The following is a 56,895-nucleotide window of genomic DNA, read 5'->3' as shown; positions in this document are numbered from 1 at the left end:
TCCCCATGATTCGATCCATCTCAGGCGGTCCCGCTTTCTCTGGAACGGCACCTGCTATGAACGGATCCTGGTGCGCAATTTTCATGAGAGGCCGCATCAGATAGAAATCAGGCTGGCCTTTGCAGCCGATTTCGCGGATTTGTTCGAGGTGCGCGGCAAGCAGCGCAAAAAGCGCGGCCAGATGCATCCGCCGACGGCAAAGGCCAGCGAGGTGCATCTTTCCTATACCGGACTGGACGCTCAGAAGCGGACGACCCGGCTTGGCTTCGATCCGCCGCCCTCGCGCCTTTCTGCAACCGAAGCCGTTTTCGAGATCGGTCTTGCACCCGGTCAAAGCCGAACGCTTTTCCTTGAGGTCAATTGCCAGCGGGAGCCGGCGATCACCATCGGTCACAGGTCGTTCTTCTTTGCGCTCCGGGATGCGCGTCGTGCGTTGCGCACCTCTTCGGGGCGGGCGGCGGCGATCGTCAGTTCGAACGAGGTCTTCAACGAGGTCGTGCGCCGCAGCATATCCGACCTCTACATGCTCATCACCGAGACCAATGAAGGACCTTACCCCTATGCGGGGATCCCCTGGTTCAGCACGGTTTTCGGCCGCGACGCGATCATTGCCGCGATCGAAACCCTGTGGCTCGATCCGGAGATCGCCCGCGGCGTGCTTGCGCATCTCGCCGCCAACCAGGCGACCGATTTCGATCCCCTGTCGGATGCCGAACCCGGCAAGATCCTGCACGAGGTGCGCTTCGGCGAGATGGCCGAATTGCGGGAAGTTCCATTCCGCCGCTATTACGGCAGCGTCGACTCGACGCCGCTTTTCGTGATGCTGGCCGGGCAGTACTTGCAACGCACCGGCGACGTTTCGACGATCCGGACGATCTGGCCGAATATCGAGGCCGCGTTGAAATGGATCAGTGTCCACGGCGATCGCGACGGCGACGGCTTCGTCGAATACGGTCGCCGGACCGAGGAAGGGCTCGCCAACCAGGGCTGGAAGGACAGCCACGACTCCGTCTTCCACGCCGACGGTACGCTCGCCAGGGGGCCGATCGCCATCGCGGAAGTGCAGGCCTATGTCTATGGCGCTTGGGAGGCGGCATCGAGGATGCTCAGGGTTCTCGGCCACGAGGACCGGGCGGTCGAGTTCTCGCGCCGCGCCGATGACTTGCGGCATCGCTTCGACGCGATCTTCTTCGATGCGGAACTCGGCACCTATGTGCTGGCGCTTGACGGCGACAAGCAGCCCTGCCGGGTCCGCTCCTCAAATGCAGGGCATGCCCTGCTCACCGGACTTGCGATTCCCGAGCGAGCCGAAGTTGTCGCAAAGACGCTGATGTCGGGCGCCTCGTTTTCGGGCTGGGGGATACGAACCATCCCGGTCACCGAAAGCCGCTACAACCCGATGAGTTACCACAACGGTTCGGTATGGCCGCACGACAATGCCTTGATCGCGCTCGGTCTGGCGCGCTACGGCTTTCGTCTGCAGGCGGCGCGGATCTTCGAGGGACTGTTTGCAGCCTCGACCTATATCGATCTGCGGCGTCTACCGGAGCTCTTTTGCGGTTTTCCGCGCCAGCGCGCCCAGGGCCCGACCTTCTACCCGGTCGCCTGCATTCCCCAGGCTTGGGCGGCGGCAGCGCCGCTATCGCTGCTTCAGTCGTGCCTCGGAATAGAATTCTTTACGAAGCAGATGCAGATCACCTTCGATACTCCCTATTTGCCCGGCTTCATCGAGGAGCTCGAGATCCGGAACCTGCAAATCGGCTCCGGCTCCGTCGACGTGGCGGCAAACCACTCCGGCACCAGCGTCGTCATCGACGTGCTAGAGCGCCGCGGACATGTACGCGTCGTGACAGTCGCCTGACGGAAGGGCTGCGCGGGAGGGCAAATAGAGCCGACGCTCTCGCCCCTGACCCGCACAGACATGCTCAGCGCGTGCGCGCCACTCTTTTCGGCGAGGGCAGAAGGCCTTCGCGCTGCAGTTTCTTGCGCGCAAGCTTGCGGGTGCGGCGAACGGCCTCGGCCTTTTCGCGAGCACGTTTTTCGGAGGGCTTTTCATACGCGCTGCGCATCTTCATTTCGCGGAAGACGCCTTCACGTTGCATCTTCTTCTTGAGAACGCGGAGAGCCTGGTCGACGTTATTGTCTCTGACAAGTACCTGCAAAATACATCCTTTCCGTTTGATGAGTTGCTACATGGTTCCTTCGATCAGAACCAGAGGGCGGGAAATTCCGAGTGCTTCCTTGCGGGGGGATAAGAGGCGCGTGCGCGCTCCAGCCCTTATTCACTTGGCGGTCCTGATGCTCAACGGCTTAAGCCAAGGACTGCCACTGACCGTTGCCGCCGGAACGCGTTCACTGACCGGCAGGGCGCTTTCCGCAGGATCGATATCGTGTTCGAAAATTCGACGTTCAAAGGTCTCGGTCCCGAGCCGGACGCGATACTGTGCTTCTCCGTGTTCGGCTGCAGGCAGGATGCCGACGATACGGCAGGTCCTGTCGGCCGCCAACATCCGCATCAGGTCGGACTTCAGCACGACCGTATCGCCAACATTGTAGGTGTTCCGGCTCATGGCCATCTCCTTCGTCTGTGCCCTTTAGGTGGCACAAGCAAAAAAGGCCGGGCATTACCCCGACCTCCTCTTGAACGCCGCGCATCTTTTCAGACGCGCAACGGCGCCCTGTCATTCAAACGCTCCCTGCCAGTACATCCGTGGTCAGCGGAGGCGAATGACAATTTAAGCAGCTCGCAGATTGTCTGCCGAGCTCTTGCCGGACCTGTTGTCGCGGACGATGTCGTAGGTCACCTTCTGGCCCTCGGCCAGCGAGCGCAGCCCGGCCCGCTCGACGGCGGAGATATGGACGAACACGTCCGTGGAGCCGTCGTCGGGCTGGATGAAGCCAAAGCCCTTGGTGCTGTTAAACCACTTTACGGTGCCTGAACTCATAACGATTTCCTTTCATGGTAGAGATTACGGGCGAGTATTCGCCCGATTTGATCGATATTTGAAAGGAAATCTGGCGAAGCGCATCAGCGCGTAGACAAAGGTCACAAGCAATGTTCGACGGGGTATATATAGATGCTGCTTCGAGATATGCAATGGCAAAACCAAATTTCACCGTGAAAGGCGTCTGCGCACGCCCGAAATTACGATCAAGCCGCTGTTTTTAATCAAAATAATATTTTCTCCGAGTCGGTGGGAGAATTCTCAGGCCGGAGACGGGGTGAAGCCGTTCGCTTCGTTCATCGTGAGCAGCGCCTGGATTTCTCGGGCGACGAAAACCGCATGCTCCGTCACCTGGGGAAGACCCATCAATTCGCCGAAGGTGCCGCGCGCCAGCGGTCCGGCGATGAAGAGGTTCGGCTGCACCCGGCCGTCCGCGCCAACGGCGCGAGAACGAAGATCACATGCAATCCCGAGACCGGTTTCGCAAGGAGCGAGCACGCCGTCCCTCGCAAGTCCCGCCAGGAAGGGCTGAGACTTCAGGATCTCGCCATGGGCGGGGCCGGTGGTTACCACGATCGCATCGACGACGATCCGCCGCGGCGCGTCGCGGCCGCGCTGCCGGAGATCGACCCGGATCTCCCCGTCCTCGATCGCCGCCGATGCGATGGAGGCAGCAACAATTTCCAGTCGGCCTTCCTCGATCGCCTTGTCCAGAACGGTTTCGACCTGCGGCGCTATGCGAAACCGATGCACGTCCCAATAGGATCGCGCCAGCCGCGCAATGCGGCGGCGCTCGACGAGCGGCAAGGCCTGCCAGATCTGCTGGCCCTGCGCCCGCACCGCGTCGATGACCGGATGCCAGCTCAGGCCCTGTTGCCGGGCGTCCCGCAGCGTGCGGCGAATACGGCGAAGAAGCTCCGATGCGCGGCTGGCCGGATCGGAGACGAAGTCGCCAAACGGTTCTTGCGCGATCGCCGGGTGGCCGCAAGACCGCAGGCCGCGCCGCGAAATGGAAACGATCGACCCGCCGTGGCCTCTCTCGGCAAGCGCGGCGACCACATCCGCCGCTGTCAGACCATTGCCGACGATCAGCACGCGATCTGCCGGCGCGATGCCGTCCAGCGCATCGGCGCGCGTTGAATCCGCAACGAGCTTGGGGGAAGACGAAAGCGGCAGCAGAGCATTTGGCAGCGCCGGCGCCGCATGCGTGACGGCAAGAACGGCAATGCCGGCGACGAGTGCCTCCCCATCCTCCGCAAGGATCGTCCACTGGCCTGCAGATCGCTTCATTTCAAGTACGCGCTTGCGCCTGTGCTCGATCGCCCCGCTGGCGAGACAAGGGGCGAGTTCGGCCGCGACATAGTCGCCGAACACTGACCGCCGCGGATAGGCTATGCCGTCGGGACTATTGGAGCCCGGATCGGTCGCGACCGTATCGGCTCGGACGACGTAGTCAGCGAAGCTTTCCGACTCGTCCGGATAAAGGCTCATCTTGAAGGCCGGCACATTGATGCGATGCGCGGGCTCTGCCGTGTCATAGGCAAGGCCGGAGCCGAGCCTGGCGCGGCGTTCGAAGACGACGATCCGCGCCGCTCGCTCCACGCCCAGAGAGCGCGTGAGATGCAGCGCAACGGCGGCACCGCTGAAACCGCCTCCGATGATCGCGACGACCGGCAAAGGCTCGAGTGTCCGCATGCTGCACTCCCGCAAATAACGCCCGAGGGGCGGTCGGGGAACGGGTGGAACCGGCCGCAACGGAAATTGCACCGCCCGCGGCGATCCCAGCCGAAGCCTCGCATGGGACGCGATCGAAAGGAAGATGGGGCAGGCGGTCGCCGAAGAGGGGCAACTGGTGCCTTCCGAGCTAGCGGGCGAGCCAGCCGCCGTCGACGGCAAGCACTGGAAGGACAAGAGGGAGGCGATGTTGACGATGCGCCCCTTGACGCCGCGTTCGAGCATATGCCGGACGACCGCCTGGGAGAGCACGAAGCCACTCTTCAGATTGATGTTCAGAACGTCGTCCCAGTCCTCTTCGGTGAATTCGGTGAAGTCGGACCGCGAATCTGCCCGGCATTGTTGATCAGGATATCGACCGTTCGTCCGCCGTCGACAAGACTGGCAAACATCTCCGATATACCGCGCGGATTGCGCAGATCGTAGACGACCTCCTCAAACCGCCGACCCAGCGCCTCCACCTTACTCCGGGTCTCGGGCATCTCCTGCGATCCCAGCCCGATGACGTCGGTGCCGGCGGAAGCGAGCGCCACAGCGAGGCCCTGCCCCCAGGCCAGTGTGCGCCGGTGACCAGTGCCCGCTTTCCGATGAGGTCCAAAGGGCCGGCGGCGGCGGTCATCGGATCTCCCCCATCGGCACGAAATCCATGTCCTTGAACGACTTGTTGTCGCCCGCCATGCTCCAGATGAAGGCGTAGGCCGAGGTGCCGGCGCCGCAGTGGACGGACCAGGGCGGCGAGACGACCACCTGTTCGTTTCTGACGATCAGGTGGCCGGTCGCTTCCGGCCGTCCCATGAGATGAATCACGAAGGCGTCCTGCGGCACCTCGAAATAGAGATAGGCCTCCATGCGCCGGTCATGCGTATGCGCCGGCATGGTGTTCCAGACGCTGCCCGGCTCGAGCCGCGTCATGCCCATCAGCAATTGGCAGCTCGGCACGACATCCGGATGAATATATTGGAAGAGCGTTCGCTTGTTCGAGGTCTTGCCGTCGCCGAGATTAAGCTCAATCGCTTCCGACTTGCGGATAGGCCGGGCCGGAAAGGCGGCATGGGCGGGGGCGCTGTTGATATAGAACTTGGCGGGCGCCGAAGGATCGGCGCTTTCGAAAGAGACGTCTCGGGTCCCCATGCCGAGATAGAGCGCGTCCTGGAAGCCGATCTCGAAGACCGCTCCGTCCGCCCGGACGATCCCCGGACCGCCGATATTGATCAGCCCCAACTCGCGCCGCTCAAGCAGGAATTCGCCGCCGACGACGCGTGCCAAGTCCTCGCCGAAGCCGATCGCTTGCCTGTCCGGCATCACGCCGATGAGGAGCAGCCGGTCGTAATGGGTGTAGACCGCGGTCGCGCGCCCGGGCGTAAACAGTTCCTCGATCATGAAGTTCTGCCGCAACTCGCTCCCGGTCATGGCTTCCGACTGCGAGTAGTGAACCGCGTGGCGAACAGTTATCGACGACTGCATGAGGTTCCTCTTCGTTTTGCTTCGAGCGCGAGAGACGACGCGCCCACGGAGCGGGCACGCCGTCCAGCCTGGGAGGCTTATGGGAGTGGCGCTTACTGGGTGGCGCGCGCTTCGTTTATTTTGCGCACGTCGTCCTCCAGCACCTTGTAGGTCTCATCGAGCGACAATTCGCCGACGATCAGCTGGCTCATGCGTTGCACGATCTGCTGGTAGAGCGCCGATCCGCCCTTCTGGCGCTCGAAGTCGCGCGCCGCCTGCGGTACGTTCTTCTTGTTGTCGAGGAACACCGCCATGGCGGATTTGGCGTTCTCGCTCGAAAGCTTGTACTGCGGGTCCTTGATGTCGGCGCCGGTGAGGATCACGTAATTTTCGGCGATTTCCCGCTGGATCTTCTCGGAGCCGAGGAACTCGATGAACTCGGCCACCGCTTCCGGGTGCTTGGTGCGCTTGAAGCCGACGATCGCGGTGGCGCCGGGCATGGCGTAGCATCCGGCCTCGCCGCAAGGCGCATTGATCGCCGTCCAATCGAAGGCGTCGCCGATCTTGGTCTGGAACGGATTGACCATCCAGTTGCCGGCGAGATAGGTCACCACGTTGCCGTTGACGAACTCGTCACCCATGTTCTTGTACTGCGATCCGCCGGCCGCGCCCCACATTTCCTTGGGAAAGCTGCCGTTCTCGGTCCAGGAATAGACGTCGGCGATATATTTCTTGGCTGCTTCGTCCGGGAAGTTGAACTTGCCGTCCTTCACGTAGGTCGAACCGTAGGAGAAGGCGGCACCCGAGAAGCGGTGGCCGGAGCGGTCCATGGTGAAGGGAACCTGCACGCCCGTTGCCTTCGCGACCCGCGCCGAGGCTTCGACGATCTCCTTGAGCGTCGCCTTCGGCCCCGGCAGGGGCTCGCCGGCCTGCTCGAACAGCGTCTTGTTGACGAAGGGCAGGTTGAGCGTCTGCGACGCCACGTAGCCGTTGATGGAATTCGGCTCGTTGATGTTCGGCAGGCGCAGTTGTTCGAGGCTTGCGCCGTGAAGCTTGGCGTAAGCTTCCGGATCCCTCATGTAGGGGCGCATGTCCAGGTAATAGGGAGCGAGCTGCCAATCGGTGATCTTGGCGAGATCGGGGCCCTCACCGACCGCAAGCTGCACCGGCAACTGCTTGGCCACGGCGTCGTAGCCGGACGAGACGAAATTGACCTTCACATCCGGATGGGTGCTCTCGAATTCCCTGCTGAGCTCGGCCATGCGCTGGACGTAGCCCTGATCGTCATCGGTAAACAGGAATGTGATCGTCTTGGTTTCGGCCTGAGCCGAAGCCACGCCGACGAAGCCGGCGATTACAAAGGCGCTGACGCCCGATAAGAGTTTCGACATGCTCATCCTCCCTATGAAAATATTTTCATAAATCGAACCGGAACTCCTCTGCCAAATTCGATTTTCACCTTTTTGCGACTTGACAGCGCAAAGGTCAAGCTGTTTCTTTGCCGGCATATCGCAGGCGGGACGTCCTAACTGGTCAGAACGCCACGTGTGAAAAAATTTTCATACGATCGACGGGAGGCGGTCTATGAAGGAGAATTCCGCAACGCAAGCGCCGTCTCTCGACCCGACCTATGAGGTCCGAAAGGGCGAGACGATCACCGCCTGGATCGTCTCCGAGCTGATCAGCGATGGCTTCCCCGGGACCGCGGCGCCGGCGGAGGATCGCGTCAATTACCGCTTCATCAACGGTTTCGTCGATGTCGGCGACCTGCCCTGCCGCAAGGCTTTCTGGGCCGAGATGGTCGGCCGGACGATCGAACCGGAACGCGACTGGCCGGCAGCGCATCTGAACCTGCCGGGCTCGAACCGCCGCGTCGAATTCACCGGCTTCTGGCATGTGCCGACCCATATCCGCCGGTGGCTGAAGGGCACGTTGCGGACCGATGCCCCGCGCCGGCTCCATCTGAGGCTCCGCACCTGCGGCGGCCTGCGCATCTGGGTGAACGGCGCGGAGCAGGTGCGCTTCGAACCGTTCCGGCGCAATGTCGGGAGCACGACCGACGTAACGCTCGACCTTCAACCGGGCGACAACGAAATCCTGCTTCACGCGGAGGATCTCGCCGAACGGGACACGATCTGGTTCTTCGAGCTCGAGCTTCTGGATGAGGCGCCGCTGACGGTCGTCCTGCCGGTTCCTCTCGACAGCGATGAGGTCAACCGCCTCGCCGCCCTTGTGCGCGACGTCCGGCCCAGCCGCGACGTCTTCGTCGGGTCGGCGCTCGAACTCGTCTTCGACGCCCCGTCCGGAACCGACCTTCCCCTCCTCGTCGAAGTCGTGAGCCATGGCCACGATCGAGCGATCCTGACGCGCGCTGCCACGACGCTCGGCGCAGCCGAGACGCGGCTCTCCATTCCCGAAACCCTCGGCATTCCCGATGGCTATCACAGCGTGCGGCTGACGATCGGATCCGGCGCCGGCACCGTCACCCGGGTCATCGATACCGCCTTCCTCGGCCGGCTTTCGCCAGCCACACGGGCGGGCAGCATCACCGAGCGAAAGCGGGCGGCACTCGATTTCAGTGCCCGTCACGGGGCGGAACGCATCGGCCGGGCGCTTGCCATGGTCGTCTCCGGCAGCGACGACAGGACAACGATCGACCGCCTCATCGCGGTGACGCTGCAGTCGATCGACAGACGCGAGGATTGTTCCGACTTCGTCCTGGTGCCGCTGCTCTGGCTGGTCCGCGCCTACGGGGAGCACCTTGGACCTCAGACCGTCGAGAGAATCCGGGCATCGGTCCTCGCCTACCGCTACTGGGTGGACGAGCCCGGCAATGACGTGATGTGGTTCTGGAGCGAGAACCATGTGCTGTGCTTCCATACGAGCCAGTTGCTCGCCGGAGACTTCCTGCCGGACGCCGTCTTCTCGGCCTCGGGGCGGAGCGGACGTGAGCAGGCGGCGCTCGCCAAGGCACGCCTTCATCGCTGGTTCGACAGCGTCGAGGCGCATGGGCTCGCGGAATGGAACTCGGCGGCCTACTACCCGATCGACTTCATCGGCCTTTTGGCGCTCGAACATTGGGCCGAGCCGGAACTCGCCGGCCGCGCCCGGCGCCAGCTCGACCTGATCTTCGAGATGATCGCGCTGCATACTCTTGCCGGCGTGCCGGCGGGCTCGCAGGGCCGCGCCTACGACAAGGAACTGCGGGCCGGACCGCTGACCGAGCTCGCGCCTTTCGCCGCGGTCGCCTTCGGCGAGGGATGGCTGAACGGCGGCGTCGCGTCGCTGCCGATGTTCTGCTCATCCGCCTATGTCCCGCCGACCGGTCTCGACCGGCTGGCGCGGCTGGAGCCCGGCCGAGCCATCGAGGCCCGCTACGCGCAGGGGCTCGATGCCGGCAAGCTCGTTCTCTTCAAGAACGAGGCGGCGCAGCTATCGACGGTCGTCGACCACAAGACCGGCCAAAAGGGACACCAGCAGCACGTGATGGACATCCGCCTGGCGGGCCACCCGATGGCGCGGCTCTGGGTGAACCACCCGGGCGAGGACGATCCCTGGGGCACGCAGCGGCCCTCCTACTGGGCAGGCAGCGGTATTCTTCCGCGCGTCGCCCAGCACCGCGACCTGGCGCTGATGATCTTCGACACGGAGGATCATCGCAACGGCTGGACGCACGCCTATCTCGGACGGGACGGTTTCGATGAGATCCTCATCGAGGACAACTGGCTGATCGTCCGCTCGGGCGCCGGCTTCGCCGCTCTTTACGCCACCAACGGCCTCACCATGCTTACCAAGGGCGCCACGGCCGGGCGCGAGCTCCGCTCCGAGGGACGCCTCTGCGGCTGGATCGCCGCCATCGGCTGCGGCAGCGGCACTGATCTCGAGCGATTTCGCAAGCGCATTCACTTGACCGAGGTGAGCTTCGACGCCGATCGGCGCCTGCTTTCGGTCGCGCCTCCGGATCGGCCGGCGTTGCGGCTTTCCCATGACGGCGCCTTCTCGCTCGGCGGGAAGCCCCTGACCTTCGGCCACGCGCAGCCGCAGCCCGAGATCACCTTCGACAGTGCGGGTCCCGCCGGTCGGGCGGACCGTCTCTTCTATTCATGAGTGGACCATGCAGATGAATAAGATCAACATCGAGCGATCGATGCTCAAGACGAAGATCGACAAGGTCGCCTCCGCCTTCAGCCGCCTCAAGGGCATCAAGGAAGGCCTCGTCGGCGCGGATCATGCCGGCGGCATCCAGTTCGACGAGTGGGACTGGGAGGTCGGCGTCGGTCTCTACGGCTTCCTGCGCCGCGCAATCGCCACCGGTGATCGCAAGGCGATCGACGATCTCGTCGGCTGGTATGCCTGGCAGATCGAACGCGGCCTGCCGCCGCGCCAGATCAACAGTTCGGCGCCGATGCTGCCGCTGGTCATCCTGACCGAGCATGTCGACCGGCCAGATTTCCGCGCCCTCGTCGAGGACTGGGCCGACTGGCTGGTGCACAAGCTGCCCAAGACCGAGGATGGCGGCTTCCAGCACGTCGTCAAGGAGCGGCTGAACGACGGCGAACTCTGGGACGACACGCTGTTCATGGCCTGCCTGTTCCTCGCCCGCGCCGGGGTGATCTGCGACCGCGCCGACTGGATCGACGAGGCGGTCTACCAGTTCATGGTTCACACCCGCTATCTCTCCGACCCGATCACCGGCCTCTGGTATCACGGCTGGACCTTCAACGGCCGGCACAACTTCGCCAAAGCCTTCTGGGCGCGCGGGAATGCCTGGATCACCGTGGCGATCCCCGAGCTTTTCGAGCTCGTGCCCTCGCTGAACCCCAGCGACAAGCGCTTCCTCTCAAACGTGCTCGCCAGCCAGGTCCGTGCGCTGAAGCGTCATCAACGTGACGACGGCATGTTCCATACGCTTGTGAACGACCCGACCTCGCCTGTCGAGACCTCCGCCACCGCCGGCATAGCCTATGGCCTCCTGCGCGGCATCGAAGCCGGCATCCTGCGGCAGGAAGACCGCGTCCACGCCGATCGCGCCCTGATGGCGGTGCTCGGCCAGATCGACGCGGAAGGCGTCGTCCAGGGCGTCTCCGATGGAACGCCGATGGGCCACGACCTCGACTTCTACCGGCGCATCCCCAACCTGCCGACCCCCTACGGCCAGGCGTTGACCATGCTGCTCTTGATCGACGTGCTTCTCGAGGAGGATACCAAATCGTGACGCCGCAGCTGCTCAGCATCGACGCGACCGGCCGGGATGCGACCGCCGAGATCCAGACGGCAATCGATCAGGTCGCCGCTTGCGGCGGCGGCCGCGTGTCGCTGCTCGCCGGCGAGCACGTGGCGGGCGGGCTGCTCCTGAAGAGCGGCGTCGAACTGCATCTGGCGGAAGGCGTCCTGCTGCGGCCCATTCCTGACTACCACGCCTATCGCGATACGGCCGTTCGCGTCATCGCCGAAAAATCCGACAGGGGCATGATCGTCGCACGCAACGCCGAGAATGTGCGGATCACCGGTCCGGGAAGGATCGAGGCGGGCGGCGAGCATTTCATCACCGGCGACGACCCGGATGTCGGCACCTTCATTCCGGCTGAGTTCCGGCCCCGCGTGGTGGTCTTCGAGGGATGCCGGGCCGTCTGCCTCGACGGGTTCCAGGTCACCGGCTCGCCGATGTGGACCCTGCACCTCGCCGATTGCGACGACGTCGTCATCCGCGCCGTCACGATCACCAACGACCGGCGGCTACCGAACACCGACGGCATCGTTCTCGACGCCTGCCGTCGCGTGCTGATCGAGGGTTGCATCATTTCCACCGCCGACGACGGCATCTGCCTGAAGACGAGTGCCGGGCCGGACGGCAAGGCGATCGGGACCTGCGAGGACGTGACGGTCCGCCGCTGCACCGTCTCGAGCCTGAGCTGCGCGCTCAAGCTCGGGACAGAGTCCTTCGGCGATTTCTGCAATATCGCCTTCGAGGACTGCACTGTCAGCGAGTCCAATCGCGGCCTCGGCCTGTTCTCGCGCGACGGTGGCCACATGCGAAACATCCGTTTTTCGCGGATCGAGGTCGATTGCCACGAAACCCTCGACGGTTTCTGGGGCTCGGGCGAAGCCCTGACGGTGACGGTGGTCGACCGGCGCCCGGCGCGCCGGGCCGGTACCGTCGAAAACCTTCTTGTGGAAGAGATCAGCGGCCGAATGGAGGGAGCGATCAACCTCGTTTCCACCTCCGACGCCGGCATCCGCAATGTCGAGCTCAACCGGATCACGCTTGCGCAGCAGCCCGGACGGCTCGGCACCGGCCTGCGCTACGACCTGCGGCCAACCTTTGCGGACATCGCTCCAGGTGCCGAGGCGGCGGGGCGGGCCAATGCCTGGACGCGCGGCGCCGACGGCCGGATCATCGGGCTCCTCGACTACCCGGGCGGCATGCCCGCGATCTTTCTAAAAGGCGTCGACGGGCTGGTCGCGGAGGACGTGGCGGTGAAGCGTCCTGTGCGTCTGCCGGAAGGCTGGAATGCACAGGATATCGTCGAAGAGACGAGATGACCGAGCGGGATGTCCGCATCCCGCTCGAATTTATCAGACTCGATCACATCCATGATTTCGGGGCGAAGCGACCCGAAGCATGGCGATCTACCGGGAGCAGGCGATGGGAGATCTCAAGCTTACGAACCTCAACAAGGCGTTCGGCACCGTTCACGTCCTGCACGACGTGAACCTTCAGATCGACGATGGCGAATTCGTCGTCTTCGTCGGCCCGTCGGGCTGCGGCAAGTCGACCCTGCTGCGCATCATCGCCGGTCTTGAGGACGTCACCTCCGGCGCGATCGCGATCGGCGGCCGCGATGTCGGGGCGCTCTCGCCGGCCGAACGAAAGATCGCCATGGTCTTCCAGTCCTACGCACTCTATCCGCATATGAGCGTGCGCAAGAATCTCGCCTTCGGCCTCGAGAACCTGAAGTTCAAACGGACCGAGATCGACGCGCGGATCGCCGAGGCGGCCCGCATGCTGGCGATCGAACCCTATCTCGAGCGCCGGCCGAAGCAGCTTTCGGGCGGGCAGCGCCAGCGCGTCGCGATCGGCCGGGCGATCGTCCGCGAACCGGACATCTTTCTCTTCGACGAGCCGCTCTCCAATCTCGATGCGGCGCTGCGCGTCCAGACGCGCGCCGAAATCACCAAGCTGCATCGCGACATGCAGACGACAATGATCTATGTCACCCACGACCAGGTCGAGGCGATGACCATGGCCGACAAGATCGTCGTGCTTCGGGCCGGACGCATCGAGCAGGTCGGATCACCGCTCGAGCTCTTCGATCATCCGTGCAATCTCTTCGTCGCCGGCTTCCTCGGCTCGCCGCGCATGAATATCTTGAAGGGCCGGATCGTGATCGGCGACGATCGCAGCGTCGCCATCGACGTCGGCTACCCGACCCTGCTCAAGAGCGATGTGGAGCCCGCCACCGTCACAGCCGGGCAGGATGTCCTTGCCGGTATCCGGCCGGCGCATTTCACCCTTTCCGACAGCGAAGGCCTGCCTTTCGAGGTGCAATATCACGAGAGCCTCGGGACGGAGACCTATGTCTACGGCAACCTCCAGGGACAGTCGGAGCAGGTCATCGTCCACCGGCCCGGCCACTTCGCCCCGCCGCAAGGTGCCGTTCTGAAGATCATGCCGCAGGATGGCCGCCTGCATGTCTTCGATCCGGCAAGCGAGCTCGCCCTCGGCCGCATCAGCGGGAGGGCCTGACCATGGCGAGAGCAGCAGGACTCGCCGACCGCGGGCTCGACCTCGTCATGGCGCTCTTCGAGGCACCGATCAACGCCGTCGAGCGCGTGATCGGCAAGGCGCGGATGCCCTATCTCTTCCTTGCGCCGAACCTGGTGCTCCTCGGAATCTTCACCTTTCTGCCGATCGCCATCGCCATCGGCTACGCCTTCACCGGCGGTGCCGATCTGCTGATCTCCAACCGGCCCTTCGTCGGCCTCGACAATTTCCGCAAGCTGCTGACCTGCGACAGCTATCTGGTGCCGGGAAGCTGCGAGGAATCGCTCTTCTGGACGGCGATCTGGAACACGCTCTGGTTCGTCGGCTTCAATGTCGCCGCAACGCTTCTGGTCGCCCTCGTTACGGCGCTGATCCTCAACCGGGCAATTGCGGCGCGTGGTTTCTTCCGGGCGATGTTCTTCTATCCGGTTCTCCTGTCGCCCGTGGTCATCGGGCTGATCTGGAAATGGTTCCTCGACCGCAACGGGCTGCTCAACGCCTTCCTGCAGATGCTCGGCGTGCCGCCGGAAATCTTTCTCCTCGACGTCGGCTGGTCGCGCTTCTTCGTTGTCGTCGTCTCGGTCTGGTTCCACATGGGCTTCTATACGCTGATCCTGCTCGCCGGCCTCCAGGCGATCCCCAAGGATCTCTATGAGGCAGCGGCAATCGACGCCGCCACGCCGTCGCGCACCCTGTTCCGCATCACGCTGCCGCTCCTCGGCCCGAACCTGCTCGTCGTGCTGATCCTGCTGATGATCCGTTCGGTGCAGATCTTCGACGAGGCCTGGGTGCTGACCAATGGCGGCGGCCCGGGCACGGCGAACACGTTCATCGTCCAGTACATCTACCAGATGGCGTTTGCCGGCGACCTGAGGCTCTACGGCCTTGCCTCGGCTGCCTCCGTCCTCATGGGGCTGGTGCTTCTGGTGCTCACCCTGGTGCAGTTGCGCCTCGGCAAGAAGGTGGAGTCCTGATCATGTCCGCCAATGTCAGTGCCATCGGCTTTTTCACCCGCACCCGGCGCGCCGGCCGAATCGACATTACCGACATTCTCTCCTGGCTGTGGCTGATCGGCGGGACGCTCGCCGTGCTCGTGCCGGTGCTCTGGGCGGGCATGTCGTCGCTCAAGCCCGAGGCGGAAATCACTCGCTTTCCGCCGACACTGCTGCCGCGCGCGGCCGTGCAGGTGGAGATCAACGGCTTCGACAAGCCCTTGAGCCTCTGGAACGTCTCGGTCGACGGCGAGGTCCGGGAAATGGCGATGGTCCGCCGCATCGGCCTCAAGGCGCAGATGGTCGATCCTGACAATCCGGGTGATCCCGTCAGCGTCGATACGAGGAGCATTTCACCGGTGCAGCGGCTGACGGTCGCGACGGAGAACTATACGGATCCGCTGACCCGCTTCAACTTCCTGACCTTCCTCAAGAATTCAGTCTTCGTCACCTTCGTCGCGACGCTCTTGACGCTGATCGTCAATGCACTCGCCGCCTTCGCGCTCTCGAAATATCGCTTCCGCGGCGACAAGGCGATCTTCGTGCTGATCATCTCGACGCTGATGATCCCCCTCACCGTGGTGATGGTGCCGGCCTATCTCGTCATCGTCGGCGTCGGCCTCGTCGACAGTCTCTGGGGCGTCATCATCCCGACGGTCGCCTCGCCGACCGGGGTGTTCCTGCTGCGGCAATATATGCTGACTATTCCGGACGAGCTGATCGAGGCGGCGCGGGTCGATGCGGCAAGCGAGTTCCGAATCTTCTGGCGCATCGTCCTGCCGCTGACGGCCCCAGCGCTCGCGGTTCTGGCGATCTTCTCGGTGCTCTGGCGGTGGAACGACTTCCTCTGGCCCCTGATCGTCTTGAGCAGCCGCGAGAACTTCACCCTCCAGGTCGGGCTCAACGCCTTCCAGGGCGAGTTCTCGGTGCAATGGCACTATATCCTCGCCATGACCTTCCTGAGCCTCATTCCTGTGACGCTGGTGTTCCTCTTCCTGCAGCGTTACATCACCACCGGCATCGCCGGAACCGGCATGAAGTAGGGACTATTTCGCCGATCTCGGGGGCGGCGCGATGCTGCCCCTCAGGATCAGCCGGCAACCTAGTTCGAGCCGATGCGCCGGGCGCAACGGATCGTTGGCGATCAATTTTTGCTCGAGCAGCGAAAGCGCCGCGGCGCCCAGCCGGTCGGCCGGCATCTGGATGGTGCTGAGCGGCGGCGCGCTGAACTCGCCCGGCACGATGTCGTCGAAACCGAGCACCGACATATCCTCCGGCACCCCGATGCCGGCCCCGGTGAGCGCGTCGAGGCAGCCGAGCGCCAGATTGTCGGCAGCGCAGAAGATCGCCGTGGCGCCCCTGAGTCTGCCATCCGCTCTCAGGAGAGCGCGGATCACCTGCTCGCCATGGCGCGGCTCATAGCTTTCCGCGACCACGACCATGTTCTCCGGGGCCGGCAGGCCGGCCACCAGATGCGCATCGACATAGCCGTCATAGCGCCGGCGGATCGTCGTGCGGCCCTGCCATGTCAGGTGCAGGATGCGGCGGTGGCCGAGCGAGAGCAGATGCTCGGTGCCGAGCCGCGCTCCGAACCGGTTTTCGACCGTGACGGTATCGACCAGCATCGACGGGTCCTCGCCGTTGAGGATGACCATCGGCTTGGCAAGCATCGAAAGCGCCCGGATGAGCTCCGGCCTGTCATCATTGAGCACCAGGATGCCGTCGACATTCTCCTCCTCCGCCGCGGTGCGCACCTCGGCGGGATCGAGGCGGGTGTTGGCGCTGACGAAGGGGACGATGCGGATTCCGCGCCGCTCGCATTCGCGCCGCACACCGTTGAGGATCGTCCAGCTCACCATGTTGAGGTCGCTCTGCGGCGCCGCGTCACTCGTCAGGGCGAGCAGGACGACACGCACTGTGGCGATCGTCGCCTTTTTTCGCCGGCTCTCGAGATAGCCGAGCTTGCGCGCGGATTCGAGCACCCGCTCGCGCACCTCGACGGTCAGCGGCGCCGTGCCGTTCAGCGCGTGCGAGGCCGTGCTGAGCGAGACCCCCGCCTCGCGCGCCACGTCCTTGAGATTGGTTTTCCGTTCCACGATCCGATCCCGTTCCGCTGCTGCAGCGCAATGCCCGGTCCAAGGCAGGCGGGCGAGCCGCCTGTGCATCCACTCAAACCATACCAGCGCGGCAATCCGCAAGCCCTAAGGTCTTGGCGCCAATGCGATGCGCAGCCCGATCCGCCAACGACGCCGATATGCTGCGACGCCCCTTCACGCGACGAAGCCGGACCAGCGCGAAACTTCCGAAGGGTTGACACCCCCACCCGCAAATGAGAACATAGCATGAACAAACCGGAGGCTTCCATGAACCATGCGGAAGAAGTCATCGAGCGCGCAATGGCGGCAGTCGCCGCGGTCCGCAGGCAGCGGGAGCGTGATCAGGAGCGGCGAAGACAGGCATTCGGACGTATCCAGCTCGGACTTCCGCTGCCCACGCTCAAGCACGGCCTGCAGCTTTCACTGGAACTGGACGAAGGGCGGCAGCGCCGTGGCACGGCGGCGGCGAGCTAGGTCCCGTGATTAAGCGGTGCGCGTTCGGCCGAAGGCGCGCAGCATCAGATTTACGGAAACTGCCACCTTGTCGATATCCGGAACCTCCTGGGAATAGTTGCCGGTATAGAGCTTGATGATCATCTTGTCGCGCTCGAAGCCACGCAGATCGAAGTGGAGATGCAGGTAATAGCGCCGCTGGTCACCGGAACGGCTGATGTCGCCGCGCCGCTGGGTCACCTGTTTGAGCTCCGCCTGAAGCGGCGCGAAACCTTCGAGGTTCAACGTAACGCGGGTCGACTTGAACCTTGTTTCGGTGGGAACCGCTACAACTGCCTTATCGAGCGAAAGGCTCACCAGGCGCCCGGCGCTGCCGTCGACATCCGCGGCTTCGTCGAGCTTGAAGGCCTGGAGAAGCCGGCGCGGCTTCTCGAAGCAGATCAGCGAGGCGATCACGAGGACGACGACGTTGAGGCCCGACCAGAGCGCCGCAATCGTCGAGAAGGACCCCTCGATATGTGCCGTCTCCGGAACGATGTTGATCAGTAGCCCTGCCGCCGTGACGACGATGAAGGCTGCGATCCAGGTAAAGGTATAGGCATCGAACTGGTTTTCCTCGTTGCCGCTGCCCTTCGGGGTCACCTTGAAAGGCTTGCCGAACGGCCGCACCAGACTCGAAAGCACCGTCGGCAGCATGCGAAAGGTGGCGAACGTGCCGACGGCGGTGGAGACCAGCGGCAGGTAGCGGGTCGGCGCCAGCCAGAGCATCAGCAGGAAATAGGCGGTCAGCAGCGGTATCTGGTTCGAAACGTAGTCGGCAACATCGGTGAAATAGAGCGGCAGGGCGCCGAACCAGAGATAGACGATCGGTACGAGAAGCACGGCGAAACGGACCAGATATTGCACCAGCCAGGACATCGGCAGGAACATGATGCGCTGGAAGAGCGAGAGGCCCGGCCCACGCAGGGGACCGTTATGCAGGTAGAGCGTCTGGATTCCGCCCTGGCACCAGCGTTCGCGCTGGACGAAGTAGCCGGTGAGGTTCTCAGCCGCGAGGCCCATCGACAGCCGTTCGCTGAGATAGCGGGTCTTGTAGCCCTTGTTGAGCATCGAAAGCGTCGTCAGCAGATCTTCGGTGATCGACTCGGTCGGGAAGCCGCCGATCATATCGACCGCCGTGCGGCGCGCGATCGAACAGGAACCACAGCAGAAACTCACGTCCCAGCCGTCCCGGCTCGGCGCGATCTCGTCGAAAAACAGTCGCTGTTCATCCGGCCATATATTTTCGAGACCAAGGTTCGATTGCACCGGATCGACGTTGAAGAAATGCTGCGGCGTCTGCACGATGCCGATGGTCTCGTCCAAAAAGAATGGCAATGTCCGCCGCAGAAAGCGGCGATAGGGGACGAAGTCCGCATCGAAGACGGCAATGAAGTCGCCGGAGCTGACCCGCAAGCCATTGTTCATGTTGCCGGCCTTGGCATGGGCGTTGTCGTTGCGCGTCACGTGAATGGCGCCCCGCCCTTCGCAAAAGGTCCTGAGCCAATCGCGCCGCCCGTCGTCGAGCACATAGACCGCGAGCTTGTCTTTCGGATAGTCAAGCGCCAGCGCACCGACAATCGTTCGTTCCAGCACGTCGAGCGGTTCGTTGTAGGTGGGAATGAAGATGTCGACGCTTGGCAGCTCGCTCTCCGGCCGCGCGAAGAACGGCCGCGCAAGCTCGTCCGCCTCGACGCTGCGGTCGATATAGCGGCTCATCAGGATGAGGAACAGCACGACCTCGGAAAAGGCGAGCAGCTCGACGATGAACACGAACCAGACCCAATAGAAATTGGCGCCGTCATTCGGATAGGGGAGAACCGTTTCGGTGAAACGCCAGATCATGTAGCGCAATGCCACGGCCGCGACGAACGCACAGGTAATCGCCCTCGCCCGGCTTTGATGACGCGACCAATTGGATGGCCCGAGCAGGAAGAAGGCGATGACCAACAAGGTCGGCGCGAGCGCTAGAAGAGATTGAACCACAGGCTTTCAAACCACCGCGTCAGACGGATGTTGCGTTTGGAGAACCGCACCTGCGCCGTGCGTCCCACCTGGCAAAAATTGGCAAAATCGGTGTTGAGCGCCGACGGCGTCAGCGCGACGCGGATCCGTGCACTGCGCTCTTCGGTTTCCGGCTCGTTGGCGGCAAGCGAGTCTTTTTCCACGACCGCGGAACTGCCCTTGACGGCCTGTACCTTGCCCTTGAAGACATCACCGCGGCCGAACAACCGGACCTCCGCTTCGCGGCCGGGATAGATCTCGTCGTAGTCAACCTCCGGTACGAGAATATCGACGAACAATTCGCGGCAGTCGAGAATGCGCATCATCTCGTTGTTCAGAACGACGTTGGAACCGCTGACAACGTTCCTGCTCCAGACGACACCGCTGAACGGAGAAGGAACGGTTGCCGACTCAAGGCTTCGGACGCGCTTCTCCTCCTCAGTCATCTGCTGCGCCGCCTGACTTGCCCGCGTCTCATTCTCGGCAATGCGGGTGTCGAGATCGTTGATGCGAACGATCACCTCGTCCTGGCGCTGCCGTGAATAGGGCACGTCGTTCTGACCGTCTCCCAGGACAAAAATGCCCTGTCGGACTGCCTCGAGGCGTTGCTGCAGCAAATCGACAGTCAGGTTGCTGATCTCGACCTCGCCTCCCGTTGCTGCGCCGGCGGCCTCGGCCGCCTCCACCATCTTGCGCGTGAATATCCCCTTCGACTCCAGCTCCTGGCGACGATCGAGGTCGACTTTCGCCACCACGTCCTGAGCACGCGATACCTCGACGCGCTTCTGCAGAATTTCGAGCTCCCGCTCCAGGCTGGCGATGGTCGCGCTCTGAAAGACACCCATCCGCTGGCCGAGTTCGTCTCGCAGCAGGGCGAGCGCGTCGCGCTCGCGACGCAGTGCCGTGACACGCTCGACCGCCGTGCCATGCTCGGCGCGAAGCGACGCAAGAATGGCGCGGTTGACGCGATCGTTGCGGATGACGGCGAGGGATTCGCCTTCCGTGACAGGCGTGCCGATCCTCGGCGGAGGCTTGGAAATCTCGCCATCGATGGGCGCATTGATGATCGCGAAGCGGGCGTTGACCGTGCCGTCCAGGCTGGTATAGCCGGTCAAGTCGGGGAGCAGCACGGCAATGGCGACCGCCAGGAGCAGAATGCCGACCGAAACACGCGTAACACGATGGTTCAGGATCACCTTGGCCGCCCTTACTCAATGCCCAGACCAGTTCCCACGCAGCCGGTACGCTCCATCGGTCGACTTAGGCGCACGTCGCCGGCACGATTTCGGCTGCTGTCACTCGTCAGCATTTAGCGTCATTCAGCGTTGAACAACCCTCAAAAATTGCAGGTTTTGGTAGTGAGAACATAAAAAAACCAATGTTTGGCCGCGCAAGCTCGACGTTTCCGACCGATGCCGCCGGCGCAAGCACCTTCAGAAAACGGTGGCTCGTCGAGCACGCGGCATTGACCAGGAAAATGACCGCGATAATTTCTGAACGAAGGGTTGCATCGAGTGACAGGATTGCGTTCGGTCAGGGCAATATCGTCGTCGGCCACCAGAGCGGCACCATTCACGCGAGTGCAGTGGAAAGGGAACGGAGGCCAGCATGCCTGACGCGGATGCGACGAAGTCTGCCTCATCTTCCGTCGAGAGCGACTTCCTAGCCCACACCGACGAGCTCATCTCCTTTTACGACGATAGCTTCCAGCTCCTCGATTGCTCGATGCCGCAACGGAACGCCTCCTCGGTCGACTCCCTGGTTGAGGCGACCCTGTGGCATGTCTATCCCGAGCTCCTGGCGCCGAGGCCTAAGGCCGCGGTCGATTTCGTCGTCACGAACGGTATTCCGCGCAGCGTCGAGATTACCGATGCCAAGGGCCGCGTCCACCGCACCCTGGTCGTCTTTCGTACCGATCGCGGCATTGGTGTCGTGGAAGCGAAAAGCGACTCCACCTGCCGCGAGACCTCCAGCCCGAGCGAAAGCGATCGCGCGCTGCTGCTCCACCAGGCGACCCACGATGTTCTGACCGGACTGCCCAACCGCCGGCAGTTCAGTGACCAATTGCGGGATGCCCTGCCGGTGCCAAGCGGCGCGAAACTGGCGCTCATGCAGATCGACCTCGACGACTTCAAACCCATCAACGACACGCTCGGGCACGGCGCCGGGGACACGGTCCTGAAGATGGCGGCGGAACGGATCAAGGGCGTGCTCGGAGATCGTGAGCGTGCCTATCGGCTGGCCGGCGATGAGTTCGCCGTCATCCAGTGGAAACTGGAGCAGCCGAGGGAGGCCGAGCGGCTCGCCGAGGCGATCGTCAACGCTTTCAGGGAGCCGTTCGCCGTCGACGGCATCAACCTGTTCGTTGGAGCGAGCGTCGGCATCGCGATCGCCCCGGCGGACGGAAACGAAATCGAACAGTTGATGAAGGCCGCCGACATCGCGCTCTATGCGGCGAAGAAAGATGGCCGCGGCCGGGCAAGGACATTCACGCGATCGATGCTGATCGTGCTCGAACAGCGCGAAATGCTGCGCCGCAGTCTGCGCACCGCCCTCCAGGAGGGGCAGTTCTTCATCGAATTCCAGCCCTTTGTGAAGCCGCGCGCCTCTGTCGTCGGCTTCGAGGCGCTTTTGCGGTGGCGGCATCCGCTGGTCGGCATCATCCCGCCGAGCGTCTTCATTCCAATGGCGGAAGCCGATGGCCTGATGAGCGAGATCGGCCAGTGGATGCTGGAGCAGGCCTGCCGGGCCGCCATGACCTGGCCATCCTATTTCACCGTCGCGGTCAACCTGTCGCCGGCGGAATTCCTCCACGAGGGCCTCACCGATCGCGTCGCCCAGATCCTCGATCTGACCGGAATCCGCGCCGACCGCCTCGAACTGGAAATCACCGAGTCGGTGCTGCTCGAGCGCACCATCAACAATCTCGATACGCTCAACACCTTGAGTCTGCTTGGCGTTCAGATTTCTCTCGATGATTTCGGCACCTACTACTCCTCGCTGAGCTATCTGAAGAACTTCCCCTTCGACACGATCAAGATCGATCAGTATTTCATCAAGGATCTTGAGCACGATGAGAAGAGCCAGACGATCGTCCGGTCGATCATCGCGCTCGCCCACGGCCTTGGCATGGACGTGACGGCCGAGGGCGTGGAAACGGAAGGCCAGGCCGCCTGGCTTCAGAAGGAGGGCTGCGACCGGCTGCAGGGCTATTTCCTCGGCTTCCCGCTCCCTGCAGCGGCTATCGGCGATTTCCTGCGCAAGTCGGGGGCGATCCCCCTGGCAGGCGCTCTCAGGACCTGACGGGGCTCGACGCAACCTGGAGTATTCTGGCGATCGACGCCCGTCCGTTATAGTCATGGGAGAGTGAGCGAATCAGGATTCGCTCATGCAGTCGGAGAAAGCAGCATGAACGCGGCCCACAGGCAGCCAACGGAAACGAAGTTCGAGCCCCTGCTTCAGTTCGAGATGGAGATGGGGACCTTCCTGTCCGATTGGCACCATTGCGATCAGTTGTCGACCTACATGGCACGGATGATCAGCCACAACCGTACCGACCCGCTGCGACATTCGAACTTCTTCTCCTCCGCGCTCAACGAACTCCTGGAAGTGTCGTTTCGCGGCGGCTCGCCGGAGGGCCGCATCGGCTGCGCCGTCTATCGGCAAGGCCCGAAGGAGCGTGTGAAACTCTCCTTTCCGTGCCCGCCGGGCCAGCGGCAGTTCTTCCGCGAGGCGGTCGCCAGAACTAACGGGAACGACGCATACGCCCGTTATCTGGACGCTCTTTCAACCGATCTCGCACCAAGCCGGGAGGTGGTGCTCCTGGACCTGGCGATCAATTTCGATGCCGAGATTCGTCTCGAGGAACAGGACCCGCCGTCGATTACCATCGTTGTGGATCTCCCCCTTGAAGGAATTGTCAGTTGAGTACGGCAATGCTCGCAGCGCCCTTCCAGGCAGAATTCGATGCCAACAGCCAGGAGTTCTCCTTTGCCGGCGTCGTCCGGCCGCGCTCGGTCGACGAGATTGCTCAAAGCATTTCGATGTTCAGGAACGCCATCGAAGAGGCCCGCGGCGTCCTTTACATCAATGTGAAGCGCCTCGCGCAGATGAACAATACGGCCTTCCACGCCTTTTCGCGCGTGGTTCTGGACGCCTGCCGCACGCGCTCGGACATCCGCTTCGTCGTCGTCACCTCGAGCGTCGTCGGCTGGACCGAACGGATGTTCCGCCATCTCGGCAAGATCGAGCCGCAGATCAGCGTCGAGGTCTATGATTCGAAATTCTATCCGGGCCAGGCCTTCGTCGAAGACACCAGCTTCATTCCGATCCTGCGCACGCAAACCAAGATGACGTGGCGCCACGAGCGCAAGATCCTGCCGCGGCACGGCATGCGCCCGGGGATCACCATGGCCGACATCTGCTGCGGCATCGGCGACTTCGCGGTGCTGGTGCGCAAGGAGTTCCAGCCGGCACGTATCGTGGCACTCGACCACTCGAAGGCAAGCCTCGCCTATGCCCGCGACGTGGCGTCGAATTTCGGCATCTCGGATATCGAATATTCCTATGGCGACGCGTCCGAAATGCTGCTCGAGGACAACCAGTTCGACCTGGTGACCTGTCGCCATTCGCTGCAGATCTTCAATCAACCGGACCTCCTGCTGAAGGAGCTCTACCGAATCTGCAAGCCGGGCGGACGCGTCTACATCACCAATGAGAAGAATTCGCACTGCCTCGGCGAACCGCGGGCGCAGAGCATCCAGTGGACCTATAACGAGGTCGCCAAGCTGTTCGCCCATTTCGAGATGGACGTGGAGCTCGGACCGAAGAGCCGCCGCTATCTCGCCGATGCCGGCTTCGACGACATTCTCGTCGAGTCCTTCATGGTCACCAACCAGGACGGCGACCCGCAGGACTTCGCCGACATCATCACCGCTTGGGAGAACGTCTATGCCGGCGAGATGGCCGTGAAGCGCGGCGATCCTCCGGAGTTCATCGAGCGCTTCCGCCAGGGCTTCCGCGACCATATCTTTGCGGCCCTCCATCCGAAGGGCTACGCTGGCTGGCCGATCTGGGCAGCATCAGGGCGCAAGCCGCTATGAACCAGTTCAAAATCAGCCGCTTCGGTTTGCGTTCGTTCCGCGCCAAATTCATCCTCGTGGTCGGCGGCGCTGTGCTGTTCGACCTGCTCGTCACCGGGGGACTTGCGCTCTTCAACGTGCAGCGCCTGTCGCGCGATGCGACGACCGAGGTCGGTCAGGGCCTGGAGAAGGCCAATCAGGACTATATTCGTTCCTATGCGGAAACGACTGCCGCACGCGTCAACCTGCTTCTTAACCAGGTTCATTCCGACGTCGGCACGCTCGCCGGCGTGCTCCAGGCGCAGATCGACCGCCCGGTCAGAAAGTCGCAGATCGGCGAGGCGATGTCCCGCGGCGCCCCCGGCGCCGTGACGGTCACCTATGATGCGAAAGGCGGATGGGCCCAGAACCTGCCGGGGCCGCTGTCGGTCGTCAGCGTCTGGGGATACCTGCTCGACGCCAACCACGTCCCCCTGCCCGAGGTGCAGACGGATATCGAAAACAGCGCCGTCCTCGACCTGGTCGCTCCGAGCCTCCTCGCCAACGGTCAATCGAAGCTGCAGATGTATTATATCGGCCCGAAGGAGCGGCCGATCTTCCGCACGGCCCCTTATACGGAACAGGCCCAGACCTTCGACCGGCTGTATCCTGGCCATAACCAGGCCGAGTTCTGGCCGTTTTTCTTCCCGGGCCTCTACGAATCGTGGGAGCAATGGGCAAAGAACCCCGCATCCCGGCCGGTGAACAGCGACATCACCCAGACGGCGCCCTATACGGATGCGATCACCGGCAAGCTGATCGTCAGCTTCTTCCAGCCGCTCTGGTCACGCGACCGCGACCAAGTCGCGGGTGCCGCCGGCGCCGATATTACCCTCGACCAGCTGGCGGAGATCGTCGAGAACGTTCGGGTCGCCGACAACGGCTTCGGCTTCCTCACCATGTCGGACGGCAATGTCGTCGCCATCAATCCGGTCGGCGAAAAGGTGATCGGCCTTCAGTCGTCGAGCGACACCAGCAGCCAGGGGGTGACCGGTCTCGATCGCTCGTTGCGCAACAGCGCGCAAGCCGCGATCGCCAAGCTGCCGCTGAACCAGGATGGCCTGCTGCAGCACGTCCTGCTCGACGAGAACGGCGAGAAGGTGCCCTATCTCGTCGTTCTGAAACAGCTGCAGCCGACCAATCTCTGGTTTTCCGGCCCCGTCCGGCGCGAATCCATGCTGCTCGGCATTGTCGTGCCCGAGCGGGAGATCTACGCCTCGCTCTTCGCCGCGCAGGCCGGCATCACCGAAGCGACCAACCGGATCCTGATCTATCAGGTCCTGGCGCTGCTCGTGTCGCTGCTCTTCGTCACCTCGGCGGTGTTCGCCATATCGAAGCGCATCACCGGCGGCATCAGCGCGCTCGCCGACGCGGCCCGGCGCATCCAGACCAAGGACTATTCCGTCCGGGTCGATATTTCGACGCGCGACGAGGTCGGCGAAGCGGGTGCCGCCTTCAACCGCATGGCCGAGCAGATCAGCTACCACACCGAGAACCTGGAGCAGCTCGTCGAGGACCGGACGAAAGAAATCGAAGAGGCGAACCTGCAGATCTCGGCGCTGAATGAGCAATTGCGGAGCGAGAACGTGCGCCTGAGCGCCGAACTCGACGTCGCCCGCCGCATCCAGTTGATGGTGCTGCCGAGGGCTGGCGAGCTCGAGGAGATTTCCGGCCTGGAAATTGCCGCCTATATGCGCCCTGCCGACGAAGTGGGTGGCGACTACTACGATGTCCTGAGGGACGGAGAGCGGCTGAAGATCGGCATCGGCGACGTGACCGGCCACGGCCTGGAAAGCGGCGTGCTGATGCTGATGGTTCAATCAGTGGCGCGGGCTTTGCAGGAGGCCGGCGACATGGATCCGGCGCTATTCCTCAATCGGGTGAACCGCGCCCTCTACAAGAACATCGTCAGAACCAACGCCAACAAGCACCTCTCGCTTGCCTTCCTGGACTACGACGGCAAAAGCCTGATGCTGTCGGGCCAGCATGAGGAACTCATCGTGGTGCGCAACACCGGCAGCGTCGAGCGAATCGACACGCTCGATCTCGGCCTGCCGATCGGCCTCGAGCCCGATATTTCGCCCTTCGTGGCGACGCAGGAGATCGCCTTTTCACAGGGCGACATGATCATTCTTCACACCGATGGCGTGACCGAGGCCGAGGGACTGAACGGAGAGCTCTTCGGCATCGAGCGGCTTTGCGAGAGCGCGCGTTGCCGCCACGGCCAGAGCGCCGAGGACGTCAAAGCAGGGATTATCGAGGATCTGATGACGCATATCGGCGCACAGAAGATCCACGACGATATAACAGTCGTAGTGATGAGACACAGGTAAGCGGATGACGACCTTATATGGAATGGCAGACCTCGCCATCGGTACGGGCGAAAACGTGACAACGCTTCGCCTGTTCGAAGGCCCGCTCGACTTGAGCTGGAAGCACTGCGCTATGACCTCGGATTTCGTCGCCGAGTTCGTCGCCTTGCGCTATCGGACATCCCGCAACCTCTACAAGGAGGTGCGCCACAATGTCGGCTATCTGACGAACGAGCTCATCGAGAATGCGGTGAAGTTCCGGGCCTCGGGGGAAATCGTCGTCGAGGCTGCGGTGGCGTCCAATGCCTTTCGCGCCAAGGTCTCCAATTTTGTCGACAAGGACACGGCGCAGCGGTTTCAGCATCTGCTGTCCGAGATCACCACGGGAGATCCGGGCGAGCTTCTGATCAAACGGATTGAAGAGAATGCATCGGGGGATAGCCCGAGCGGCTCCGGACTTGGCCTTCTGACGCTCATGAGCGATTATGGCGCTCATTTCGCCTGGGTCTTCGGAACCGGCGAAAAGGGGAGCCGTATCCCGCTGGAGACCTATGCATCGATTACAGTCCCCGAACCCTCGAATTGATGGGCAACGAAAAACATGGAAATCAAGGAAGAAGAGTATCGCGTTTGGTCGGAGGGCAAGGACATATACTTCGACGGCACCATGCGGCTGCCGAGCACGGAGGCCTACGCCCCTATATATTCCTTGGTGATGAGCATTCTCGAAACCGAGCCGGACCGCCTGACGGTCGACGTCACCGGCTTGCAGTTTCTCAATTCGTCCGGCATCAACCTGCTTGCCAAGCTGACGATCGAGGCCCGCAAGCGGCCGAACATCCAGTTCACCGTGCGCGGGAGTTCGGAGTTTCCCTGGCAGTCGAAATCCCTGCCGAACCTCAAGAAATTGCACCCCGGCATTGACCTCCGGCTCGGCTGAAACCGGGCAGCACGATCGCATCACGCCCATTGGACCAGCCCGAACTCACATTCGATCAGGTGCCGAGCGCCTTCAGCCAATCGCCGATCGTCGATCCACGGTGTCTCCCGGCCGGAACAGCTGGCGCGACTGGGCGTTCGGTCGCCGCGGCCTTTCTGATTTCCCGCGGGCTCACCCCGAATTCGTGGCTGAAGGCGCGGGTGAAATTGGCGGCGACGTCGAATCCGGCGGCCTCGGCAATCTCGGCGATCGGCCGGCTGTCGGCCGGATCGCTGAGTGCTGCATGCGCCTGCTGCAGCCGGCGCCGGCGGATATAGTTGAGAACGCCACCGCTCGCTTCGAAGAGCTGGTAGAGCCGGGTGCGCGAGACGCCGATCGCCCGGGCAATTGCATCCGGCGTAAGCTCGGCGGAGTGCAGGTTGAGATGAATATAGCGGTGGGCCCGCTCCATCATTCCCTTGTTGGTCTGCAACCCGCCGGCATCGGGTCTCGCCGACGAAGCGACGCAGGCGACGACCATGTCGTGCACCGTTTGGACGATCCGCGGTATCTCCTCCGCCGTCAAGCGATCGAGGCGCGGCTCGATGCCGTTGATGTAGTTGATCAACAGATCGGCGAGGTTGCCCGACAAGACCAGATTGTTGGTTTCGCCGAACACGGCGGCATCGTCGGCGAATAGCTCGTAGGGCATGAAGAGAAGAACGGATTCCGCCGCCGTCGCCCGGCCGCGGAACGGGTAGCCGAGCGAGCGGAACACCAGCCTGCCGGGCCCGTTCTCGGCAACGCGGCGGTCAACCTCCGTCCAGGTCATGCCGCTGCGAAGCAGTTCCACATACCAGTGGTCGATCGGGCTGGCGCGCAACATCGCCTGCGGGCGGAGGTAGCTGTGCCCCGGCGCGCGCTGTTGGACGATGAGCAGATTGCCGCAATGCCATGCGGTCTGTTCCGCGACAAACCCGTCCTCGGGCGGAATATTGTCCGGCAATCTGACCTCGACCAAGGGCGCCATGTGGGCTCGCCAGGCCTGAAACTGCTCGTCCGGTCGCAGGTTTCGAGTCGAGAAATGCAGAGGCGTCAATGCCGGCGACGCTGCGGAGCGCGACGCTTCAATGGGAGCGTCGCGCGGCCAACGGCGGCGTTCCGGCTGCGGCTGCGTTGCAGGCGCGACAGCTTCATCCTCTTCCGAGCCCGGCCCCGTGGGACGATCACGCATACAGACTCTCCCGCCCTCGAATGCAGGCGATTACACGTCTTGAGGGTAGTTACCTACACGGCCGCATCGTCGTATGGCGTCGTGCAGGGCCCACCCAGCACTTAGCAGAACCCAGTTCTACGCCATTTTTAGTAGAAATGCACGGCCCGATAACTATCGGGATTGCAGGATAATGACAATCGCCCCGAGCGGTTGTAATCATACATTCATAGTCATCGCTAAGTATTGAGTAAAAGCGGTGAAACCATATTGCTTGTATATAACTTAAATTACCAAATCATACTGTCCGAGTGAAATTATTATAAAGGTTAGTTTATTGGTTTTTGGGGACACGTATGGAATATTTTGAAAATGTAATCAGTGGAAATTCAGATAAATTTGACGAACAGGATAAAGTATTGCGTAGTCCGGCTATCCGGCGACGGATTCTGGTAACTGGCGGCGCAGGTTTCCTCGGGTCACATCTTTGCGAACTGCTTCTCGAGGCAGGGCACGAGGTAATCTGCGCCGACAATTTCTCGACCGGTTTGCGCCGGAACATCGAATCTCTGACGCGCTTCAACGGTTTCAGTCTCGTCGACCACGACATCATCGAGCCGATCGATGTTGAAGTCGACGAAATCTACAATCTTGCCTGCCCGGCCTCGCCGCCGCACTATCAGGCCGATCCCATCCATACGACGAAGACCTGCGTGCTCGGCAGCCTCAACATGCTCGAGCTTGCGGCCCGCAACGGCGCGCGCATCCTTCAGGCCTCGACATCGGAAGTCTATGGCGATCCGCAAGTTCACCCCCAGGTGGAGGGCTACTGGGGCAACGTCAATCCCTTCGGCCCGCGCTCCTGTTACGACGAAGGTAAGCGCTGCGCCGAAACCCTATTCTTTGACTTCCACAAAACCCGTCAGGTCGAGATCAAGGTGGTCCGCATCTTCAACACCTATGGTCCGCGGATGCGCCCGGATGACGGCCGCGTCGTGTCGAACTTCATCGTCCAGGCACTCAAGGGCGAAGACATAACGATCTTCGGCGATGGCTCGCAGACCCGCTCCTTCTGTTTCGTTGACGATCTAATCGACGGCTTCATTCGCATGATGGCCTCGCCGACATCGCTCACCGGTCCGATCAATTTCGGCAATCCCAGCGAATTCACGATCGCCGCGCTCGCCGAACAGGTGATCGAACTCACCGGCTCGCGGTCGAAGATCGTCCACCGACCCTTGCCGGTCGACGACCCCCGCCAACGACGGCCGGATATTTCGCTTGCCGAACGGGAACTCGGCTGGCGCCCCAAGGTGGAACTTGCAGCGGGCCTCGTTCACACGATCAGCCATTTCGATGCACTCCTCGCCCAGGCGAACGAACTCATGGAGGTTGCCTGATGGATATCCCCCGCATCCTCGTAACCGGCGGCGCCGGCTATATTGGCAGCCATACGGCGAAGCTGCTTCGGCTTGAGGGTTTCGAGCCCGTCACCTATGACAATCTGACGACCGGCAACCGCTCGTCGGTGCGCTGGGGACCGTTCATCGAGGGAGATATCCTCGACTCGGCCCATCTCATCGAGATCATCGAGCGCTATGCGCCCGATGCGGTGATCCATTTCGCCGCTTCCGCCTATGTCGGCGAATCTGTCGCCGATCCGGCGAAATACTACCACAACAATGTCTGCGGAACCTTGTCGCTGCTCGACGCCTGCCGGCGGACGGGGCTTGGCAACCTGATCTTCTCGTCGAGTTGCGCCACCTATGGCGTGCCGGCCGTGCTGCCGATCGACGAGGCGACGCCGCAGCGACCGATCAATCCCTATGGCCGGACGAAGCTTATCGCCGAGCACATGCTGTCGGACTACGCTGGCGCCTTTGGCCTCTCCTACGTGGCGCTGCGCTATTTCAACGCCTGCGGTGCCGATCCGGAAGGCGATCTCGGCGAGTGGCACGATCCGGAGACGCATCTCATACCGAGGGCGCTGATGGCGGCGGCCGGCCGAATCGGCCAGCTCGAGGTCTTCGGTGATGATTACGAGACGACCGACGGGACCTGCGTGCGCGACTACATCCACGTCGCCGACCTCGCCCGGGCGCATGTGCTCGCCTATCGGCATCTTGCCGGGGGCGGCAGGAGCCTCGCCGTCAATCTCGGATCCGGCCGCGGCTTCTCGGTCCGGGAAGTGCTGAGCGCGATCGGCGAGGTTACCGGAAAAAACGTGCCGGTGGCGATCCGTCCCCGTCGGGCCGGCGATCCGCCGGTTCTCTACGCCGATTCGAAGCTCGCCCGCGAAGTGCTGGGCTTCTCGCCGCGCTATTCCGACCTAAAGACCATTGTGCGGACCGCCGCCCCGTTCTTCGGACTCGAGGCGCGTCAATGACCCGCCACGTCAAGACTGGCGGCATGGCCGCTGAGGACACGGTCGACGAACCACTGCTCGTGCCAGTGCTGACCGGATATCGCCGGGCCGAATACCTTCTCGGGGCGGCGATGTGGCTTGCCGCGCTCGCCTATCTGTGGGCCTGGTGGCTGGAGCCGCGCCACCACTGGGACATCGTCGGGAGCCTCATGGCGACGGCGACCCTCGCCTGGATCACCCTTCTGCCGGGCTACTTCATCGCGATTTTCTATCGCGCGAGGAAGCCGAACGGCCGGCTGCGGCTGCCGGTCGAAAGCCGCGTCGCCATGGTCGTCACCAAAGCGCCCTCCGAACCCTTTGCCGTTGTGGCCGAGACTCTCAGGGCAATGCTTGCCCAGGATGTGCCGCACGACACCTGGCTTGCCGACGAGGACCCTTCGCCAGAAACACTCGACTGGTGCCGAAGGCAGGGCGTGTTCGTCTCGACTCGCAAGGACCGCGCCGACTACCACCGCACCGCCTGGCCGCGGCGCACGCGCTGCAAGGAAGGCAATCTCACATTTTTTTACGATCATTACGGCTACGGCCGCTACGACTTCGTCGCCCAGCTCGATGCCGACCATGTTCCGGAACCCGGCTACCTTTTCGAAATGTTGCGTCCCTTCGCCGACCCGAAAGTGGGCTACGTTTCGGCTCCGAGCATCTGCGACAGGAACGCCGCCGAAAGCTGGGCGGCGCGCGGCAGGCTCCATGCGGAGGCGAGCATGCACGGGGCGCTGCAGGCCGGCTATAATGGCGGCTTGGCGCCGCTCTGCATCGGCTCGCACTACGCCGTCCGCACCGCCGCCCTCAAGCAGATCGGCGGCCTCGGCCCCGAGCTTGCCGAAGACCATTCGACGACGCTGATGATGAATGCGGCCGGCTGGCGCGGCGTGCATGCGCTCGAGGCGATCGCCCACGGCGATGGGCCGCGCACCTTCGCCGATCTGGTCACCCAGGAGTTCCAGTGGTCGCGCAGCCTGGTCATGCTGCTCCTGCAGTATTCCCCGCGCCTCGTTGGCAAGCTGCCGCTGCGGCTCAAGTTCCAGTTCCTGTTCTCGCAGCTCTGGTATCCGCTCTTTGCGTTCTTCATGGCGCTTATGTTCGCGATGCCGGTCATCGCGCTTGCCCGCGGCGAAAGCCTCATCGCCGTCACCTACCCCGATTTCCTGGCGCATTTCGCACCGCTTTCGATCGTCCTGATCCTGATGGCCCATCGCTGGCGGGCAACCGGAACCTTCCGGCCCTTCGACGCGAAGATCCTGAGCTGGGAATGCATGCTCTTCCTCTTTGCCCGCTGGCCCTGGGCGCTGGCCGGCACGCTGGCTGCCGTTCGCGACTGGCTCACGGGATCCTTCGTCGATTTCCGCGTCACCCCGAAGGGAACGTCGGAAGTCGACCCGCTACCCCTGCGTGTTCTCGCACCCTATGTCATCCTCTCGCTCGCGGCAGTCCTTCCGGTGCTGTGCATCGGGGATGTCGGCGAGGCCAAGGGTTTTTACCTTCTGGCGATCATGAATGCGGCTATCTACAGCCTGCTCCTGATCGTCATCGTCCTCCGCCATGGCCGGGAAAACAGGATCGCCGCGGCACCGCGCTTCTATCGTCCGGCAATGGCGGCTGGGCTCCTGTCGCTCGTCATCCTGCCTGGCATCGCAACCGCCGAGCACGGAAAGGACAGCCTCGAAGCGCTCTCCTGGGGATCCGATCACCTTCGCCTCTTCGAGGAACGCTACTCGGTGGCGGGTGCGGGCGGAGCGACCTCGCGCAAGACCGTGTTCCGACCTCGATGGATCTTTCTTCCGGAGGATCAGCCGCATGCGGAGGGCAGGTGATGACAGGACGAATTCGACTTCGCCGGTTCGCCGCGACCTCACAAGCCTCGTCGAACAGAACCATGAAACAGACCGCAGATGGAGCGACAGGATGAACACGACATCAAGGACAATCGGCTTCGCCCTTGCCAGCCTCATGCTCTCAGGGGCCGTGCTGGCGGCAAGCCCTCCCGGCAGTCGTGCCGGAAATGCAGCCGAAACAATAGACAAGCGGCCGATCCTCACCCAGGACTCGATCACCTTCGGTGCCTATGATCCGCATGGAGACTTCGCAGAGCAGTCGGCTTCCAGGATTGAGCACCTCTTCCTGCCCTGGGAAGACGTCGATCTCACCACCTTGAACATAGCCGATGAATACGCCCACGCGCGCGGACGTACGTTGATGATCACCATCGAGCCCTGGTCCTGGTCGCCCAAATGGCGCCTGTCGTCGCAGGGGCTGCTCAAAAGCATTCTCGGCGGGGAGCGAGACCAGAACATGGCTGCGGTCTGCTCAACGGCTGCCAAGCTGAAAAGCCCGCTCATCATCCGCTGGGGCCAGGAAATGGACGAGACAGACAACCAGTTCTCCTGGGCGCACTGGCAGGGCACGGAATTCGCCGCCGCCTTTCGCCGGATAGTCACGGTCTGCCGCGAGCATCTGAAAGATGCGAAGTTCATGTGGTCGCCCAAAGGCAACGAGGGACTCGAGGCCTTCTATCCCGGTGACGACGTCGTCGACGTCATCGGCCTCTCGGTCTTCGGCTATCAGAAATACGATCAGGACAAGACCGGCCGCGATCAAACCTTCGTCGAGCGACTGGCGCCGGGCTACGAGCGCGTCAAGACCTACGGCAAGCCGATCATCGTTGCCGAACTCGGCTATGAAGGCGATGCCTCCTATGTCAACGGCTGGGCCGAAAACGTGGCAAAGCGCCACGCCGAATTCCCCGCGCTCACCGCCGTCGTCTACTTCAACGATCGTGAAATCTATGACTGGCCGGACGGTTATGGCCGGCCGGACTGGCGCGTCGTTCGAGAGACATCCAATTGATTAGAATCTGCATGCCCTCGTCTCACCGGAGACATGCAGTAGGAGTTGCGCATTCCCGAGCCGGCGCAAAATCCGGCTCCGCAGATGAGCCCCCGGGCTCGGCGCGCAACTCCGCCCCTATCTCAAGAAGCAGCTTGACGTTCTGCCGAACCCGCTCGGCGTGCAGATATAGGGGGCGCGGCCGAGATAGGTGGTGCGCACAACCTTGGCCGCCCGCTGGGTTGCGATAACAGGCTTGATCCTGGCAGTCTTCTTGGCCGGCACGGCATAGCCGACCTCTTTCGTCAGCGAGGCGGTCTTGATGCTTTGGTCCGCAGTGGTCGAGCACCCAGTGAGCGTCGCGGCCAGAAGCACGGCGAGCGCGCAACGCACCAAGTTCCCGCTGCCGAATGACCCGGACGAAATCTTCCCTTGCACTTTCACGGCTCGCACTCCCCTCCGATCAGATGGGAGCACCGTACCGGCGAGGCTTTAAGTCGCCGTGCAGAAAGTACTTACAACTTGAGCGATCCCGGCAAAACTGGCCAGAAAGCCCGCCGCGCGAGCAGCGCTCTTCTTATGGCTGGACGCGGCGGCCGCTCGCATCGACGACGACTTCGCCGTCCTCCTTCGCGAAGGCGCCCTGCTGCCCGCTAGGCAGGATATCCAGCACCGATTCCGACGGGCGACACAGTTTTACCCCGAGCGGCGAAACGACAATCGGCCGATTGATCAGGATCGGATGCGCGAGCATCGCGTCGAGAAGCTGGTCGTCGGTCAGGTTCCTATCCGAAAGGCCGAGCTCGACATAGGGTGTCCCCTTCACGCGCAACAGCTCACGCGTCGAAATGCCCATGCGTGCGATCAGCTGCTGAAGCTCGACACGGCTTGGCGGCGTCTTCAGATACTCGACCACCCGCGGTTCGATGCCGGCATTGCGGATCATCGCCAGCGTGTTGCGCGAGGTGCCGCAGGCTGGATTGTGGTAGATGACGATATCGACGGGATCATTCATTCGGGTTAGGCCTTCTCTCATGCAAGTCATGCAGAGGTTTTGGGACAACGACAGGGATAAGGCAAGGATCAAAAGCGTTCCAGTCGCCCGATCTCGCCGAGCTTGGCCAGCGGTCTTCGTTCAGCGGGTGAAGCAGCGGGATCAGGCCGCAATGCCGATCGTATAGCTTGCCTGCAACACGCCGGTATCGAGCTTCTCGAAATCGAAGATGAACCGAGCGGCATCGCCCGAGGCGAACACCGTATCGCCGCCGTTCATGGTGGCGCGCACCGGCCGCGCCGCATAGTCCGGATGCCCCTGATAGACGAGATCACTCAAGGCGTCGTCGAAGAGAAGCTGGCTGACGAGCAATTCGCGATTGCCAAGCAGAATGCGCAGGTGGATATGGACGGCGCGGCTCGGATACCAGCCGGGATAAACGGTGAGGAAGCTGACGACGCCATTGGCATCGCTGACCTGCCGGCCACGCAGGAATCCGGTGGCTCTGGCCTCGGCATCGTCGGCATTGCACATCGCCGCCGCCTCGCCGGAATAGACGCCGCGCGCATCCGCATGCCAGATCTCGACATCCGCTCCCTCGACCGGCTTGCAGATCGACGCCTCGACTAGGCGAAGGCTGATGCGGGTCGGCAATCCCGTCACGCCCTCGGTGACATCGCTGCGGATCGGCACGTCGTTTGTGTGGCAGGGGCCGAGCGTCTGTGCGAGCGTCGCGATGCATTGCGGCTCGGCCCGGAAGATCGGCTCCGGTAAGGCACCATTGATCCCCGCCGTGCCGCCCGCCCGGAAGTCCGACGCCTGCCAATCAAAGCTCTGGAGGGAGATCGGCTCCCCGGCGCGGCTGCGGGCCATGAAGGCGATCCCGGCTCCCGCAACAATGGCGCCGCCGCCGAGAATGATCGTTCTTCGTTTCATCGGCATCGGAGCGCTCCATTTACGAGGTCGAGGTGCGAGCCGACCGATAGCGTAATCCGGTTTCGGAGCGAAGTTATGCTTTTGTAATGACGAAACGAAGCGGAAGCTCTCCAGTCCGACGTTATCGGCGTCCGCCGGAGGCCGAGGATTGCGCCGCAAACCGCGCAACGGACCGCTTCTCGAAGAGATCCGGCATAAGATCGGCCAGCCGTACCTGTGTCCCGCTGCGCGAGCTTTCCAGCGCGGCGATACCGCAGAGAACCGATAGCGCCCCTGCCCGTGCACCGGCTCGTTGTCCGAGCGGGTCGGCGATGCCGGGCTTGAAGATCATATTGCGCATGCGGTCGTCGCCGCCATAGTGGCCGCCCGAGGAATGCGGCACGTTGACCCGCTCGACGGGCGGCTGGCCCTTCGGGAAGTTGCGGACGAGCAGTATAACGTCCTCCGGCGGTGTCTCCCAGGGCTGGTCCTCGTATTGGCGAAGCTCGATCCGGCCCCTCGTTCCGTTAAAGGCTATGTGGTGGCCCTCGATCGGCTGGAAGGTGTTCAGCGAATAGGAGACATGGACGTCGTTGCCGTAGCGGATGTTTGCGACCATTGTGTCCGGAATGTCGATATCCTCGCGGAAGACGCAGCCGTCGCGGAAATAGCCGTCGATTTCCGACGGCTGCTCGTAGAGCGCGTCGAGGAACGGATCGGCACTGATATCCAGATAGAAGTCGCAGCTTGCCTTGTGCGGACAGAGCTTGCAGCGAGGGCCGCGGAACGGCCCCTTTCGGCCATACATCTGCAGTTCGGCAAAGGCGCTGACGGTGTCCGGCTCGCTGTCGAGATACCAGTTCAAAAGATCGAAGTGATGCGTCGCCTTGTGGACGAAGAGGCTGCCGGAGCGGTCCGTATAGGCATGCCAGCGGCGGAAATAGTCGGCCCCGTGGCGGGTGTCGAGATACCAATGGAAGTCGACCGAGGTGACGCGGCCGATTTCGCCAGCATTGATGAGTTCCTTGATGCGCGCCGCCGTCGGCGCAAAGCGGTAGTTGAAGGAGACATCCACACGCTGCCCGGTGCGCTCCTCCGCATCGAGAATGCGGCGGATTTTTTCGACCGTCGTCGCCATCGGCTTCTCGGTGATGACGTCGGCGCCGGATTCGAGCGCCTTGACGACGATGTCGTCATGGGTGTCGTCCGGGGTGCAGACGATCACCAGGTCCGGCCGCGTCTCAGTCAGCATCGCGTCGACGTCGCCATAGATCGGCGCATTGCTGGCGATCATCGTGCGGGCACGCTCCGCCCGCAGCGCATTGGTATCGGCTATGGCGACCAGATCGACGAACCCGCGCCAACCGGCGAGAAGGTCCTTGCCCCACATGGTGGTGCCGCGGTTGCCGGTGCCGACCAGCGCAAAACGGCGTTTGTCATCCATCATCTCTCACGCAATCCTGTCTGGAGTGGCACCGCACGACCGGCGGCAGAAAGAACAACATGTAAATTTAGAATACATGTTAGCGGCCGATACCGGCGAAAGTCAACCGAGAAACCCGGACGTCCGCCTTCTACTTGTAAGATGCATATCCGAGTTCACCATCTCAGCAGCAGCTTCGGAAGCGTTCGACGCAGGTGGCGATCACCTCCTCGGCCGGGCGTTTCCACCAGTTGTCGGCGGAGAAGATCTCGACCTCCTGGGCTCCAAGGAAAGCCGCCGCCTCGATCATGCCGCGGATTTCCTTGAGGTCGATGACGCCGTCGCCCATCATGCCGCGATCGGTGAGCATGTCCTTCGTCGGCACCAGCCAATCGCAGATGTGATGCGCGAGGATCGCCTTCATTCGGCCGGCCCGGGCGATCTGGTTGGCGAGATTGGGATCCCACCAGACATGGTAGACGTCGATCGCGACGCCGACGCCCGCGCCCAGCGTCTCGCAGATGTCGAGCGCCTGGCCGAGCGTGTTCACGCAGGCCCGGTCGGCCGCATACATCGGGTGGAGCGGCTCGATCGCCAGCGGCACGCCCGCGGCGCGCGCATGCGGCAGCACGGCGGCGATGCCCTCCTCGACCATCCGTCGCGCCCGATCGATGTCCTTCGATCCGTCGGGAAGGCCGCCGACGACGAGGACCAGGCAGTCCGCACCGAGCGCCGCCGCCTCGTCGATGGCGCGCCTGTTGTCGTCAAGCGCCTTCTCGCGGCCGGCGGCATCCGCCGCCGGAAAGAAGCCGCCGCGGCAGAGGCCGGTCAGCTTCAGCCCGTTGGAACGGACGATGCGGGCGGCCTCGTTAAGACCGATCGCCGCCACCTGGTCGCGCCAGGGCGCGATTGCCGTGATGCCGTGCTTCAGGCAGACATCCACAGCCTCGGCGAAGCCGCATTGCTGACGGATCGTCGCCAGATTGATGGAAAGACCCTCGACCTGCATGCTGTTCTCCTCCCGGTTTCTCAGCCCGTCATCGACGCCCAGTCCGGCTCGACCGAGGAGCCGAGGCCGGCCGCCCTCAAGACGGATGCGAAGGTGATTTCGCCGTTTCGGATGGCGAGACGCGCCCGCCGGGCGGCGCTTTCGTAAAGCTCGCCATGGGCCGCAAGATAGGCGCCCTGCTCCGCTGCCGGCGCTCGCCCCATGCCGTCGACATAGTGATGGCCGTTGCGCTCGATATGCCCGGCGCCTATCAGCGCTGCCAGCACGAGATCCTGTTGAAGGCCAAGACCGGCCTGCGTAGTCAGGTCCTCGGCGGACATGAAGTAGCGGCTGTTGCCGGCATGGCCATTCCATTTCTCGACGCGGGCGCGATTGATCAGCGAGCGATAAAAGCCTTTGCAGGATTTTGACGAGATGCCGGCATAGCCGAGCTCGCGGGCCCGCAGAAAGGATCCGACATCGCCATCGGACTCGTCGATCTCGAGCGGCAGGCGCTCGGCGATCGCCGCGACCGGTTTCGACAGCGCCTCGGCGCGCGCGATCGGTTGCTCGAAGAACAGCACGGATGCCCGCAGCCTTTTCAGGCGGGGTTCCTTCTCGATCCGGTCGAGAAGGTCGGCGACCATTTCGCCGCGTTCGAACTGCTCGTTGCCGTCGAGCGTCACGCGATAATCTTCACCATTGTGATCGAGCACCGCGGCGATCGCGACGAGCCGCTCGCAATCTTCGGCGGGACGGCCGGAAACCTTGATCTTGAACCAGCGGTGGCCGTAGGCGGCGATCACCTCGTCGAGCGTCTGCGGCAGCCCGTCTTCGAGCCGCTGGCCGGGTTCCAGGTCGGCCGTACCCAAGGCGTCCGCAAGGCCGATCGTGTGGCGGACGGCCAGCTTCGGCGAAGGCGCCAGGCGCGACAGGAAGCGAGGCAAATCGAAACCGGCGAGATCGGGCGCGGTGGCGTCGGATATCCCGAGCAGATTGCGCGTGACTGCCTCTGCGGCGCTGACGCCGTTCATGCGGCACATTGCATCGATGATGGCGCGGTCTACAAGCGCCAGCCCATAGGAGGCGACCAACGCCGGCAGGCCGTGCCGCGCCGCATTTCGGTGATGGTCCGCCTCCGCGGCGGCATGCAAGCCGAATGCCGTATCAGCCTTCAGCGACCGCAACCCCCCAATCGCCAGGCGAAGCGACATGCGGAGCTGCTCGACATTCTCTCCGGGCGACAATTCCGGGTTCTTGTCGAACCATTTCGGCATCATCATCTCGGCCGACCAGCCGGCGCCCGAGCGGCCGCGTTCATCCTCGATCCGCACCCGAACGAAAACCTGCGGCGCGTTCTCGACACGCGCCGCGCCGAAGCGGAAGGGAAAACGGAAGTCGACCGGCCGCTCGAAGACTTCCGCTTCGACGAGCCTGATGCGAGGAACTTCGCTCATGCCCGCCTCAGTCAATGCCGTGAACGGCGAGTACGCGCTTCATGCGCGCGAGCGCCAGTTCCGGATCGGCGAGAGCGCCTGCCCTGTCCGCCAGCCGGAAGAGTTCGGCAAGATGGGCAAGCGAGCGGGCACTCTGCTGACCGCCGATCATCGCGAAGTGATCCTGCAAGCCGTTCAGATAGGCGAGGAACACGACCCCGGTCTTGTAGAAGCGCGTCGGCGCCTTGAAGATATGCCGAGACAGCGGCACGGTCGGCTCGAGCAGTTCGAAGAAGTCGCCGTTCCGGCCGTGGCCGAGAGCCTCCAGCGCGGCCGATGCCACCGGCGCGATCGCGTCGAAGATGCCGAGCAGCGCGTCGGAATGGCCCTGGTCGTCGCCGGCGATCAGTTCGGCATAGTTGAAGTCGTCGCCGGTATACATGCGCGCGCCCTTCGGCAGTTGCCGGCGCATGGCGATCTCCTTCTCCCTGGAAAGCAGCGAGATCTTGATGCCGTCGACCTTTTCCGCATGCGCCTCGATGACCTTGAGGCAGGTCTTCATCGCCTCCATGTGGTCCGCATTGCCCCAATAGCCTTGAAGCGCCGGGTCGAACATCTCGCCGAGCCAATGGATGATCAGCGGCTGCTTCACCTGCGAGAGGACCCGGTCATAGACACGGACATAGTCGTCCGGGCTCCTGGCGGCCGCGGCGAGCGCACGGCTAGCCATCAGGATGATCCGCCCGCCTTCGGCTTCGATCGTCTCGATTTGGCTCTCATAGGCCTCGAGGATGTCGTCGATCGTCACCTCCGGGCCGGGCGTCAGATGGTCTGTGCCGGCACCGCAGGCAATAAGCGCACCCGGCCGACCGCGGGCTTCGGCAAGCGCCCGGCGGATGAGCTCGCGGGCCTCCGGCCAGCCAAGCCCCATGCCGCGCTGGGCGGTGTCCATCGCTTCGGCGACCCCGAGGCCGAGGTCCCAAAGCCGGTGGCGGAAGGCGAGCGTCCGCTCCCAATCGATTGCCGGATTGAGCCATGGATCGTTGTCGGCGAACGGATCGGCGACGACATGTGCCGCCGCGAAGGCTACGCGCGGGAAGGCCGCCGCATCCCGCTTCCTGAGCGGAACCGGCCGGCCGCTGAGCTCGTAGCGGACGAGCCTGCCTTCGAGGGGAAGATCGATGCTCGTCATGGCTCAGAACTCCAGTTCCGGAACATCGAGCCAGCGGCGCTCTTCCCAGGACTTCAGCCCGAGCTCGGCAAGCTGCACGCCCTTGGCGCCGGCCTCGAGGCCGTAGGGCCAGGGCGCATCCTCGGCGACGTGACGCAGGAACATTTCCCATTGCGCCTTGAAGCCATTGTCGAAGATCTGCGTGTCCGGCACCTCGTCCCAGGTCTTGTAAAAATCGATGGTCTGCGGCTGGTCCGGGTTCCAAACCGGCTTCGGCGTGTTGACGCGGTGCTGGGTCCAGCACTTCGTCAGCCCGGCGACGGCCGAGCCATGCGTCCCGTCGACCTGGAAGGTAACGAGATCATCACGGCGGACGCGCACGGCCCAGGAGGAATTGATCTGCGCGATCACGCCGCCCTCGAGCTCGAAGGTGGCATAGGCCGCGTCGTCGGTATCGCAATCATAGGTCCGGCCCTGCTCGTCGACGCGGCGCGGAATATGGGTCGCCCCGAGGCAGGAGACGGCCTTGACCTCGCCGAAGAGATTGTCGAGCACATAACGCCAATGGCAGAGCATATCGAGAATGATGCCGCCGCCATCGTTCTTCCGGTAATTCCAGGAGGGCCGCTGGGCCGGCACGCCCCAGTCTCCCTCGAAAACCCAATAGCCGAACTCACCGCGCACCGAGAGAATCTTGCCGAAGAAGCCCGACTCCTTGAGCAGCGCCAGCTTGCGCAGGCCGGGCAGGAACAGTTTGTCCTGCACCACGCCATGCTTCAGACCAGAGGCCCGCGCCTTGCGGGCCAGTTTTACCGCCACCTTCAGGTCATCGGAGATTGGCTTCTCGCAATAGACATGCTTGCCTGCATCGAGCGCCCTGCTGATCAGTTCGGCGCGCATCAGCGTCGTGCCGGCATCGAAGAAGATCTGGTCGTTCGGATCGGCCAGGGCGGCGTCGAGGTCGGTCGTCCAGCGGGCGATGTTGTGGCGCTTTGCCAGTTGCTCCATCTTGTCGCGGTTGCGCCCGACGATGATCGGATCGATCTCCAGCCGCTCGCCGGATGTGAGCGCGATGCCGCCCTTATCGCGAATGGCCAGTATCGAGCGCACGAGGTGCTGGTTGTAGCCCATCCGGCCCGTGACACCGTGCAGAATTATCCCCAAACGTGGCATGCGGCTTCCCTCCCTGACAGGCCTCGTGGGAGTGGACCAGCCCTCCCAAAGCCAGTAACTAAACAGTTACTTTGTGGCAGAGAAAAATCCCACTTGTCAACATTAAAAACGACAGGACTGCAATTCAGCGGCGAATGGAGGCCAGAGTCACCTGGACGATGTGACGTCTCCAGTCCTCGAGATTGGCCTCCTCCATGAGGTCCCGGCCAAAAATCGTCGACAGCGTGTGCCGGTTGGAGAGATAGAAATAGCCGAGCGCGGCAATCGTCAGATAGACGTTCAACGGATCGGCATCGACGCGGAACAGACCCTTCGCCTTGCCGCGATCGAGCAGGTCGGCGAGCTTGTCGATGAAATGCGAATGCAGTTCCTTGAGTCGCGTCGACTGGCGCAGCCAGCGGGCACCGTGCAGGTTCTCGGTGCCGAGAAGGCTCAAAAACTCCGGGTGCTCCCGGAAGTATTTCCAGGTGAACATGGCAAGCTCCGCCACCCCCTGCTCCGGTGCCAAGTCGCTCAAGTTCAACGATCTTTCGGCCGTACGGATGCCGATATAGGCCTCTTCCAGAACGGCAAGGTAGAGCTGCTCCTTGTCGCCGAAATAGTGATAGAGCATGCGCTTGTTGGTGCCGGCCCGCTCGGCAATCGCATCGACCCGGGCGCCGCCGATGCCGTTCTCGGCGAACTCGACTGTCGCGGCGGCGAGGATCGAGGCGCGCGTGCGCTCCGGGTCGCGGCTTCCGGCCCGCTCCGCCCGGCCGCCAACGCCTGCCTTTTTCGCTTTCCCTTCCGCCTGCACCTTGTCCATTCCGCCACCTCCGGCACCTCTTGCCAGCCGTGGCGATCGGTGCGACATTGTAAAAAAATATTACAAGATAATGATACCTTCGCACACAACTGCTTGACAGGCTCATCGCTTGTCCATAGTTTGTAACCAATTAGTTATTTGTTGCAAGAGGACGGCGTAACGAAACCAGGGAACGGAACGTTGTGGAGGCGTTCCTGAGGGAGGAGGAACCAATGACAATGCGCATGACCAGACGCAGCGTGCTCGCCGGAGGGGCGGCACTTCTTTCATATTCCATGCTGGCATCGAGTGCGCTTTCTCAGGAAGCGCGGCTGAGAATGCTGTGGTGGGGCTCGCAGGCCCGCGCCGACCGCACCAACAAGGTCAACCAGCTCTTTCAGGAACAGAACTCGGGCGTCGCCATTAACGGCGAGTTCCTCGGCTGGAGCGACTACTGGCCCCGGCTTGCGACCCAGGTCGCCGGCCGCAACGCGCCGGATATCATCCAGATGGACTATCGCTACATCGTCGAGTATGCCCGGCGCGGCGCGCTGGCGCCCCTCAACGATTATCTCGGCTCGGTGCTGAAAGTCGAGGATTTCGACAAGGTGCAGATCGAGGGCGGCAGCGTCGACGGCAAGCTCTACGGCATCAGCCTCGGCGCCAATTCGGCGGCGATGATGGTCAACACCGTCGCCTTCGAGGAAGCCGGCATCAATCTACCGACGCCGGCGACCACCTGGGACGATCTGGCAAGGATCGGCGCCGAGATCACCAAGGCCGGCAAGCGCAAGGGCTTCTACGGTATCGCCGACGGCAGCGGCGTTGAACCGCTCCTGGAAAACTGGCTGCGCCAGCGTGGGAAGGCGCTCTTCACGGCCGACGGCAAGATCGCCTATGACGCGAACGATGCCGCCGACTGGTTCGCCATGTGGGCGGCCATGCGCGAAGCCAAGGCCTGCGTGCCGCCGGATATCCAGGCGCTCGATCAGTATACCCCTGAGACGAGTCCGCTGTCGCTCGGCAAGGCTGCCGCCTCCTATGCCCATTCCAACCAGTTCGTCACCTATCAGGGCATCAACAAGGACAAGCTGGCGCTCAGCAACTTTCCCTTGATCGGCAACGATGCCAAAGGCGGCCACTACCGCAAGCCGTCGATGTTCTTCTCGGTCTCGGCCCAGACGAAGGACCCGGAGCTCGGCGCGAAGTATGTCAATTTCTTCGTCACCGACCCCAAGGCCGCCGAAATCCTCGGCGTCGAGCGTGGCGTACCGGAGTCGGCGGGCGTGCGTGAGAAGCTCGCGCCGACACTCGACGAGTTGGGACGCGCCATGCTCGACTACGTCTCCGGCCTCGGCGCACTTGCCGGCGACCTGCCACCGCCTCCGCCCAGCGGCGCCGGCGAGGCCGAGTTCGCCTTGCGTACCGTCGCCGAACAGGTGGGCTTCGGCCAGCTCGATGTGAAGCAGGGCGGCGAGACGCTGGTGAACGAGGTCACGCAGATCCTGTCGCGAGGGTAAGGGCTATGGCTGCCGTGCAGGATTCCGCCGTAGCCGTCGGTGCGGGCGCCAGGGGGCGCCCCGCCGGACAGGGCCGCTTCGCCGCCATCTGGACAAGACATGGTGCCGGCTACATGTTCCTGTTGCCGTGGCTCGTCGGCTTCTTCGGGCTGACGCTCGGGCCTGCCGTCGCCTCGCTCTATCTCTCCTTCACCAGTTTCGACCTGATCCGCTCTCCGGAGTGGGTCGGGACGGCCAATTACGTCCGCATCGCCACGGCCGATCCGAAGTTTGCGGCCTCGCTGAAGGTGACGTTCCTCTATGTGGTCTTGTCGGTCCCCTTCAAGCTGGCCTTCGCGCTTTTGGTCGCCATCCTTCTCGATCGCGGCGTCAAGGGCCTCACGGTCTATCGCGCCATCTTCTACCTGCCGTCGCTGCTCGGCGGCAGCGTGGCGATCGCCGTGCTCTGGCGGCAGCTCTTTGCCGGCGACGGCCTGATCAATAGTCTGCTCGCCCAGTTCGGCATCGAGGGCCCGAGTTGGATCTCGCATCCGGACTATTCGATCTGGACGCTCGTCGTCTTGAGCGTCTGGCAGTTCGGCTCGCCGATGATCATCTTCCTCGCCGGGCTGCGGCAGATCCCGACCGACATGTACGAGGCGGCAAGCCTCGACGGAGCGTCAAAGTTCCGGCAGTTCTACAAGATCACCCTGCCGCTGCTCACCCCGGTCATCTTCTTCAACGCGGTCGTGCAGACGATCGAGGCCTTCAAGGCCTTCACCCCCGCCTTCATCATCTCCGGCGGCACCGGCGGGCCGATCAACTCGACGCTGTTCTACACGCTCTATCTCTATCAGGAGGCCTTCGGGAACTTCCGCATGGGCTATGCCTCGGCGCTCGCCTGGATCCTCGTGCTGATCATCGGACTGTTCACGGCCTTCTCGTTCCTGACCTCTCGTTACTGGGTGCACTACGATGACTGACGCGACCATGAGCTCGATCACCGCACCCCCCCCGCCGACGGCCAATCGCCGCAGCCCCCTCGGTTCTGTTCTCATCCATGCCGGACTGATCGCCGCCTCCTTCGCCATGCTCTATCCGCTCTTGTGGATGGTCTCGGCATCGGTCCGGCCGGAGGACGAGATCTTCTCCTCGACGACGCTCTGGCCCTCGTCGGTGGATTTTGCCTCCTATGTCCGCGGCTGGTTCGGGCTCGACGTCAGCTTCGGACGGTTCACCTGGAATTCCGTGGTGATCGCAGTTCTGACGGTGATGGGCAATGTCATCGCCTGCTCGCTTGCGGCCTACGCCTTCGCGCGGCTGCGCTTTGCCGGCCGCAATTTCTGGTTCGCGATGATGCTCGGGACGATGATGATCCCCTATCACGTCACCCTCATCCCGCAATATGTGCTGTTCCTAGACCTCGGCTGGGTCAACACCATCCTGCCGCTGGTCGTGCCGAAGTTCCTGGCGAGCGACGCCTTCTTCATCTTCCTGATGGTGCAGTTCTTCCGCGGCATTCCGCGCGAGCTCGACGAGGCGGCGATGATGGACGGCTGCGGGCCGTGGCGCATCTACTGGAAGATCATGCTGCCGCTGTCGCTTCCCGTACTGGCGACGGCCGCGATCTTCTCCTTCATCTGGACCTGGGACGATTTCTTCGGGCCGCTGATCTATCTGAACGACATGAACACCTACACCATCCAGCTGGGCTTAAGAACCTTCGTCGATTCGAGCAGCACCTCCGACTGGGGCGGCCTCTTCGCCATGTCGACGCTGTCGCTGGTGCCTGTGTTCTTCTTCTTCCTGTTCTTCCAGCGCCTGCTGATCGAAGGCATCGCCACCACCGGCATGAAACGCTGACCGACGGAGTTCAAAGACCACATGATCGAATTGCGTTTCGCCGCCGTCGGCCTCAACCACAATCATATCTACGGCCAGGTGAATTGCCTGCTGCGCGCCGGCGCCCACCTCGTCGGCTTCCACGAGCCGGACGATGCGCTGGCGGCGGAATTTGCCGGCGTCTACAAGGATGCGCCGCGCATCGCGACGCTCCCCCAAATCCTCGAGGATGAGAGCATCGGCCTCATCACCACGGCGGCGGTCTCCGCCGAGCGGGCGGAACTGGCGATCCGCGCCATGCAGCACGGCAAGGACGTGCTGACCGACAAGCCGGGGATGACGAGCCTCGAGCAGCTCGCCAAGGTGCGCCGGGTCCAGGCGGAGACCGGACGGATCTACTCGATCCTCTATTCGGAGCATTTCGAAAGCCCGGCGACGGTCAAGGCCGGCGAGCTGATCGCCGCCGGCGCCATCGGCGATGTCGTGCACCTCGTCGGCCTCGGACCGCACCGGCTGCGGCGCGATACGCGCCCGGACTGGTTCTTCCGCCGCTCAGAATATGGCGGCATCCTCACCGACATCGCCTCGCATCAGTGCGAGCAGTTCCTGTTCTTCACCGGCGCCGACGACGCGGCCATCCTTTCGGCGAGCGTCGACAACCGAAGCGTCCCCGACGAGCCCGAGCTGCAGGATACCGGCAACATTCATCTTTCGACCGCCGAGGCCACCGGCATGATCCATGTGAACTGGCTGACCCCGGACGGCATGCCGACCTGGGGCGACGGCCGGCTCTTCATCGTCGGCACGACCGGAACGATCGAGGTGCGCAAGACTGTCGACCTCGCCGGTCGCGAAGGCGGCAACCACCTCTTCCTCGCAGGTCGCTATGGTGTGGAGCACATCGACTGCTCGGCAGTCGAGCTTCCCTTCGGCCGCCAGCTGCTCGACGACATCCGCGACCGAACCGAAACCGCCATGCCGCAGCAACGCTGCTTCAAGGCCATGGAACTTGCGCTTCGCGCCCAGGCGATCGCCGAACAGAACCGGGAAAAGAACTGACATGAGCGTAAAGACAGTCGCCATCATCGGCTGCGGCATCGGCCGGTTGCACATGATCGAGGGTTACCTGCCGCATCCGGACAAGTTCCGCGTCCAGGCGATCTGCGATCTCAACGAAGAGCGCCTCAACGAATTCGGCAACGAATTCGGCATCGAGAGCCGCACCACCTCCTTCGAGGACGTGCTTGCCGATGAGACGATCGACATCGTCGACATCTGCACGCCGCCCGGCATCCATCTCGAGCAGGTGATCGCGGCGCTTGCCGCCGGCAAGCACGTCATCTGCGAGAAACCGCTGACCGGCTCGCTCGCCGGCGTCGACAAGATCATCGAAGCGGAAAAACGCGCCCGGGGCGTGCTGATGCCAATCTTCCAGTATCGCTATGGCGACGGCATCGAGAAGGCAAAGCGTATCATCGAGGCCGGGATTGCCGGCAAGCCCTATGTAGGTTCGGTCGAGACGTACTGGCTGCGCAAGCCTGAATATTATTCCGTCCCCTGGCGCGGCAAATGGGCGACCGAGCTCGGCGGCGTGCTGGTCACCCATGCGCTGCATTTGCATGACATGCTGCTGCATCTCCTCGGTCCGGTCTCCAAGGTGTTCGGCCGAGTCGCGACCCGCGTCAACGACATCGAGGTCGAGGATTGCGCCTCGGCGAGCCTGCTGATGCAGAACGGCGCCTTCGTGTCGCTGTCCTGCACGCTCGGGTCGCAGGAGCAGATCAGCCGGCTCAGGCTGCATTTCGAGAATGTCACCTTCGAGAGCAGCCATGAACCCTATACGCCGGGCAAGGATCCCTGGAAGATCATCGCGGCCAATGAGGCGGTCCAATCTCAGATAGACGAGGTGATCGGCAATTGGCAGCCGGTGTCGCCGCGCTTCACCACCCAGATGGCGCATTTCCACGCCCATTTGAACGGAGCGGCCCCGCTGCCGGTGACGACGAAGGATGCTCGGCGGGCGCTGGAACTGGTGACGGCGATCTACCAGTCGGCGGATACCGGGCGTGAGATTTCACTGCCGATCGGCCCGGACAGCCCGAAATACGCCGATTGGCGCGCCAATACGCGATAGGCGCAGGGGAGGAATTGGAAATGGCAACCAGCGTCGTTCTTCAGAAGGTCGAGAAACGCTATGGCGCGCTCGACGTGATTCACGGCATCGACCTCACCATCGATCCCGGCGAATTCGCCGTTTTCGTCGGTCCGTCCGGCTGTGGCAAGTCCACCTTGCTTCGGATGATCGCCGGGCTTGAGGAGATTTCCGGCGGCACGCTGATGCTCGACAACGACCGGATGAACGAGGTGGCGCCGGCCAAGCGCGGCATCGCCATGGTGTTCCAGTCCTATGCGCTCTACCCGCATATGTCGGTCTACAAGAATCTTGCCTTCGGCCTCGAAACGGCGGGCTACAGGAAGGCCGACATCGAGCCGAAGGTGCGCCGGGCCGCCGAGATCCTGCAGATCCAGAAGCTCCTCGACCGCAAGCCGAAGGCGCTATCGGGCGGCCAGCGCCAGCGCGTCGCCATCGGCCGGGCGATCGTGCGGGAACCGCGCATCTTCCTGTTCGACGAGCCGCTTTCCAACCTCGATGCGGAACTGCGCGTCCAGATGCGCGTCGAGATCTCCCGGCTCCACCGCGATCTCGGCAACACGATGATCTACGTGACCCACGACCAGGTGGAAGCGATGACCATGGCCGACAAGATCGTCGTCCTGAATTCCGGCCGCATCGAGCAGGTCGGCGCGCCGCTCGATCTCTACAACAACCCGGTCAACCGCTTCGTCGCCGGCTTCATCGGCAGCCCGAAAATGAATTTCCTCAAGGCGCGGATCGGCGGCGTCAGCGAAAACGAAACGGCAATCGAAGTCTGCGGCGGCACGATCCGCCTGCCGCGCCGCCTCAACGGCGCAACAGAAGGGCAGGAAGTCACTTTCGGCATCCGCCCCGAGCATCTCTCGGCCCGCGACAGCGGCATCGCGCTTGCGGCCGTCAATGTCGAGCTTGTCGAGAATCTCGGCGGCGAGACCATGCTCTACGGCATCACTCCCGACAGCCAGCAGCTGACCATCGCGCTCGAAGGTCAGCAAAAGGTGGAGCGCGGCGCCAATCTTTCGGTCTATTTCGATCCCGCCCGCTGTCACGTCTTCGGCCTGGACGGCAGGGCGATGTAGGCGACAACCAGGCAACTCGCGATCGGCTCTTCGCTGGGCACCTTAAGAAAGCGCTAATTCAAGGTAGTCGATCGCACCGGGCTGCGCTAGAATCGCCCCCCGAGCAGATCATCGGTGGCAACTCGATGAAACAGAGACTAGCCGCAATCCTGGCGGCCGATATGGCAGGCTATAGTCGGCTGATGGAAGCCGATGAAGCAGGAACGATCGCCCGCCTCAGGACGCACCGTATAGAATTGATCGACCCCGCCATCGCCAAGAACGAAGGCCGGATCATCAAAACGACGGGAGATGGCATGCTGGTCGAATTCCAGAGCGTGACCGACGCGGTGAAATGCGCCGTGGAAATCCAGCAGCGGATGAAGCGGCGCAATTCGGACGTGCCCCAGGATCGCCGGATCGAATTCAGGATCGGCATCAATCTCGGTGATATCATCTTCGACGACGACGACATCTTCGGCGATGGCGTGAACATCGCCGCCCGTATCGAACAGCTCGCCGATGTGGGTGGCATCTGCGTCACCGCTGCGGTGGCAACGCAGATTGCCGACCGCCTCGAAGTCTCTCTCGATGACCTGGGCGAGAAGACGCTGAAGAACATCACTCGTCCCGTGCATCTCTTTCGGGTCGGCATCGAGGGCTCCGTCCTGCCGGCCCCGCCGGAAGAGAAGGATACGAAGCGAGCGGTCTCAAAGCCCGCGATCGTCGTGCTGCCCTTCGACAATATGAGCGGCGACCCAGAACAGGAGTTTTTCGCGGACGGTCTGACGGAGGACATCATTACCGAGCTGTCGCGCCGCCACGAGCTTTTCGTCATCTCCCGCAACTCGAGCTTCGTCTACAAGAACCAGCCTGTGAACGCGCGGGAGGTGGCCGAGAAGCTTGGAGCGCAATATCTGGTGGAAGGCAGCGTCCGCAAGATCGGCGACAGAGTGCGCGTGACGGTCCAGCTCATCGACGCGATCAACGATGCCCATGTCTGGGCCGACAAATACGACCGAAGATTGGACGACATATTCGCCATCCAGGATGAGGTGACGGCGGCAATAGCCGCGACGCTGCCCGGGCGTGTCGAGGCGGCCCAGCGAGATCAACTCGCCCGCACGAAGCCGGCGAACATGGCTGCCTATGAATGCGCGCTTACGGCCAAGGTGCTGCATCACCGCGGCACGATTGCGGATAATGAGCAGGCCCGAGCCCTGATAGACAGGGCACTCGAGCTCGACCCCGGCTATGCGCATGCCCATGCCTGGCGAGCCTGCATTCTCGGACAGGCCTGGGTTTACGGCTGGTGCGAGGACAAGGACGCGACCTGGACCGAAATCGTGACCGAACTCGAACGCGCGCTGGCGCTTGACGACAACGACGCCGACGTGCACCGCATCCTCGCGGCGGTGAACGTCAACAACAACGCGTTGACGGCGGCCCGCTATCACCAGGAGCGCGCCCTTTCGCTCAATCCCAACTACGATCTAGTGGTGGTCCAGCAGGGCGAACTCTTGACCTGGCTCGGCCGACCGGAAGAAGGGGTCGAGTGGATCCGCAAGGCAATGCGGCTCAATCCCCATCATCCGGAACGGTTCTGGAGCCACCTCGGAAAGGCGTTTTTCGCGGCCCGGCAATATGGCGAAGCAATCGAGGCATTCATGCACCTTTCGGCAATGGACCACGTGCAGCACGCTTTCGTTGCCGCCTGCTACGGCTGGCTCGGCGACGACATTGCCGCGTCTGCGCATATGAAAAAGGTCCAGGCGCTCGCCCCCGACTTTGGCCTCGAATCCTTCCTCGCCACCTTGCACTACGCTCAGGAAGCCGACACGCAGCACATTCGCGAAGGGCTTGTCAAAGCGGGCGCGAACGATGGCCTGCCGACAGCGAACGACATCGCGGCGCAATAGAGCCCCGTCGAAGCCTGTCTCGAAGACCACGAAAACGTGGGTGTGGCGCGCCACTCCCACCGTTCATTTGGCCTGCCCCCTGCCGCGTCTTCGGCCTGGACGCAGGGCGATGGAGGCCCGCACTCACGCGGGCGAATCAGGACACCATCAACGGATCTTGGCGGACGGCCTCGATCAGGAAGTCGAGGACGGTCCTGACGCGCAGCGGCATGTTGCGGCGCGATGGATAGACGACATTGATCGGCAGGCGAGTCGGCGGGAACTCCGGCATCACATTCACCAACCTGCCCGCCTCGATGTCCGGGCAAGCGAGGATATGGGAAAGCACCGCAAGGCCGCTGCCGGCCAGCGTCGCGCGATGGACGGCCACTGCATTGTTGGCGATCAACCGAGGTGCAATCCGTACGGCAATCTCGTCCGCCCCGTTGGAAAACGACCAGGTACGACCGTCGCCGGCCCGGCGGTAGCAGATGCATTCATGGGCGGTGAGATCGCCTGGCGATTGCGGTCCCGTTCGGCCTTCCAGGTAGGTGGGCGCTGCGACGAGGAAGGCAGTCGTCCAGCCGATCCGGCGGCACACCAGGCTGCTGTCCGTGACCGGCCCCAGGCGCACCTGGAGATCAATCCCTTCCCCGACCAGATCCGACGGCTCCTCTCGGAAGATCATTTCGACGGCGAGCCCGGGATGGCCGGCAATAAGGCTCGCGAGGCGGTCGCTCACATAAAGCCCGAGCGGCGCGGGTAGTGTGAGCCGTACCTTGCCAGAAGCCATCGTTCCATCGGCACCGGTGGTGTCGCCGAGCGCGTCCACCGCCTCGACCACCTTGAGCGCCATCGGAATGATCTGCTCGCCTTCGGCCGTCAGGGCGACTGCGCTTGTCGTGCGGTGCAGAAGGCGAGTGTTCAAATGCGCTTCCAGTGCCGACACCTGCCGGGAGACGGCCGGCTGCGTCAGATTAAGGTCGACCGCGGCTGCGGAAAACGAGCCAGTCTCGGCGACCCGGAGGAAGGTTCGCAGTGCGGATACGATGTCCATCCTCGTCCCCATACTTTCCCGCATAAGCCTTATGTCGGCAGCTTAGGGGGCGAGGGCTTTACTGTCCAGATATTACGGATATTTTCTATCCATAAGGATATCAGGTATCCTTGATTGAGGAGAGAACAATGACCCAGCGCCTGAACTACGCCCAGCAATCGCCGGAGCTTTTCAAGAAGCTTTCGGAACTCAGCATAACCCTGAAAGACAGCGTCATCGATCAGACGATCCGAGATCTCGTCAATATCCGCGCATCGCAGATCAACGGCTGCGGATTTTGCCTCGACATGCATGTGAAGGAAGCTAAAATTCACGGCGAAAGCGAGTTGCGTCTATACCACATTGCAATCTGGCGCGAGTCGAACCTTTTCATCCCCCGCGAGCGCGCCGCACTTGCCTGGACCGAAGCCGTAACGAGGCTGCCCGAAGGCGGCATCCCCGACGAACTCTATGAGCGGGTGCGCGGCCAGCTTTCAGAGAAGGAAATCTCGGACCTGACGTTCTCGATCATGGTCATCAATGCATGGAATCGCGCCAGCATCTCCTTCAAGAACGTGCCCGGTTCCGCCGACAAGCTCTACGGTCTCGACAAGGCCGGCCTGAACTAACTCTGTGCCCTTCGCTGACCCGTCTAGCAACGCGGCGCGAATGCTGCCGCAACGGAGGTGTTTTTATGAAAATCGTCATCATAGGGGGAACCGGCCTCATCGGTTCGAAGACAGTCGAGCGCCTGCGCAAGCAGGGTCATGAGGTGATCGCCGCCTCTCCAAACACGGGCGTCAACACCATCACCGGCGAAGGACTTGCCGAAGCGCTTGCGGGCACCGACGTGGTGATCGACCTCGCAAACTCGCCGTCTTTCGAAGACGAGGCGGTGATGGAGTTCTTCGAGACGTCTAGCCGCAATCTGCTTGCGGCGGAAAAAGCGGCCGGGGTCAAGCACCACATCGCGCTTTCGGTTGTCGGTACGGAACGCCTGCAGGAGAGCGGCTATTTCCGCGCCAAGCTTGCTCAGGAACGGCTGATCAAGGGTTCAGGCGTTCCCTACACGATCGTTCACTCGACTCAGTTCATGGAGTTCCTCGGCGGTATCGCCCAGTCCGGCACCGTCGGCGACACGGTGCATCTGTCGCCAGCCTATGTGCAACCGATCGCCTCCGACGACGTCGCCGATGCCATGGCGGACGTTGCCCTTGCTCGGCCGGTCAACGGCACGATTGAGATTGCCGGCCCCGAGCGGTCGCGGCTGAGCGACCTCGTCGGTCGCTATCTCAAGGCAAGTGGCGACGCCCGTAAGGTCACGCCGGATCCCGAGGCACGCTACTTCGGAGCCCGACTGGAGGACGGCTCGCTCGTTTCCGACAACAATCCGCGTCTTGGCCGGATCAATTTCGAACATTGGTTCGCAACCTCGGCACGGAAATGACCGGATGCCGGTGCGCCGTGCCCCCCCCCGGCGCACTGTCAAACCCATGCAGGAGCTTTGAGATGATGAAGTCGATCGTCGCCGCCGTGACAGCCACGGCAGTGATTTCCGGGTCTGCCGCGGCCCACGACACTCCCGCCGGCAAGGCCAACAAGGTTACGCTCGTCTATGAGCATCAATTGCCGAACGTTCCGGGCAAGAGCATCAGGGGCGTTCTGGTCGAATATGGTCCCGGCGGGTTTTCCGAAGCCCACACCCATCCGAGCTCCGCCTTCATCTACGCAACGGTTCTCGAAGGATCCATCCGCAGCCAGGTGAATGGCGGACCGGCCAAGGTCTACCAGGCAGGTGAGAGTTTTTCTGAGATGCCCGGCGACCGTCACGACGTGAGCGCAAACGGCAGCGAGACAAAGCCGGCCAAACTGCTGGCGGTCTTCGTCGTCGATACCGCTCAGAAGGAGTTGACCTTCCCGATCGAGAAATGACTTGAAGTGGGGCCGCATGCGGCGCATCCGGCCCCGCTTTTGATCCGGACATCCTTGCAAGTGAGCCCGCCATGTTCGCCGATCCTCTTTCTCTGCCGTTCCTGCTGATCAATCTGCTTGGGATTGCCGGCATTGTCGTGTGGCATCTGCAGGGGCGCGGGCGTCCGACCGCGCGGTTGATCGTCCAGATTCTGTTTTTCACCGCCATGACCGCCACACTCGGCTTCAGCGGGATCCAGCCGCACCGGGTGGACGAGGCACATCTGAACGGGCTCGCTGCATTCCTGGCAACGTCTGCAAGAGTTCTCTGGTGGACGCATCTCGCCTGGGCGACCATCGGATTCGTGCGCATCTACATCGTGCTCGACCGCAGGCCGCGGGAAGCGCGCCTGTTTCAGGACCTGATCATCGGCATCGTCTATCTGGGTGTGGCACTGTCCATCATGGGCTTCGTCTTCGGTGCGCCGATCGGCACGCTGACGGCAACCTCCGGCGTAGTCGCCATTATCCTCGCCTTGCCCTGCAGAATACGCTTGGCGACCTGTTCTCCGGCGTCGCACTGACGCTTGGCCGTCCCTTCGCCATTGGCGACTGGATACAGCTCGACGACGGAACCGAAGGGCGTGTCGTCGAAAACAATTGGCGTTCCACCCATCTGCTCACGCTCGCCAACAATGTCATCGTCCTGCCGAACAGCGCGCTGGCGAAGGTTGGATTGACCAACCTCAGCCGCCCGGACGAGACGCATCAGATCTTCGTGACCGTCCGTATCGCGGCAACGCATGTGCCGCACTTTGTCGAGGAGGTGCTGCGAACCGCGCTCGAAGACTGCCAGCGGATCGTCCAGGACCCGCCGCCCAGCGTCGGTCTCAAGGCAATCGACGCTGTGGCGATCGAAGCGGAGCTGCTGTTTCGCGTAGCTGGTCCGGCCAACCGAACGGCGGCGAGAAACGAAGTCATCGATCAGGTCGACCGTCACTGCAAGGAAAGTGGCCTCTCCTTCGCACTGCCGCCCCAGAGTTATCTCTACGCGCTCACTTCGCCGGACAAAGAACCGCAGGCCGTCATGGGTTCGCGCTCAACCGGCACGCTCTAGAACCCACTCGAAGCTTTTTTTCCAAAGCTCCGCCGGAACCTCCTTCGCCAAGGTGTCGATGAGATCCGACAGCTGCACGCTTCGGAGCTTTTCGCGCCATGCTTCGTCTGCCTCCCACATCACGCGCGCCACCGCGCAAGGGGCGCTTTCGCAATAGCCTTGCGGGCGGCACGGGTTGTTGGCGCGGATATTGTTGCAGACGAAGGTGCGTGCCTTGCCCTCCACCGCCTCGACGATATCAAGGAACGTCAGCTCGTCCGGTGTCCTGGCCAGACGGTAGCCGCCCGAAGGTCCGAGCGTCGTATGCACAAGCCCGGCCTGCGACAGGCTTTGCAGCGCCTTGGATAGGTATTCCTTCGGGACCCCATGGAATTCGGCAAGTGCCTTGGTCGACAGATAGCGGCCCTTGGGCAGGCCGGCGAGAATGGCGCAACAATGCAGTGCCCATTCCACTTGACTTTTCAGGATCATCGGAAATTACCGGGTCGATGCTGATCGACAGTTATTACGGATAATAGATATCCCTATTTGTCGTGTCTGTAAACACAACGCCTGCCGCTTACTACAGGTTAGGCGACGGACTGGCGTTTGCGCAAGGTTCCTCGATGATCGGGAACGCTTGCCCGGAGGGTGCCTGCGGGCTTACCCTCAAACGTTTCGCGAGCCCGCCCCGGCGCCCAGCCGAGGCGGCTGCGCCAGAGGGAGGTCCCATCATGAAAATCGCATCGATATGTGCAGTCGGATTGCCCGTATTCTTCGGGATCGTCACCTTTGCCTCGGCAGAGGATGCGCACACAATGATCGCTCCCGGTGATGTCAAGTGGGCGCCGGCGCCAAAGATATTGCCCGCCGGAGCAGAAATTGCAGTCCTGTTCGGCGATCCCAGCAAGGAAGGCTTGTTCGCCCTTCGGCTGAAGGCCCCGTCCGGCTATGTGGTCGCACCGCACACGCATCCGGCGGACGAAGTGGTCACGGTCATATCAGGGACCATTAATCTGGGAATGGGCGAAACGGCCGATCGGAGTGCCGCCAAGGCATTGCCGGCAGGCAGTTTCTTCGCCTTGCCGCCCAACATGGCCCATTTTGCCTATTTCGATGAAGAGACCGTGGTGCAGATTACCACCAACGGTCCGTGGGGCATCAAGTATGTCAATCCGGCTGACGACCCGCAAAAATCGCAGTGAGCCGCCCGAGCGCTCGGAGACACTG

General features: G+C 62.9%; 52 protein-coding genes and 2 pseudogenes (1 of these 54 running past the window's edge). 30 read left to right on the top strand and 24 right to left on the bottom strand.

All coding sequences use genetic code 11. From position 1 onward, the window contains the following. Nucleotides 1-1,861, top strand: partial view of an amylo-alpha-1,6-glucosidase gene (locus CO656_RS12195; protein WP_097525929.1) — the 3' portion only. The gene continues 326 nt to the left of window position 1, outside the view; 1,861 of the gene's 2,187 nt are visible here — the last part of the coding sequence; the start codon falls outside the window, past its left edge; the stop codon is at nucleotides 1,859-1,861. 64 nt (nucleotides 1,862-1,925) lie between these two features. On the opposite strand, the gene rpsU is transcribed toward CO656_RS12195, so the two are convergent. The 8 genes and pseudogenes from rpsU to CO656_RS12155 all read right to left on the bottom strand — a co-directional run bounded on the left by rpsU (nucleotide 1,926) and on the right by CO656_RS12155 (nucleotide 7,513). After that, entirely contained in the window at nucleotides 1,926-2,162 is a 237-nt protein-coding gene (rpsU, locus tag CO656_RS12190) for a 30S ribosomal protein S21 (RefSeq protein ID WP_014331582.1), read from the bottom strand. A 120-nt stretch (nucleotides 2,163-2,282) separates the two neighbouring features. Then, nucleotides 2,283-2,570: a hypothetical protein gene (locus CO656_RS12185; protein WP_037419605.1), complete on the bottom strand. Its 288-nt coding sequence runs from the start codon at nucleotides 2,568-2,570 to the stop codon at nucleotides 2,283-2,285. Nucleotides 2,571-2,735: 165 nt separating this feature from the next. Then, the gene (locus tag CO656_RS12180) at nucleotides 2,736-2,945 is read right to left on the bottom strand and encodes a cold-shock protein (protein WP_037419601.1); all 210 of its coding nucleotides are present in this window, start codon (nucleotides 2,943-2,945) and stop codon (nucleotides 2,736-2,738) included. Between the two features lie 261 nt (nucleotides 2,946-3,206). Continuing rightward, nucleotides 3,207-4,640 carry an FAD/NAD(P)-binding protein gene (locus tag CO656_RS12170; RefSeq protein ID WP_097525985.1) on the bottom strand — a complete coding sequence of 478 codons (1,434 nt, stop codon included), beginning with the start codon at nucleotides 4,638-4,640 and terminating at the stop codon, nucleotides 3,207-3,209. 246 nt (nucleotides 4,641-4,886) lie between these two features. Next, nucleotides 4,887-4,946, bottom strand: a pseudogene (locus CO656_RS31240) (hypothetical protein); the annotation flags it as partial. 8 nt (nucleotides 4,947-4,954) lie between these two features. Then, nucleotides 4,955-5,212, bottom strand: coding sequence for an SDR family NAD(P)-dependent oxidoreductase (locus CO656_RS12165; RefSeq protein ID WP_272938896.1), 258 nt, complete (start codon nucleotides 5,210-5,212; stop codon nucleotides 4,955-4,957). A gap of 82 nt (nucleotides 5,213-5,294) precedes the next feature. Next, entirely contained in the window at nucleotides 5,295-6,143 is an 849-nt protein-coding gene (kduI, locus tag CO656_RS12160) for a 5-dehydro-4-deoxy-D-glucuronate isomerase (RefSeq protein ID WP_097525928.1), read from the bottom strand. 92 nt (nucleotides 6,144-6,235) lie between these two features. Beyond that, entirely contained in the window at nucleotides 6,236-7,513 is a 1,278-nt protein-coding gene (locus CO656_RS12155) for an ABC transporter substrate-binding protein (protein ID WP_097525927.1), read from the bottom strand. A gap of 193 nt (nucleotides 7,514-7,706) precedes the next feature. Between CO656_RS12155 and CO656_RS12150 the strand changes: the two genes are divergently transcribed. The 6 genes from CO656_RS12150 to CO656_RS12125 all read left to right on the top strand — a co-directional run bounded on the left by CO656_RS12150 (nucleotide 7,707) and on the right by CO656_RS12125 (nucleotide 15,922). Next, nucleotides 7,707-10,229 (top strand): hypothetical protein, encoded by a 2,523-nt coding sequence (locus tag CO656_RS12150; RefSeq protein ID WP_097525926.1) that lies wholly within the window; start codon nucleotides 7,707-7,709, stop codon nucleotides 10,227-10,229. A 13-nt stretch (nucleotides 10,230-10,242) separates the two neighbouring features. Next, nucleotides 10,243-11,337: a glycoside hydrolase family 88 protein gene (locus tag CO656_RS12145; protein ID WP_179864760.1), complete on the top strand. Its 1,095-nt coding sequence runs from the start codon at nucleotides 10,243-10,245 to the stop codon at nucleotides 11,335-11,337. Further along, nucleotides 11,331-12,665, top strand: coding sequence for a glycoside hydrolase family 28 protein (locus tag CO656_RS12140; RefSeq protein ID WP_097525924.1), 1,335 nt, complete (start codon nucleotides 11,331-11,333; stop codon nucleotides 12,663-12,665). Before CO656_RS12145 ends, CO656_RS12140 begins: the two co-directional genes overlap by 7 nt. Before the next feature lie 103 nt (nucleotides 12,666-12,768). Further along, the gene (gene ugpC, locus CO656_RS12135) at nucleotides 12,769-13,869 is read left to right on the top strand and encodes a sn-glycerol-3-phosphate ABC transporter ATP-binding protein UgpC (RefSeq protein ID WP_179864759.1); all 1,101 of its coding nucleotides are present in this window, start codon (nucleotides 12,769-12,771) and stop codon (nucleotides 13,867-13,869) included. Between the two features lie 2 nt (nucleotides 13,870-13,871). Continuing rightward, entirely contained in the window at nucleotides 13,872-14,861 is a 990-nt protein-coding gene (locus CO656_RS12130) for a sugar ABC transporter permease (protein ID WP_097525922.1), read from the top strand. 2 nt (nucleotides 14,862-14,863) lie between these two features. Continuing rightward, on the top strand, nucleotides 14,864-15,922 hold the full coding sequence (locus CO656_RS12125) for a carbohydrate ABC transporter permease (RefSeq protein ID WP_097525921.1): 1,059 nt from the start codon (nucleotides 14,864-14,866) through the stop codon (nucleotides 15,920-15,922). A gap of 3 nt (nucleotides 15,923-15,925) precedes the next feature. On the opposite strand, the gene CO656_RS12120 is transcribed toward CO656_RS12125, so the two are convergent. Next, nucleotides 15,926-16,975 (bottom strand): LacI family DNA-binding transcriptional regulator, encoded by a 1,050-nt coding sequence (locus CO656_RS12120; RefSeq protein WP_097525920.1) that lies wholly within the window; start codon nucleotides 16,973-16,975, stop codon nucleotides 15,926-15,928. Nucleotides 16,976-17,242: 267 nt separating this feature from the next. On the opposite strand from CO656_RS12120, the gene CO656_RS12115 reads away from it, so the two are divergent. Continuing rightward, nucleotides 17,243-17,449, top strand: coding sequence for a hypothetical protein (locus CO656_RS12115; protein ID WP_097525984.1), 207 nt, complete (start codon nucleotides 17,243-17,245; stop codon nucleotides 17,447-17,449). 9 nt (nucleotides 17,450-17,458) lie between these two features. Here CO656_RS12115 and CO656_RS12110 read toward each other — a convergent pair whose 3' ends face one another. From CO656_RS12110 to CO656_RS29695, 3 genes are all read right to left on the bottom strand, one after another. Next, the gene (locus tag CO656_RS12110) at nucleotides 17,459-19,453 is read right to left on the bottom strand and encodes a cellulose synthase catalytic subunit (RefSeq protein ID WP_097525919.1); all 1,995 of its coding nucleotides are present in this window, start codon (nucleotides 19,451-19,453) and stop codon (nucleotides 17,459-17,461) included. Further along, a complete protein-coding gene (locus tag CO656_RS12105) occupies nucleotides 19,435-20,667 on the bottom strand; it encodes an efflux RND transporter periplasmic adaptor subunit (RefSeq protein ID WP_037419575.1) in 1,233 nt (410 codons plus the stop codon). The genes CO656_RS12110 and CO656_RS12105 overlap by 19 nt, the downstream gene beginning before the upstream one ends. A 140-nt stretch (nucleotides 20,668-20,807) precedes the next feature. Further along, nucleotides 20,808-21,029, bottom strand: coding sequence for a hypothetical protein (locus tag CO656_RS29695; RefSeq protein WP_144353215.1), 222 nt, complete (start codon nucleotides 21,027-21,029; stop codon nucleotides 20,808-20,810). Between the two features lie 50 nt (nucleotides 21,030-21,079). Here CO656_RS29695 and CO656_RS12100 point away from each other — a divergent pair, with 50 nt between their 5' ends. The 6 genes from CO656_RS12100 to CO656_RS12075 all read left to right on the top strand — a co-directional run bounded on the left by CO656_RS12100 (nucleotide 21,080) and on the right by CO656_RS12075 (nucleotide 27,843). Continuing rightward, the gene (locus CO656_RS12100) at nucleotides 21,080-22,774 is read left to right on the top strand and encodes an EAL domain-containing protein (RefSeq protein WP_097525918.1); all 1,695 of its coding nucleotides are present in this window, start codon (nucleotides 21,080-21,082) and stop codon (nucleotides 22,772-22,774) included. Between the two features lie 105 nt (nucleotides 22,775-22,879). After that, nucleotides 22,880-23,398, top strand: a complete 519-nt coding sequence (locus tag CO656_RS12095) for a hypothetical protein (protein WP_037419567.1) — start codon at nucleotides 22,880-22,882, stop codon at nucleotides 23,396-23,398. Next, nucleotides 23,395-24,573: a class I SAM-dependent methyltransferase gene (locus CO656_RS12090; protein ID WP_097525917.1), complete on the top strand. Its 1,179-nt coding sequence runs from the start codon at nucleotides 23,395-23,397 to the stop codon at nucleotides 24,571-24,573. The genes CO656_RS12095 and CO656_RS12090 overlap by 4 nt, the downstream gene beginning before the upstream one ends. Beyond that, entirely contained in the window at nucleotides 24,570-26,924 is a 2,355-nt protein-coding gene (locus tag CO656_RS12085; protein ID WP_097525916.1) for a SpoIIE family protein phosphatase, read from the top strand. Before CO656_RS12090 ends, CO656_RS12085 begins: the two co-directional genes overlap by 4 nt. 4 nt (nucleotides 26,925-26,928) lie before the next feature. After that, on the top strand, nucleotides 26,929-27,489 hold the full coding sequence (locus CO656_RS12080) for an ATP-binding protein (RefSeq protein WP_037419562.1): 561 nt from the start codon (nucleotides 26,929-26,931) through the stop codon (nucleotides 27,487-27,489). Between the two features lie 15 nt (nucleotides 27,490-27,504). Further along, nucleotides 27,505-27,843 (top strand): hypothetical protein, encoded by a 339-nt coding sequence (locus tag CO656_RS12075; protein WP_037419559.1) that lies wholly within the window; start codon nucleotides 27,505-27,507, stop codon nucleotides 27,841-27,843. A gap of 55 nt (nucleotides 27,844-27,898) precedes the next feature. On the opposite strand, the gene CO656_RS12070 is transcribed toward CO656_RS12075, so the two are convergent. Then, on the bottom strand, nucleotides 27,899-29,056 hold the full coding sequence (locus CO656_RS12070) for an AraC family transcriptional regulator (protein WP_037419556.1): 1,158 nt from the start codon (nucleotides 29,054-29,056) through the stop codon (nucleotides 27,899-27,901). Nucleotides 29,057-29,391: 335 nt separating this feature from the next. Here CO656_RS12070 and CO656_RS12065 point away from each other — a divergent pair, with 335 nt between their 5' ends. From CO656_RS12065 to CO656_RS12050, 4 genes are all read left to right on the top strand, one after another. Further along, a complete protein-coding gene (locus CO656_RS12065) occupies nucleotides 29,392-30,435 on the top strand; it encodes a UDP-glucuronic acid decarboxylase family protein (protein ID WP_097525915.1) in 1,044 nt (347 codons plus the stop codon). Further along, nucleotides 30,435-31,421 (top strand): UDP-glucose 4-epimerase GalE, encoded by a 987-nt coding sequence (gene galE / locus CO656_RS12060; RefSeq protein ID WP_037419550.1) that lies wholly within the window; start codon nucleotides 30,435-30,437, stop codon nucleotides 31,419-31,421. The genes CO656_RS12065 and galE overlap by 1 nt, the downstream gene beginning before the upstream one ends. Then, nucleotides 31,418-33,274, top strand: a complete 1,857-nt coding sequence (locus CO656_RS12055) for a glycosyltransferase family 2 protein (protein ID WP_097525914.1) — start codon at nucleotides 31,418-31,420, stop codon at nucleotides 33,272-33,274. The genes galE and CO656_RS12055 overlap by 4 nt, the downstream gene beginning before the upstream one ends. Nucleotides 33,275-33,365: 91 nt before the next feature. After that, nucleotides 33,366-34,307 (top strand): glycoside hydrolase family 26 protein, encoded by a 942-nt coding sequence (locus tag CO656_RS12050; protein ID WP_097525983.1) that lies wholly within the window; start codon nucleotides 33,366-33,368, stop codon nucleotides 34,305-34,307. A gap of 117 nt (nucleotides 34,308-34,424) precedes the next feature. Here CO656_RS12050 and CO656_RS12045 read toward each other — a convergent pair whose 3' ends face one another. From CO656_RS12045 to CO656_RS12005, 9 genes are all read right to left on the bottom strand, one after another. After that, complete coding sequence (locus CO656_RS12045) at nucleotides 34,425-34,724, bottom strand: hypothetical protein (RefSeq protein WP_234819760.1); 300 nt, start codon at nucleotides 34,722-34,724, stop codon at nucleotides 34,425-34,427. Between the two features lie 139 nt (nucleotides 34,725-34,863). Continuing rightward, a complete protein-coding gene (gene arsC / locus CO656_RS12040; protein WP_097525913.1) occupies nucleotides 34,864-35,301 on the bottom strand; it encodes an arsenate reductase (glutaredoxin) in 438 nt (145 codons plus the stop codon). 141 nt (nucleotides 35,302-35,442) lie between these two features. Beyond that, nucleotides 35,443-36,216: an intradiol ring-cleavage dioxygenase gene (locus CO656_RS12035; protein WP_179864757.1), complete on the bottom strand. Its 774-nt coding sequence runs from the start codon at nucleotides 36,214-36,216 to the stop codon at nucleotides 35,443-35,445. A gap of 121 nt (nucleotides 36,217-36,337) precedes the next feature. After that, complete coding sequence (locus tag CO656_RS12030) at nucleotides 36,338-37,642, bottom strand: Gfo/Idh/MocA family oxidoreductase (protein WP_097525911.1); 1,305 nt, start codon at nucleotides 37,640-37,642, stop codon at nucleotides 36,338-36,340. Nucleotides 37,643-37,802: 160 nt separating this feature from the next. Then, nucleotides 37,803-38,627, bottom strand: a complete 825-nt coding sequence (locus tag CO656_RS12025) for a sugar phosphate isomerase/epimerase family protein (protein ID WP_097525910.1) — start codon at nucleotides 38,625-38,627, stop codon at nucleotides 37,803-37,805. 20 nt (nucleotides 38,628-38,647) lie between these two features. Then, on the bottom strand, nucleotides 38,648-40,063 hold the full coding sequence (locus tag CO656_RS12020; protein ID WP_097525909.1) for an enolase C-terminal domain-like protein: 1,416 nt from the start codon (nucleotides 40,061-40,063) through the stop codon (nucleotides 38,648-38,650). A 7-nt stretch (nucleotides 40,064-40,070) separates the two neighbouring features. Beyond that, on the bottom strand, nucleotides 40,071-41,234 hold the full coding sequence (locus tag CO656_RS12015; protein WP_097525908.1) for a dihydrodipicolinate synthase family protein: 1,164 nt from the start codon (nucleotides 41,232-41,234) through the stop codon (nucleotides 40,071-40,073). Nucleotides 41,235-41,237: 3 nt separating this feature from the next. Then, the gene (locus CO656_RS12010; RefSeq protein ID WP_037419476.1) at nucleotides 41,238-42,386 is read right to left on the bottom strand and encodes a Gfo/Idh/MocA family oxidoreductase; all 1,149 of its coding nucleotides are present in this window, start codon (nucleotides 42,384-42,386) and stop codon (nucleotides 41,238-41,240) included. A gap of 124 nt (nucleotides 42,387-42,510) precedes the next feature. Then, a complete protein-coding gene (locus CO656_RS12005) occupies nucleotides 42,511-43,191 on the bottom strand; it encodes a TetR/AcrR family transcriptional regulator (protein WP_097525907.1) in 681 nt (226 codons plus the stop codon). A gap of 212 nt (nucleotides 43,192-43,403) precedes the next feature. Between CO656_RS12005 and CO656_RS12000 the strand changes: the two genes are divergently transcribed. The 7 genes from CO656_RS12000 (at nucleotide 43,404) to CO656_RS11970 (ending at nucleotide 51,643) form a co-directional block, all read left to right on the top strand. Next, nucleotides 43,404-44,690 (top strand): ABC transporter substrate-binding protein, encoded by a 1,287-nt coding sequence (locus CO656_RS12000; RefSeq protein ID WP_097525906.1) that lies wholly within the window; start codon nucleotides 43,404-43,406, stop codon nucleotides 44,688-44,690. A 5-nt stretch (nucleotides 44,691-44,695) separates the two neighbouring features. Then, entirely contained in the window at nucleotides 44,696-45,652 is a 957-nt protein-coding gene (locus tag CO656_RS11995) for a sugar ABC transporter permease (protein ID WP_037419468.1), read from the top strand. After that, entirely contained in the window at nucleotides 45,645-46,532 is an 888-nt protein-coding gene (locus tag CO656_RS11990) for a carbohydrate ABC transporter permease (protein WP_037419463.1), read from the top strand. Before CO656_RS11995 ends, CO656_RS11990 begins: the two co-directional genes overlap by 8 nt. A gap of 21 nt (nucleotides 46,533-46,553) precedes the next feature. Beyond that, complete coding sequence (locus tag CO656_RS11985) at nucleotides 46,554-47,570, top strand: Gfo/Idh/MocA family oxidoreductase (RefSeq protein ID WP_097525905.1); 1,017 nt, start codon at nucleotides 46,554-46,556, stop codon at nucleotides 47,568-47,570. A 1-nt stretch (nucleotide 47,571) separates the two neighbouring features. Continuing rightward, on the top strand, nucleotides 47,572-48,645 hold the full coding sequence (locus tag CO656_RS11980; RefSeq protein WP_037419457.1) for a Gfo/Idh/MocA family oxidoreductase: 1,074 nt from the start codon (nucleotides 47,572-47,574) through the stop codon (nucleotides 48,643-48,645). A gap of 20 nt (nucleotides 48,646-48,665) precedes the next feature. After that, entirely contained in the window at nucleotides 48,666-49,745 is a 1,080-nt protein-coding gene (gene ugpC / locus CO656_RS11975) for a sn-glycerol-3-phosphate ABC transporter ATP-binding protein UgpC (protein WP_097525904.1), read from the top strand. 125 nt (nucleotides 49,746-49,870) lie between these two features. Beyond that, on the top strand, nucleotides 49,871-51,643 hold the full coding sequence (locus CO656_RS11970) for an adenylate/guanylate cyclase domain-containing protein (RefSeq protein ID WP_097525903.1): 1,773 nt from the start codon (nucleotides 49,871-49,873) through the stop codon (nucleotides 51,641-51,643). Between the two features lie 136 nt (nucleotides 51,644-51,779). Here CO656_RS11970 and CO656_RS11965 read toward each other — a convergent pair whose 3' ends face one another. After that, complete coding sequence (locus CO656_RS11965) at nucleotides 51,780-52,679, bottom strand: LysR family transcriptional regulator (RefSeq protein ID WP_097525902.1); 900 nt, start codon at nucleotides 52,677-52,679, stop codon at nucleotides 51,780-51,782. A 128-nt stretch (nucleotides 52,680-52,807) separates the two neighbouring features. On the opposite strand from CO656_RS11965, the gene CO656_RS11960 reads away from it, so the two are divergent. From CO656_RS11960 to CO656_RS11945, 4 genes and pseudogenes are all read left to right on the top strand, one after another. Then, nucleotides 52,808-53,287, top strand: coding sequence for a carboxymuconolactone decarboxylase family protein (locus CO656_RS11960; protein ID WP_097525901.1), 480 nt, complete (start codon nucleotides 52,808-52,810; stop codon nucleotides 53,285-53,287). 65 nt (nucleotides 53,288-53,352) lie between these two features. Beyond that, complete coding sequence (locus CO656_RS11955) at nucleotides 53,353-54,105, top strand: SDR family oxidoreductase (RefSeq protein ID WP_037419443.1); 753 nt, start codon at nucleotides 53,353-53,355, stop codon at nucleotides 54,103-54,105. A 62-nt stretch (nucleotides 54,106-54,167) separates the two neighbouring features. Continuing rightward, a complete protein-coding gene (locus CO656_RS11950; protein WP_097525900.1) occupies nucleotides 54,168-54,590 on the top strand; it encodes a cupin domain-containing protein in 423 nt (140 codons plus the stop codon). Nucleotides 54,591-54,661: 71 nt separating this feature from the next. Further along, a pseudogene (locus tag CO656_RS11945) lies at nucleotides 54,662-55,686 on the top strand (mechanosensitive ion channel family protein). Here CO656_RS11945 and CO656_RS11940 read toward each other — a convergent pair. After that, entirely contained in the window at nucleotides 55,669-56,157 is a 489-nt protein-coding gene (locus CO656_RS11940; RefSeq protein WP_037380395.1) for an Rrf2 family transcriptional regulator, read from the bottom strand. The pseudogene CO656_RS11945 and the gene CO656_RS11940 overlap by 18 nt on opposite strands. Nucleotides 56,158-56,399: 242 nt before the next feature. Here CO656_RS11940 and CO656_RS11935 point away from each other — a divergent pair, with 242 nt between their 5' ends. Further along, a complete protein-coding gene (locus tag CO656_RS11935; protein WP_037419431.1) occupies nucleotides 56,400-56,870 on the top strand; it encodes a cupin domain-containing protein in 471 nt (156 codons plus the stop codon). The last annotated feature ends 25 nt before the right edge of the window (nucleotides 56,871-56,895 follow it).

It is taken from the genome of Sinorhizobium sp. FG01 (genome assembly GCF_002531875.1).
In the GTDB taxonomy this organism is placed as follows: Bacteria; Pseudomonadota; Alphaproteobacteria; order Rhizobiales; family Rhizobiaceae; genus Sinorhizobium; species Sinorhizobium fredii_C.
Note: the sequence above shows the minus strand (reverse complement) of the source record. Positions and strands in the feature narration are given on the sequence as shown.

What these genes read in the sequence shown, in the direction of transcription:
- CO656_RS12015 (WP_097525908.1), bottom strand. Translation starts at nt 41,234, where the DNA reads ATGACGAGCATCGATCTTCCCCTCGAAGGCAGGCTCGTCCGCTACGAG.
- CO656_RS11990 (WP_037419463.1), top strand. Translation starts at nt 45,645, where the DNA reads ATGACTGACGCGACCATGAGCTCGATCACCGCACCCCCCCCGCCGACG.
- CO656_RS12075 (WP_037419559.1), top strand. Translation starts at nt 27,505, where the DNA reads ATGGAAATCAAGGAAGAAGAGTATCGCGTTTGGTCGGAGGGCAAGGAC.
- CO656_RS12065 (WP_097525915.1), top strand. Translation starts at nt 29,392, where the DNA reads ATGGAATATTTTGAAAATGTAATCAGTGGAAATTCAGATAAATTTGAC.
- CO656_RS12170 (WP_097525985.1), bottom strand. Translation starts at nt 4,640, where the DNA reads ATGCGGACACTCGAGCCTTTGCCGGTCGTCGCGATCATCGGAGGCGGT.
- CO656_RS12150 (WP_097525926.1), top strand. Translation starts at nt 7,707, where the DNA reads ATGAAGGAGAATTCCGCAACGCAAGCGCCGTCTCTCGACCCGACCTAT.
- CO656_RS11940 (WP_037380395.1), bottom strand. Translation starts at nt 56,157, where the DNA reads ATGATCCTGAAAAGTCAAGTGGAATGGGCACTGCATTGTTGCGCCATT.
- CO656_RS12115 (WP_097525984.1), top strand. Translation starts at nt 17,243, where the DNA reads ATGAACCATGCGGAAGAAGTCATCGAGCGCGCAATGGCGGCAGTCGCC.
- CO656_RS12100 (WP_097525918.1), top strand. Translation starts at nt 21,080, where the DNA reads ATGCCTGACGCGGATGCGACGAAGTCTGCCTCATCTTCCGTCGAGAGC.
- kduI (WP_097525928.1), bottom strand. Translation starts at nt 6,143, where the DNA reads ATGCAGTCGTCGATAACTGTTCGCCACGCGGTTCACTACTCGCAGTCG.
- CO656_RS12035 (WP_179864757.1), bottom strand. Translation starts at nt 36,216, where the DNA reads ATGAAACGAAGAACGATCATTCTCGGCGGCGGCGCCATTGTTGCGGGA.
- CO656_RS12185 (WP_037419605.1), bottom strand. Translation starts at nt 2,570, where the DNA reads ATGAGCCGGAACACCTACAATGTTGGCGATACGGTCGTGCTGAAGTCC.
- CO656_RS11985 (WP_097525905.1), top strand. Translation starts at nt 46,554, where the DNA reads ATGATCGAATTGCGTTTCGCCGCCGTCGGCCTCAACCACAATCATATC.
- CO656_RS11935 (WP_037419431.1), top strand. Translation starts at nt 56,400, where the DNA reads ATGAAAATCGCATCGATATGTGCAGTCGGATTGCCCGTATTCTTCGGG.
- CO656_RS12055 (WP_097525914.1), top strand. Translation starts at nt 31,418, where the DNA reads ATGACCCGCCACGTCAAGACTGGCGGCATGGCCGCTGAGGACACGGTC.
- CO656_RS12085 (WP_097525916.1), top strand. Translation starts at nt 24,570, where the DNA reads ATGAACCAGTTCAAAATCAGCCGCTTCGGTTTGCGTTCGTTCCGCGCC.
- ugpC (WP_179864759.1), top strand. Translation starts at nt 12,769, where the DNA reads ATGGGAGATCTCAAGCTTACGAACCTCAACAAGGCGTTCGGCACCGTT.
- CO656_RS12020 (WP_097525909.1), bottom strand. Translation starts at nt 40,063, where the DNA reads ATGAGCGAAGTTCCTCGCATCAGGCTCGTCGAAGCGGAAGTCTTCGAG.
- CO656_RS12050 (WP_097525983.1), top strand. Translation starts at nt 33,366, where the DNA reads ATGAACACGACATCAAGGACAATCGGCTTCGCCCTTGCCAGCCTCATG.
- CO656_RS12125 (WP_097525921.1), top strand. Translation starts at nt 14,864, where the DNA reads ATGTCCGCCAATGTCAGTGCCATCGGCTTTTTCACCCGCACCCGGCGC.
- CO656_RS12030 (WP_097525911.1), bottom strand. Translation starts at nt 37,642, where the DNA reads ATGATGGATGACAAACGCCGTTTTGCGCTGGTCGGCACCGGCAACCGC.
- CO656_RS12130 (WP_097525922.1), top strand. Translation starts at nt 13,872, where the DNA reads ATGGCGAGAGCAGCAGGACTCGCCGACCGCGGGCTCGACCTCGTCATG.
- CO656_RS11965 (WP_097525902.1), bottom strand. Translation starts at nt 52,679, where the DNA reads ATGGACATCGTATCCGCACTGCGAACCTTCCTCCGGGTCGCCGAGACT.
- CO656_RS12155 (WP_097525927.1), bottom strand. Translation starts at nt 7,513, where the DNA reads ATGTCGAAACTCTTATCGGGCGTCAGCGCCTTTGTAATCGCCGGCTTC.
- ugpC (WP_097525904.1), top strand. Translation starts at nt 48,666, where the DNA reads ATGGCAACCAGCGTCGTTCTTCAGAAGGTCGAGAAACGCTATGGCGCG.
- CO656_RS12145 (WP_179864760.1), top strand. Translation starts at nt 10,243, where the DNA reads ATGAATAAGATCAACATCGAGCGATCGATGCTCAAGACGAAGATCGAC.
- CO656_RS12000 (WP_097525906.1), top strand. Translation starts at nt 43,404, where the DNA reads ATGACAATGCGCATGACCAGACGCAGCGTGCTCGCCGGAGGGGCGGCA.
- CO656_RS11960 (WP_097525901.1), top strand. Translation starts at nt 52,808, where the DNA reads ATGACCCAGCGCCTGAACTACGCCCAGCAATCGCCGGAGCTTTTCAAG.
- CO656_RS12095 (WP_037419567.1), top strand. Translation starts at nt 22,880, where the DNA reads ATGAACGCGGCCCACAGGCAGCCAACGGAAACGAAGTTCGAGCCCCTG.
- CO656_RS12005 (WP_097525907.1), bottom strand. Translation starts at nt 43,191, where the DNA reads ATGGACAAGGTGCAGGCGGAAGGGAAAGCGAAAAAGGCAGGCGTTGGC.
- CO656_RS11995 (WP_037419468.1), top strand. Translation starts at nt 44,696, where the DNA reads ATGGCTGCCGTGCAGGATTCCGCCGTAGCCGTCGGTGCGGGCGCCAGG.
- CO656_RS11970 (WP_097525903.1), top strand. Translation starts at nt 49,871, where the DNA reads ATGAAACAGAGACTAGCCGCAATCCTGGCGGCCGATATGGCAGGCTAT.
- CO656_RS11950 (WP_097525900.1), top strand. Translation starts at nt 54,168, where the DNA reads ATGATGAAGTCGATCGTCGCCGCCGTGACAGCCACGGCAGTGATTTCC.
- CO656_RS12010 (WP_037419476.1), bottom strand. Translation starts at nt 42,386, where the DNA reads ATGCCACGTTTGGGGATAATTCTGCACGGTGTCACGGGCCGGATGGGC.
- CO656_RS12180 (WP_037419601.1), bottom strand. Translation starts at nt 2,945, where the DNA reads ATGAGTTCAGGCACCGTAAAGTGGTTTAACAGCACCAAGGGCTTTGGC.
- CO656_RS12025 (WP_097525910.1), bottom strand. Translation starts at nt 38,627, where the DNA reads ATGCAGGTCGAGGGTCTTTCCATCAATCTGGCGACGATCCGTCAGCAA.
- CO656_RS11980 (WP_037419457.1), top strand. Translation starts at nt 47,572, where the DNA reads ATGAGCGTAAAGACAGTCGCCATCATCGGCTGCGGCATCGGCCGGTTG.
- CO656_RS11955 (WP_037419443.1), top strand. Translation starts at nt 53,353, where the DNA reads ATGAAAATCGTCATCATAGGGGGAACCGGCCTCATCGGTTCGAAGACA.
- arsC (WP_097525913.1), bottom strand. Translation starts at nt 35,301, where the DNA reads ATGAATGATCCCGTCGATATCGTCATCTACCACAATCCAGCCTGCGGC.
- CO656_RS12080 (WP_037419562.1), top strand. Translation starts at nt 26,929, where the DNA reads ATGACGACCTTATATGGAATGGCAGACCTCGCCATCGGTACGGGCGAA.
- CO656_RS12070 (WP_037419556.1), bottom strand. Translation starts at nt 29,056, where the DNA reads ATGCGTGATCGTCCCACGGGGCCGGGCTCGGAAGAGGATGAAGCTGTC.
- galE (WP_037419550.1), top strand. Translation starts at nt 30,435, where the DNA reads ATGGATATCCCCCGCATCCTCGTAACCGGCGGCGCCGGCTATATTGGC.